65 protein-coding genes and 1 riboswitch (2 of these 66 only partly in view) are annotated in these 56163 nt (G+C 34.1%); of the genes, 35 read left to right on the top strand and 30 right to left on the bottom strand.

Annotated features, from left to right (window positions below):
* On the bottom strand, window positions 1-2273 hold the 5' portion of the coding sequence (locus JS605_RS02725) for a hypothetical protein (protein WP_203256142.1). It extends 1156 nt beyond the left edge of the window; only the first 2273 of its 3429 coding nucleotides appear in the window; it begins with the start codon at window positions 2271-2273; the stop codon falls past the left edge of the window.
* 171 nt (window positions 2274-2444) lie between these two features.
* Between JS605_RS02725 and JS605_RS02720 the strand changes: the two genes are divergently transcribed.
* The 3 genes from JS605_RS02720 (at window position 2445) to JS605_RS02710 (ending at window position 4789) form a co-directional block, all read left to right on the top strand.
* A complete protein-coding gene (locus JS605_RS02720) occupies window positions 2445-3206 on the top strand; it encodes an exodeoxyribonuclease III (protein ID WP_203256141.1) in 762 nt (253 codons plus the stop codon).
* A gap of 27 nt (window positions 3207-3233) precedes the next feature.
* On the top strand, window positions 3234-4199 hold the full coding sequence (locus tag JS605_RS02715) for an OmpA family protein (RefSeq protein ID WP_203256140.1): 966 nt from the start codon (window positions 3234-3236) through the stop codon (window positions 4197-4199).
* Between the two features lie 113 nt (window positions 4200-4312).
* Window positions 4313-4789 carry a very short patch repair endonuclease gene (locus JS605_RS02710; RefSeq protein ID WP_317194106.1) on the top strand — a complete coding sequence of 159 codons (477 nt, stop codon included), beginning with the start codon at window positions 4313-4315 and terminating at the stop codon, window positions 4787-4789.
* On the opposite strand, the gene JS605_RS02705 is transcribed toward JS605_RS02710, so the two are convergent.
* A complete protein-coding gene (locus JS605_RS02705; RefSeq protein WP_203256138.1) occupies window positions 4776-5546 on the bottom strand; it encodes a hypothetical protein in 771 nt (256 codons plus the stop codon). The two genes, JS605_RS02710 and JS605_RS02705, sit on opposite strands and share 14 nt — an antisense overlap.
* Window positions 5543-6187, bottom strand: coding sequence for a hypothetical protein (locus JS605_RS02700; protein ID WP_203256137.1), 645 nt, complete (start codon window positions 6185-6187; stop codon window positions 5543-5545). Before JS605_RS02700 ends, JS605_RS02705 begins: the two co-directional genes overlap by 4 nt.
* Before the next feature lie 28 nt (window positions 6188-6215).
* Between JS605_RS02700 and JS605_RS02695 the strand changes: the two genes are divergently transcribed.
* A complete protein-coding gene (locus tag JS605_RS02695) occupies window positions 6216-6476 on the top strand; it encodes a hypothetical protein (RefSeq protein ID WP_203256136.1) in 261 nt (86 codons plus the stop codon).
* 94 nt (window positions 6477-6570) lie between these two features.
* On the opposite strand, the gene JS605_RS02690 is transcribed toward JS605_RS02695, so the two are convergent.
* A complete protein-coding gene (locus tag JS605_RS02690) occupies window positions 6571-6840 on the bottom strand; it encodes a hypothetical protein (RefSeq protein WP_203256135.1) in 270 nt (89 codons plus the stop codon).
* 95 nt (window positions 6841-6935) lie between these two features.
* Here JS605_RS02690 and JS605_RS02685 point away from each other — a divergent pair, with 95 nt between their 5' ends.
* Window positions 6936-7406, top strand: coding sequence for a DUF1569 domain-containing protein (locus tag JS605_RS02685; RefSeq protein ID WP_203256134.1), 471 nt, complete (start codon window positions 6936-6938; stop codon window positions 7404-7406).
* Window positions 7407-7459: 53 nt separating this feature from the next.
* On the opposite strand, the gene rpmA is transcribed toward JS605_RS02685, so the two are convergent.
* The 4 genes from rpmA to JS605_RS02665 form a co-directional block, all read right to left on the bottom strand.
* Window positions 7460-7720 (bottom strand): 50S ribosomal protein L27, encoded by a 261-nt coding sequence (rpmA, locus tag JS605_RS02680; protein ID WP_076698461.1) that lies wholly within the window; start codon window positions 7718-7720, stop codon window positions 7460-7462.
* 37 nt (window positions 7721-7757) lie between these two features.
* Entirely contained in the window at window positions 7758-8426 is a 669-nt protein-coding gene (gene rplU, locus JS605_RS02675) for a 50S ribosomal protein L21 (RefSeq protein ID WP_203256133.1), read from the bottom strand.
* 97 nt (window positions 8427-8523) lie between these two features.
* Entirely contained in the window at window positions 8524-8976 is a 453-nt protein-coding gene (locus JS605_RS02670) for a DUF4199 domain-containing protein (RefSeq protein WP_203256132.1), read from the bottom strand.
* Between the two features lie 160 nt (window positions 8977-9136).
* Window positions 9137-10012, bottom strand: a complete 876-nt coding sequence (locus JS605_RS02665; protein ID WP_203256131.1) for a DMT family transporter — start codon at window positions 10010-10012, stop codon at window positions 9137-9139.
* 100 nt (window positions 10013-10112) lie between these two features.
* On the opposite strand from JS605_RS02665, the gene JS605_RS02660 reads away from it, so the two are divergent.
* Window positions 10113-10499 carry a heavy-metal-associated domain-containing protein gene (locus JS605_RS02660; RefSeq protein WP_203256130.1) on the top strand — a complete coding sequence of 129 codons (387 nt, stop codon included), beginning with the start codon at window positions 10113-10115 and terminating at the stop codon, window positions 10497-10499.
* 135 nt (window positions 10500-10634) lie between these two features.
* Here the strand turns inward: JS605_RS02660 and gldD are convergent, their stop codons facing one another.
* Genes gldD through JS605_RS02645 form a run of 3 tightly spaced genes read right to left on the bottom strand, consistent with a single transcriptional unit; the run spans window position 10635 to window position 13043 of the window.
* On the bottom strand, window positions 10635-11231 hold the full coding sequence (gene gldD, locus JS605_RS02655; RefSeq protein ID WP_203256129.1) for a gliding motility lipoprotein GldD: 597 nt from the start codon (window positions 11229-11231) through the stop codon (window positions 10635-10637).
* Window position 11232: 1 nt separating this feature from the next.
* Window positions 11233-12561, bottom strand: coding sequence for a gliding motility-associated protein GldE (locus JS605_RS02650; RefSeq protein ID WP_203256128.1), 1329 nt, complete (start codon window positions 12559-12561; stop codon window positions 11233-11235).
* Window positions 12562-12587: 26 nt separating this feature from the next.
* On the bottom strand, window positions 12588-13043 hold the full coding sequence (locus JS605_RS02645; RefSeq protein ID WP_203256127.1) for a single-stranded DNA-binding protein: 456 nt from the start codon (window positions 13041-13043) through the stop codon (window positions 12588-12590).
* Between the two features lie 336 nt (window positions 13044-13379).
* Between JS605_RS02645 and JS605_RS02640 the strand changes: the two genes are divergently transcribed.
* A complete protein-coding gene (locus JS605_RS02640) occupies window positions 13380-13817 on the top strand; it encodes a hypothetical protein (protein ID WP_203256126.1) in 438 nt (145 codons plus the stop codon).
* Between the two features lie 62 nt (window positions 13818-13879).
* Window positions 13880-14023, top strand: coding sequence for a hypothetical protein (locus JS605_RS02635; RefSeq protein ID WP_203256125.1), 144 nt, complete (start codon window positions 13880-13882; stop codon window positions 14021-14023).
* A 24-nt stretch (window positions 14024-14047) separates the two neighbouring features.
* Here the strand turns inward: JS605_RS02635 and mutY are convergent, their stop codons facing one another.
* Entirely contained in the window at window positions 14048-15088 is a 1041-nt protein-coding gene (gene mutY, locus JS605_RS02630; protein ID WP_203256124.1) for an A/G-specific adenine glycosylase, read from the bottom strand.
* Between the two features lie 142 nt (window positions 15089-15230).
* On the opposite strand from mutY, the gene JS605_RS02625 reads away from it, so the two are divergent.
* Window positions 15231-15521: an HU family DNA-binding protein gene (locus JS605_RS02625; protein ID WP_116039361.1), complete on the top strand. Its 291-nt coding sequence runs from the start codon at window positions 15231-15233 to the stop codon at window positions 15519-15521.
* A 399-nt stretch (window positions 15522-15920) separates the two neighbouring features.
* Window positions 15921-17465 (top strand): Rne/Rng family ribonuclease, encoded by a 1545-nt coding sequence (locus JS605_RS02620; protein ID WP_203256123.1) that lies wholly within the window; start codon window positions 15921-15923, stop codon window positions 17463-17465.
* Between the two features lie 234 nt (window positions 17466-17699).
* Here the strand turns inward: JS605_RS02620 and JS605_RS02615 are convergent, their stop codons facing one another.
* From JS605_RS02615 to ahcY, 3 genes are all read right to left on the bottom strand, one after another.
* Complete coding sequence (locus JS605_RS02615) at window positions 17700-18797, bottom strand: RES domain-containing protein (protein ID WP_203256122.1); 1098 nt, start codon at window positions 18795-18797, stop codon at window positions 17700-17702.
* A gap of 21 nt (window positions 18798-18818) precedes the next feature.
* The gene (locus tag JS605_RS02610; protein WP_203256121.1) at window positions 18819-19856 is read right to left on the bottom strand and encodes an NADP(H)-dependent aldo-keto reductase; all 1038 of its coding nucleotides are present in this window, start codon (window positions 19854-19856) and stop codon (window positions 18819-18821) included.
* Window positions 19857-20193: 337 nt separating this feature from the next.
* Window positions 20194-21510 (bottom strand): adenosylhomocysteinase, encoded by a 1317-nt coding sequence (gene ahcY / locus JS605_RS02605; RefSeq protein ID WP_203256120.1) that lies wholly within the window; start codon window positions 21508-21510, stop codon window positions 20194-20196.
* Between the two features lie 131 nt (window positions 21511-21641).
* Between ahcY and JS605_RS02600 the strand changes: the two genes are divergently transcribed.
* From JS605_RS02600 to moeB, 12 genes are all read left to right on the top strand, one after another.
* On the top strand, window positions 21642-22268 hold the full coding sequence (locus JS605_RS02600; RefSeq protein WP_203256119.1) for a 4'-phosphopantetheinyl transferase family protein: 627 nt from the start codon (window positions 21642-21644) through the stop codon (window positions 22266-22268).
* On the top strand, window positions 22268-22993 hold the full coding sequence (locus JS605_RS02595) for a geranylgeranylglyceryl/heptaprenylglyceryl phosphate synthase (RefSeq protein ID WP_203256118.1): 726 nt from the start codon (window positions 22268-22270) through the stop codon (window positions 22991-22993). Before JS605_RS02600 ends, JS605_RS02595 begins: the two co-directional genes overlap by 1 nt.
* A 190-nt stretch (window positions 22994-23183) precedes the next feature.
* Window positions 23184-24731, top strand: a complete 1548-nt coding sequence (locus tag JS605_RS02590) for a DUF4301 family protein (RefSeq protein ID WP_203256117.1) — start codon at window positions 23184-23186, stop codon at window positions 24729-24731.
* Window positions 24732-24733: 2 nt separating this feature from the next.
* Window positions 24734-25141 (top strand): alternative ribosome rescue aminoacyl-tRNA hydrolase ArfB, encoded by a 408-nt coding sequence (arfB, locus tag JS605_RS02585; RefSeq protein WP_203256116.1) that lies wholly within the window; start codon window positions 24734-24736, stop codon window positions 25139-25141.
* Window positions 25142-25201: 60 nt separating this feature from the next.
* A riboswitch (TPP riboswitch) is annotated at window positions 25202-25307 on the top strand.
* A gap of 72 nt (window positions 25308-25379) precedes the next feature.
* Window positions 25380-25583 (top strand): sulfur carrier protein ThiS, encoded by a 204-nt coding sequence (gene thiS / locus JS605_RS02580; RefSeq protein WP_203256115.1) that lies wholly within the window; start codon window positions 25380-25382, stop codon window positions 25581-25583.
* 76 nt (window positions 25584-25659) lie between these two features.
* The gene (gene thiC, locus JS605_RS02575) at window positions 25660-27522 is read left to right on the top strand and encodes a phosphomethylpyrimidine synthase ThiC (protein WP_203256114.1); all 1863 of its coding nucleotides are present in this window, start codon (window positions 25660-25662) and stop codon (window positions 27520-27522) included.
* A 75-nt stretch (window positions 27523-27597) separates the two neighbouring features.
* Entirely contained in the window at window positions 27598-28221 is a 624-nt protein-coding gene (locus tag JS605_RS02570; protein ID WP_203256113.1) for a thiamine phosphate synthase, read from the top strand.
* A 23-nt stretch (window positions 28222-28244) separates the two neighbouring features.
* Window positions 28245-29009: a hydroxymethylpyrimidine/phosphomethylpyrimidine kinase gene (locus tag JS605_RS02565; protein ID WP_203256112.1), complete on the top strand. Its 765-nt coding sequence runs from the start codon at window positions 28245-28247 to the stop codon at window positions 29007-29009.
* Window positions 29010-29015: 6 nt separating this feature from the next.
* Complete coding sequence (gene thiE / locus JS605_RS02560) at window positions 29016-29663, top strand: thiamine phosphate synthase (protein ID WP_203256111.1); 648 nt, start codon at window positions 29016-29018, stop codon at window positions 29661-29663.
* Between the two features lie 4 nt (window positions 29664-29667).
* Window positions 29668-30438 carry a thiazole synthase gene (locus JS605_RS02555; protein WP_130937313.1) on the top strand — a complete coding sequence of 257 codons (771 nt, stop codon included), beginning with the start codon at window positions 29668-29670 and terminating at the stop codon, window positions 30436-30438.
* A gap of 1 nt (window position 30439) precedes the next feature.
* Window positions 30440-31552, top strand: a complete 1113-nt coding sequence (gene thiH / locus JS605_RS02550) for a 2-iminoacetate synthase ThiH (protein ID WP_203256110.1) — start codon at window positions 30440-30442, stop codon at window positions 31550-31552.
* 24 nt (window positions 31553-31576) lie between these two features.
* On the top strand, window positions 31577-32629 hold the full coding sequence (gene moeB / locus JS605_RS02545; RefSeq protein ID WP_203256109.1) for a molybdopterin-synthase adenylyltransferase MoeB: 1053 nt from the start codon (window positions 31577-31579) through the stop codon (window positions 32627-32629).
* Between the two features lie 9 nt (window positions 32630-32638).
* On the opposite strand, the gene JS605_RS02540 is transcribed toward moeB, so the two are convergent.
* On the bottom strand, window positions 32639-33067 hold the full coding sequence (locus tag JS605_RS02540; protein WP_203256108.1) for a Rieske (2Fe-2S) protein: 429 nt from the start codon (window positions 33065-33067) through the stop codon (window positions 32639-32641).
* A 171-nt stretch (window positions 33068-33238) separates the two neighbouring features.
* Here JS605_RS02540 and greA point away from each other — a divergent pair, with 171 nt between their 5' ends.
* Window positions 33239-33712, top strand: coding sequence for a transcription elongation factor GreA (gene greA, locus JS605_RS02535; protein WP_203256107.1), 474 nt, complete (start codon window positions 33239-33241; stop codon window positions 33710-33712).
* Between the two features lie 12 nt (window positions 33713-33724).
* Window positions 33725-34114 (top strand): HIT family protein, encoded by a 390-nt coding sequence (locus JS605_RS02530; RefSeq protein ID WP_203256106.1) that lies wholly within the window; start codon window positions 33725-33727, stop codon window positions 34112-34114.
* Window positions 34115-34119: 5 nt separating this feature from the next.
* Here JS605_RS02530 and JS605_RS02525 read toward each other — a convergent pair whose 3' ends face one another.
* Together JS605_RS02525 and JS605_RS02520 are read right to left on the bottom strand one after the other, a co-directional pair.
* The gene (locus tag JS605_RS02525) at window positions 34120-34473 is read right to left on the bottom strand and encodes a hypothetical protein (protein WP_203256105.1); all 354 of its coding nucleotides are present in this window, start codon (window positions 34471-34473) and stop codon (window positions 34120-34122) included.
* The gene (locus JS605_RS02520; protein WP_203256104.1) at window positions 34470-35624 is read right to left on the bottom strand and encodes a sensor histidine kinase; all 1155 of its coding nucleotides are present in this window, start codon (window positions 35622-35624) and stop codon (window positions 34470-34472) included. Before JS605_RS02520 ends, JS605_RS02525 begins: the two co-directional genes overlap by 4 nt.
* A gap of 121 nt (window positions 35625-35745) precedes the next feature.
* Between JS605_RS02520 and JS605_RS02515 the strand changes: the two genes are divergently transcribed.
* The 3 genes from JS605_RS02515 to aat all read left to right on the top strand — a co-directional run bounded on the left by JS605_RS02515 (window position 35746) and on the right by aat (window position 37804).
* Window positions 35746-36612 carry a flavin reductase family protein gene (locus JS605_RS02515; protein ID WP_203256103.1) on the top strand — a complete coding sequence of 289 codons (867 nt, stop codon included), beginning with the start codon at window positions 35746-35748 and terminating at the stop codon, window positions 36610-36612.
* Window positions 36613-36641: 29 nt separating this feature from the next.
* On the top strand, window positions 36642-37019 hold the full coding sequence (locus JS605_RS02510) for a DUF3127 domain-containing protein (protein WP_203256102.1): 378 nt from the start codon (window positions 36642-36644) through the stop codon (window positions 37017-37019).
* Window positions 37020-37174: 155 nt separating this feature from the next.
* Window positions 37175-37804: a leucyl/phenylalanyl-tRNA--protein transferase gene (gene aat, locus JS605_RS02505; RefSeq protein WP_203256101.1), complete on the top strand. Its 630-nt coding sequence runs from the start codon at window positions 37175-37177 to the stop codon at window positions 37802-37804.
* 14 nt (window positions 37805-37818) lie between these two features.
* On the opposite strand, the gene JS605_RS02500 is transcribed toward aat, so the two are convergent.
* From JS605_RS02500 to JS605_RS02490, 3 genes are read right to left on the bottom strand one after another with little or no spacing between them, the layout of a single operon-like run.
* Window positions 37819-38445, bottom strand: coding sequence for a DUF2490 domain-containing protein (locus JS605_RS02500; RefSeq protein WP_239000236.1), 627 nt, complete (start codon window positions 38443-38445; stop codon window positions 37819-37821).
* A 43-nt stretch (window positions 38446-38488) separates the two neighbouring features.
* Entirely contained in the window at window positions 38489-39061 is a 573-nt protein-coding gene (locus JS605_RS02495; protein ID WP_203256099.1) for a hypothetical protein, read from the bottom strand.
* Window positions 39051-39614, bottom strand: a complete 564-nt coding sequence (locus JS605_RS02490) for a DNA-3-methyladenine glycosylase I (RefSeq protein ID WP_203256098.1) — start codon at window positions 39612-39614, stop codon at window positions 39051-39053. Before JS605_RS02490 ends, JS605_RS02495 begins: the two co-directional genes overlap by 11 nt.
* A gap of 194 nt (window positions 39615-39808) precedes the next feature.
* On the opposite strand from JS605_RS02490, the gene JS605_RS02485 reads away from it, so the two are divergent.
* The gene (locus JS605_RS02485) at window positions 39809-40429 is read left to right on the top strand and encodes a thioredoxin family protein (RefSeq protein WP_203256097.1); all 621 of its coding nucleotides are present in this window, start codon (window positions 39809-39811) and stop codon (window positions 40427-40429) included.
* A 151-nt stretch (window positions 40430-40580) separates the two neighbouring features.
* On the top strand, window positions 40581-41201 hold the full coding sequence (locus tag JS605_RS02480) for a thioredoxin family protein (RefSeq protein WP_203256096.1): 621 nt from the start codon (window positions 40581-40583) through the stop codon (window positions 41199-41201).
* Here the strand turns inward: JS605_RS02480 and JS605_RS02475 are convergent.
* Genes JS605_RS02475 through JS605_RS02465 form a run of 3 tightly spaced genes read right to left on the bottom strand, consistent with a single transcriptional unit; the run spans window position 41185 to window position 43446 of the window.
* Entirely contained in the window at window positions 41185-41907 is a 723-nt protein-coding gene (locus JS605_RS02475) for a hypothetical protein (RefSeq protein ID WP_239000235.1), read from the bottom strand. The genes JS605_RS02480 and JS605_RS02475 overlap by 17 nt on opposite strands.
* Window positions 41908-41959: 52 nt before the next feature.
* Entirely contained in the window at window positions 41960-42649 is a 690-nt protein-coding gene (truB, locus tag JS605_RS02470; protein ID WP_203256095.1) for a tRNA pseudouridine(55) synthase TruB, read from the bottom strand.
* Window positions 42649-43446 carry an undecaprenyl-diphosphate phosphatase gene (locus JS605_RS02465; RefSeq protein WP_203256094.1) on the bottom strand — a complete coding sequence of 266 codons (798 nt, stop codon included), beginning with the start codon at window positions 43444-43446 and terminating at the stop codon, window positions 42649-42651. The genes truB and JS605_RS02465 overlap by 1 nt, the downstream gene beginning before the upstream one ends.
* Window positions 43447-43525: 79 nt before the next feature.
* On the opposite strand from JS605_RS02465, the gene JS605_RS02460 reads away from it, so the two are divergent.
* Window positions 43526-44653, top strand: coding sequence for a glycerate kinase (locus tag JS605_RS02460; RefSeq protein WP_203256093.1), 1128 nt, complete (start codon window positions 43526-43528; stop codon window positions 44651-44653).
* Window positions 44654-44688: 35 nt separating this feature from the next.
* Here JS605_RS02460 and JS605_RS02455 read toward each other — a convergent pair whose 3' ends face one another.
* Together JS605_RS02455 and JS605_RS02450 are read right to left on the bottom strand one after the other, a co-directional pair.
* Window positions 44689-44943: a DUF3098 domain-containing protein gene (locus tag JS605_RS02455; RefSeq protein WP_203256092.1), complete on the bottom strand. Its 255-nt coding sequence runs from the start codon at window positions 44941-44943 to the stop codon at window positions 44689-44691.
* 423 nt (window positions 44944-45366) lie between these two features.
* Window positions 45367-46245 (bottom strand): cell division protein FtsX, encoded by an 879-nt coding sequence (locus JS605_RS02450; protein WP_203256091.1) that lies wholly within the window; start codon window positions 46243-46245, stop codon window positions 45367-45369.
* 168 nt (window positions 46246-46413) lie between these two features.
* Here JS605_RS02450 and JS605_RS02445 point away from each other — a divergent pair, with 168 nt between their 5' ends.
* Genes JS605_RS02445 through mgtE form a run of 5 tightly spaced genes read left to right on the top strand, consistent with a single transcriptional unit; the run spans window position 46414 to window position 53005 of the window.
* The gene (locus JS605_RS02445) at window positions 46414-49851 is read left to right on the top strand and encodes a leucine--tRNA ligase (protein ID WP_203256090.1); all 3438 of its coding nucleotides are present in this window, start codon (window positions 46414-46416) and stop codon (window positions 49849-49851) included.
* A gap of 2 nt (window positions 49852-49853) precedes the next feature.
* Window positions 49854-50180 (top strand): DUF4286 family protein, encoded by a 327-nt coding sequence (locus JS605_RS02440; protein ID WP_203256089.1) that lies wholly within the window; start codon window positions 49854-49856, stop codon window positions 50178-50180.
* 3 nt (window positions 50181-50183) lie between these two features.
* Complete coding sequence (locus JS605_RS02435; RefSeq protein WP_203256088.1) at window positions 50184-50741, top strand: hypothetical protein; 558 nt, start codon at window positions 50184-50186, stop codon at window positions 50739-50741.
* A gap of 59 nt (window positions 50742-50800) precedes the next feature.
* Window positions 50801-51577 carry a 16S rRNA (adenine(1518)-N(6)/adenine(1519)-N(6))-dimethyltransferase RsmA gene (gene rsmA / locus JS605_RS02430; RefSeq protein WP_203256087.1) on the top strand — a complete coding sequence of 259 codons (777 nt, stop codon included), beginning with the start codon at window positions 50801-50803 and terminating at the stop codon, window positions 51575-51577.
* A 54-nt stretch (window positions 51578-51631) separates the two neighbouring features.
* Window positions 51632-53005, top strand: a complete 1374-nt coding sequence (gene mgtE, locus JS605_RS02425) for a magnesium transporter (RefSeq protein ID WP_203256086.1) — start codon at window positions 51632-51634, stop codon at window positions 53003-53005.
* 123 nt (window positions 53006-53128) lie between these two features.
* Here mgtE and murI read toward each other — a convergent pair whose 3' ends face one another.
* The 4 genes from murI to bamA all read right to left on the bottom strand — a co-directional run.
* Window positions 53129-53908, bottom strand: coding sequence for a glutamate racemase (murI, locus tag JS605_RS02420; protein ID WP_203256085.1), 780 nt, complete (start codon window positions 53906-53908; stop codon window positions 53129-53131).
* Window positions 53909-53977: 69 nt separating this feature from the next.
* Complete coding sequence (locus JS605_RS02415; RefSeq protein WP_203256084.1) at window positions 53978-54484, bottom strand: OmpH family outer membrane protein; 507 nt, start codon at window positions 54482-54484, stop codon at window positions 53978-53980.
* 35 nt (window positions 54485-54519) lie between these two features.
* Window positions 54520-55548: an OmpH family outer membrane protein gene (locus JS605_RS02410; protein ID WP_203256083.1), complete on the bottom strand. Its 1029-nt coding sequence runs from the start codon at window positions 55546-55548 to the stop codon at window positions 54520-54522.
* Between the two features lie 176 nt (window positions 55549-55724).
* On the bottom strand, window positions 55725-56163 hold the 3' end of the coding sequence (gene bamA / locus JS605_RS02405; RefSeq protein ID WP_203256082.1) for an outer membrane protein assembly factor BamA. Its footprint extends 2177 nt past the window's final position; the window shows 439 of its 2616 coding nt (coding positions 2178-2616); its start codon lies beyond the right edge, outside the window; its stop codon occupies window positions 55725-55727.

The following is a 56163-nucleotide window of genomic DNA, read 5'->3' as shown; positions in this document are numbered from 1 at the left end:
AGGTTGGTGCTTTTATTTTGAATAATTCTGGAGTCTATATAAAAGGTATTGGAAGTGTTTACCTTTTGCAATCTATTGTTTCTAATACTATCGTTAACCCTTGTTTTATAGCCTATCTGTGCAAATACTTTGGTGCTGTCTCCTATTCCTGTAAACCCCTCATAGGATATAAACTTTTGACTTAAAGGTGTTAAGGTTTGGGAAGCAATTTCAGTTTGCACATTGTCTTCAACAGAAAGTTTAGCACCTAGCCAACTTTTTTTCATGCCGCGTGTTACCGTATTGTGAGACCTCAAAAATGTAGAAGTATTAATACTGGATTTTGCATCCAAATAACTAGTGTTAGATTGTATTAAAAGTTTATTTAATAGTAGGTTAGCATTTGCGATATGTCTACTTCCATTAAAGCCTGAAGCAAAATTTAAATATTCAAATTGGTAGTTAATGCGTCCTTTTTTGTAGTGCGAAAGGTTGAGACCAGTATTTAAAAAGGTTTGCGAACCCAAATCGCCAACCCGTTGATTGCCTCTGGGTTGTTCTAGGTTCCAATCGCGATTAAATTCGGCATTGTATAGAATTTCTATACTTCTAAAGTTATCCTGAATAAAGTCTGTTTTAATGTAGGCGTTTAGGTTCCAGAGACTATCTTTTTTAATGATGTTTTGGTTTATGCGTAGCATTCCAGCAAAACCATCGTTATCAGCATCATCTGCCCCAGAAAAAAGATTTAAATCATTTTTACTGCCAGCCATCTCAAAATTAATTTGTGTGTTTTTAGAAGGCGTATAGCTTCCATTAATGGCAGCGATTTGCAGTTTTGTAGGAGCGATAAGTTGAACGATTGGAGCATAATCGCCTTGTAATGCTCCAGCATATTCATAAACCGTATTTACAGGATTATTAAATGCATTACTGATCACATAATCGCCTTGATTAGGCCCAACGCGTGTAAATGTTACCCTAAATAGTTCATCGTCAGGATTATTAGAGAACACAAAAATCTCATTACCATTAATACTATCTTTTCGGTATAAAATTCTATTCTCACTAAAGGCTTCTTCCACAGCAGAAGGCGCAACCATTTGTGCCCTATCATCACCAGCACCACCTAATATCTGTACCTGTTCTTCTGAAAGGTTTTGTTGTAAGGGTTGGTTTTTAGCGTCATTTTCAGAGTACACAGAAACACCAATTTTTAATTTCTCACTACTATAATTTCCTCCACCATAAGCCACCAAACGGGAGTAATTGCGGTCGCTAAATTGATAGTCTACAGTGATTCTCATTTCAGAAGTTATCGGAAAAGTAGTGTTGAATATAATTTCGCCTGCGTTATAATCGATGATATAATCTTTGTCTTCTCCTCGTTCTAAAGGTATGCCGTTAACATAAACAGTTTCACTTCCGGATACTATAAGCACAAATAATTCCCCATTTTGTCCTTGTAATTTGTAAGGTCCTTGGTTGCCTTCTTGGGCAACAAACTGGCTTGTAGTAAATTGTCCGCGTACCAAAGCACCAGCAGCAAAGACGTTGGTTTGTGAAGTATCTCCTCCTAAATTAGCGTTTATAGACAATCCTTGTACGCGTTTGGAGAATGCAGAAAAATAAGAGTTGTTATTGTTTAAATCAATATCTCCCGCACGAATATTCCAAGTGTCACTAAACAGTTCAATAAAAACTTGATCGAATTCATCCAAACGTTGGCTATACCCACTTTCTTGTAACGGAATATTAGCATCCTGTATAGAAGCTCTCAATGATACCTTATCGTTCAATTTACCGGTAATTTGAAGGTCTAATTCGCTGTTAAGTACAGAGTTTTGATTGTTACCAACAGTGACGCCCCGTGAAATACTTCCAGAGGTTGTTAACCCATCAAAAGGCACAAAGTTTCTGGATGTGTTGGGTTGGGACAATTGGTAAAGTTTTTCTACACCATCATTATTTTTTACAATAATACTCTCGTCTAATTGTTTGTAGGTTTTAGTAAGAAATTCTGGGAATTTCAAATAATTAACGATGATTGAATCCGTTTTAATGGGTTTTTTAACTATGAGTTTCGCCGCAGAAAAGTCAATTTTATAAAAAGACGTATCTATTATTTGATTGTGTTTCGTTTTAACAGAAAACCAACTGGAATTGATACTAACACTATCCACCAAAATAGTGTCCCGAACAGCTAGCCGTTTAGTTTTATATTTGTTGTTTTGGTTTTGGGAAAAACCACCAAAACTAACGCATGCAAACATAAATAACAGGACATACTTCATCAGGTATTTAAACTAAGATAAGCTTAAAATATTTTGTTAATAGAATTCGTTAAAACTCCTTGGATTAAATATAGTGTAAAAGTAAGGTATTATTTATTTTAGCTGAAATAGCAAAAGTGTTTGTAACAAGTTTTGCGTTTAACAGGTTTTCTCATCTAATAAAAAGAGTAAATGAAAATAATATCGTATAACGTTAATGGTATTCGTGCTGCTATAAATAAAGGTTTTATAGACTGGTTAAAAAGTGCAAATCCAGACGTGATTTGTTTACAGGAAATTAAAGCCATGAAAGAACAACTGGATTTAAGCTTGTTTGAAGAGGTTGGTTATACCTACCACTATTGGTTTAGTGCTCAAAAAAAAGGGTATAGCGGAGTGGCAATCTTGAGTAAAATTGAACCCAACCATGTGGAGTATGGTACAGGTATAGAATCGATGGACTTTGAAGGACGTAATTTAAGGGTAGATTTTAATGGTGTTTCTGTAATGAGTTTGTATTTACCTTCTGGTACCAATGATGCACGCTTACAACATAAGTTCGATTATATGGACATGTTTCAAGAATACATCAATAATTTAAAGAAAGAGGTGCCTAACTTGGTAATTTGTGGAGACTATAATATCTGTCATGAAGAAATAGATATCCATAACCCCAAAATGAAGGGTGTTTCGGGGTTTTTACCTGAAGAACGTGAATGGATCGGTAAATTTATAAAGAGTGGTTTTATAGATGCTTTTAGATATTTAAACCCTGAACGACAAGAATATAGCTGGTGGAGTTACCGTGCCAATGCACGGGCCAATAATAAAGGGTGGCGATTAGATTATGCCATGGTATCACAACCTTTACAAGAAAATATAAAAAGAGCCGTTATACTAACCGAAGCAGTACATAGCGATCACTGCCCAATATTAGTAGAAATAGATAATTAAACTTATAATAAACAAAAAATAACCCAAATGAAAATTAAGTATAGTTTGTTAATAGCTGTAGCATTAGTAATGAGTGTTACCTCATGCGTATCTCCTAAAGTGTACAAGGATTTAGAAAGTAAATATGCTACCTTAAAGCAAGAAAACAGAAAATTGAATAAAGAAAATGAAGCTTTACTGGCGGATAAAACTAAGGTAGAAAACGAGCTTGATAAATTAAAGATGGCTTATAATGAAGCCATTGCAGAGCGTGATCAATTACGAAGTGATTATGCAGCAACCAAATCTAATTTAGATAATTTAAAGGCATCTTACGCTGCTTTAGAAAAGAACAGCTCTGCAGCCATTGCTAAAAACTCTCAAAAAAACAGAGAGCTTTTAGCACAGTTAGAAGCTAAAGAACAAGCTTTAGCAGCAGAAAACGAACGCTTAGAAAAGTTGAAAAAAGCCTTAGAGGAGCGTTCCAACCGCATTGCTGAATTAGAAAACGTTATTGCCACGAAAGACGCGGCAATGACGCAGCTTAAAAATGCCATCTCAAGAGCCCTAACCGATTTTGAGGGCAAAGGATTAACCGTTGAGCAGCGAGGAGGCAAAGTATATGTGTCTATGGAAAACAAACTCTTATTCCAATCAGGAAGTTGGGCAGTAAATACAGATGGAAAAACGGCAGTAAGAAGCCTTGGTAACGTTTTAGCCGAAAATCCTGATATTGCTGTTTTAATAGAAGGCCACACAGATAATGTACCTTATTCTGGTAACGGTGCTTTAACCAGTAACTGGGATTTATCAACTAAACGTGCTACAGCAATTGTAAATATTTTAAGAGAAAATGCAGCTATAAACCCTGAAAATTTAACAGCAGCAGGAAGGGGAGAGTATGCACCCATAGCCACAAACACAACCGAAGAAGGGAAAGCAAAAAACAGACGTATTGAAGTGATACTAACACCTAAGCTAGATGAGTTATCACGATTGCTTAATGAGCAATAATTTTTTGAGTTATATAGGGTTCTGGGTATGGTTTAATGGACTGCTAATATAGCAACGTCAAAATTTTATTGCTTTTCTCAAAACCATAGATTATTTGTATTTTTAGTATTGCTGTGTCTTATGATGAACCTAAAATAAAAGTACCAAGATTTAACGAGGCATCTGGTTTTTACACTACCCGAAAGCGCTCTAAAATTATGAGCAAAATACGAGGTAAAAATACCAAACCAGAATTGCGGTTTCGTAAGGCGTTATGGAAAGCGGGCGTTCGTTACCGTGTAAACAACAAATCTATTCCGGGAACACCAGATGTAAGTATTAAAAAATATAGATTAGCAGTTTTTATTGATGGCGAGTTTTGGCATGGTTACAATTGGGATGAGCGTAAGCATAAATTAAAATGTAATCGAGAGTTTTGGATTCCTAAAATAGAACGTAATATGCAGCGCGACAGAGAGGTTAATCAACAATTAAGCGATATGGGCTTTACTGTATTTAGGTTTTGGGCAAACGAGATTAAGAATGATTTAAAAACGTGTTTAAATGATGTATTGGTATATTTAGATATAGGAGATGTCAATATCCAGTAACCAATAAACGTTTAGCACCTTTAATGCCGCACTTTTGATAATAATTATAGGCTTCTGCAGCACGATTTTTTACTTCTAAATCAGTTTCGTCTTTTACCCAACCATCCAATGCCCATTTTAGAGTGTAAGCTTCGGGCGACATTAATCCTGTTGACCATACCAAGGGATTCGCCTTTGTTAGTGTAAGGTAAGGTTTAAAATAGTCTTTACTCACACAAGCCAAAATAATAGCATCTCGGTTTTTGTCATCAATTGGCTCAAAATTGCCAGTAATATCAAATTCCATTAAACCATCGTGACCAATGTAAGTTAGTAAATTAGCATTGCCTCCAAACTTCAAGTTTTTATTACCTTTTTTAATAGTAATAGGATTTCGCCCTGCTGTGGCTTCCAGAAAATCTTTTGTAGTTTGTTTAATATACTTGCCATCGTATGCATCAGCAAGTAAATAGGTGTTTGTTGTAGTATGTTTAAATAGAATACGCTCTAGTATATGGGTTTCTGGGTTCTCTGTTGAAGATACCAATGTCCAGTCTTTACTTCTTTTAAAGTAACTTTTAACGCCATACATGGCTCCCCAATATAAATTGTTTTTAGGGTCTTGCCCGTTTCCTAGTTTAGCAGGTACAGGAACTATACCTTGGTTAACGTTATCGCATAGTGCTACAAAAACATGAATAGTTTGAGTTTTAGAATTTGTTTGACTAAAGTTTAAATTGAAAAAACATAAAAAACTTATTAATACAAGTTGTTTCATTGTGTGTTTGGTATTTCCAGATGAGTGTTTAAAATCCATTTTTTTATTAAATCCCTATTTGTTGATATTTCAGCAAACACATAAAATTTAGACCTAAAACAAGGTGATATTTCTGCCAATTCAATCATTACTTTATCATCATAATAACTTGAATGTAAAAAATAGAGTTCCTTATCTTTAAGTAGTATATAGCCCACATGATTGTCTAAGCCTACAAAATACATACCATCAGAGTATGCCTCATTCAGTTTTAGTTTTAAAGTGTTAAAAGATACATTAGAAAATAGCTTTAGTTGATTTTTAGCTTGTAGAGTCTGTGCTTCTATTAAACCTGCTTGCTGTGCCATTTTATATCTATTCACATTAAAACCTAAGTGTTTTAGGGTTGTTGATACAAAATAACCGCAAGCAATATCGCCTTGGTTAGGAATATTGGTATGCCCGTTAAAATCCCATGTTGTCCCGTACCAGTGTGGCACTAAATGATTTATGAGTTGATTATATATGAAGCGGGAAGCGCTATCTATAGCTTTTGTGGAATCGATGTTGTAAAGTGATTTAAAATGGACTCTCTTTTTCAGGATGTCTGCTTTTAAGGTATTGTAATTACCTCTTTTTTTAAAATTGATATTTAATTTCAAACTATCAATTATTGGATACCTTTCTTTAATGATTTCAGCTTTTAAAATATTACTTTTAGCTATAGTAGGAGCGCTTTCTTTAGAATGTTTGCATCCAAAACATAGCATAAAGATGACTATAAGAGGTAATACTTTGATAATAGAAAAGCGTTTGGTTTATAACTATAACTCAAACGCTTTGTACTATATTGTTGAAGGTAAAAATTTATATTTTAATCAAAAAGAATTCCCGTATGCTTGCATCGGGGTTTCTGTTGAAATTGTCATTCCCGTGAATACGGGAATCTAAAATACAGAATTTCGATTTTTGGCTTAAAGGCAAAATGAAACCAGTGAAATACCCCTGTGGCTTGCCCTAGGGATGGTTGGTTTCAAGAAATTCTTTATTCCACTAAATCCTCCTCAAAATACCACCACAAACTGGAATCAATTGATTTTTTCATGCTACATACATCCACATTATCTTTAAAGAATATTGTTAAATGTTCTCCAACACGGTTGCGTTCTACGCTTTTTCTAATTTCAACCGTATCTACTTCGTTAAAATGCTCTAAATGTTTTTTTATTCTAGTGTCTAAGGATTCGTCACCAAGAAAAATTTTAATTGTAGGTTGCGTTGGGGAATTTCTAATTTCTGATCTAAAGGGAAGCATAAGCATTAATTTTTAAGGTAAAACATCTCTAACATTACAAATGCAATACTTTAAAGTTACTAAAATATTTTGAAATTATATGTTTACATTTAGGTATGTCTAACACAAATATTAGAAAATTACAGATACAATTATCACAAATTGAAGCTTTTATACCTCATTTTAGAGCTGTAAACACATCAGTTTCTAAAGTTTCAGTAGGATGGCAATTAGCCCATAGTTTAAAAGTTATTAATGGTGTTTTTAAAACCATGGCTAATTCTAATCCAAAACATTACAAACGTAATTTCAACTTAAGCCGCATCATTCTTTTTAGTTTAAACTATATTCCTAGAGGAAAAGCAAAATCGCCTGAAATTGCATTGCCACCAAATACTATTTTAAAGGAAGATTTAGAAAAACAATTACATACAGCAAAATGTCTCGTAGAAGGTATAGCTACTCTAGATGAAGCGCATCATTTTAAACATTTTATTTTTGGTACATTGTCTAAAAAACAAACACTTCGCTTTTTAAGATTGCATACACATCATCATCTAAAGATTGCAGGGGATATATTAAAATAAAAAACCCTTTCTGTACACAGAAAGGGTTTTTAAAACTTTTTAAGAATAGCTTCTTAAGCTTCAAAAGGCTCTATAGAAACATAAGACTTATTGTCTTTTTTCTTTGTGAATTTTACAATACCATCAACTTTGGCATGTAATGTATGATCTTTAGAAGAATACACATTCTCTCCTGGATGGTGCGTGTTTCCTCTTTGTCTTACGATAATGTTACCAGCAATTGCTGCTTGACCACCAAAAATCTTAACACCTAAGCGTTTCGATTCTGATTCTCTACCGTTTTTCGAACTTCCGACTCCTTTTTTATGTGCCATTTTATTTCGATTTTATATTTTAAACTTGATGCTAAGCTTATGCTTTACCACCGTCTAGCTCGTCTTGCCATTTTTTAAGTTCGTCCCACTTACCTTCAGCAGCTAATTTAGCTTGTGCAGGCCAAGTATCAGTAACATGGTTACCACGAACATTTGCAATGATTTCTGAAATTGCTTCTGGCTTAGCTTTGGCTAACTCAGCAAAAGTAGCGATACCAGCTTCAGCTAATGTTGAAGCGATTTTAGGACCTATACCTTCAATTTTCTTTAAATCATCTGCTTTTTCCTTTTTAGGAGCTGCCTCAGCTTTTGGTGCTGCAGCTTTCGCTTCTACTTTTGGCTCAGCTTTTTTAGCTTCTTTCTTAGGGGCAGCCTTTTTAGCTGGCTTAGCTCCTGAAGCTACAATACTTTCAATTATAATTTCAGTTAAAGATTGACGGTGCCCATTTTTAACACGGTAACCTTTTCTTCTTTTCTTCTTGAAAACTATAACCTTATCTCCTTTAAGGTGTTTAACGACTTTTGCTCCTACTTGAGCGCCGTTTATAGCTGGGGCGCCTACAGTTACCTTGTTACCATCTCCAATTAAAAGAACGTTATCGAAAGATATTGTCGCACCTTCTTCTGATTGTAAACGATTAACAAAAACTTTTTGGTCTTTTTCAACTTTAAATTGATGCCCTGCTATCTCTACAACTGCGTACATAGCGTAACGTTTTTATTAATTAATTTAAATATTATAAACTCAAGAATATTCTTAAGCGGGTGCAAATATAATTCTAATTAATTAATCTACAAACGTTTTACTTACTTTCAACGTAATTATTGCTCTTTTTAAAAAGTTGCATCACTGTAAGTGCTGATACAAGGGATGTAGAAAACCCCATGATGGCAACTATAAACACAATAAGCCCTATGTGCGATTTAAAGCCCCAATTCATACTTTCTAACAAACTGGGTAAAAAATCTGCATTAATTTCGGTAGCGTACAAAAGGAAAAAAAATGTAAATACTATGGTGGCAACTGCCCCCGTTACTATACCAGTTTTAAAGCCTTCGCCGTAAGAGAATGTAGAAGGGTATTGAAGTTTACTAATTTTAATGGCTTCATAAATGCCTAAGAGTGTAATTGCTGCATTAACCAAACTAAAAGCAGGGTTTGTATGCTTGTTAAAAAGTGAAAGCACCAAGAAATAAGCAATTAACACAGCACTAGTTACTAGGCCAAAACGAATGGGAAGGATTAAATTTTTCATAAAAAGTTAAATTTTTAGTTGTTCTAAAATTGAGATGCACCAGTAAATAGAAAATGTTACTGTTCAAAATAGATTGGTTTGTTTAACTTTTTCAAATCACTTAAAGTTCGTGAAAAAAAACGACTTTTAATAATTTACAGTCAAATAAATGTATAAGTTATTATTTGCGCTTATGGGCTAAATACACGCCAATTAAGATAATTAAAGTAGCTATGGCTTGTAAAAATCCAAAGTGCTCACCATCTAAAATACCCCAAAACACAGCAATAATTGTCATTAAATAAGTTACGGAAGAAGCAAATACGGGTGTGGCAATATGTACTAGCTTATTAAAAATTACTTTGGCTATTGCAGTGCCAAATAAGGATAGTAACAGCATATAAAACAATGCTGGCTTTAAACTTGGAGCAGATAAAACGTCTGCTTTAAAAAACCCAGAGCAAATTAAAATTACAAGAGCAGGTATCAGGATAACTGCAAAATTACCAACAGCAATCGTGAGTGCATTTACATGTTGCAGATATCTTTTTAAAATATTTACACTGGCAGCATACATAAAGGTAGCGATTATTATAAGTATAACATACAGGTAATTTTGATCTGGGTTTATAGAAGCCCCATTTAAAACCAAAAGTAATGTACCTATTAACCCTATAAATACACCTAAAACTTGCCGTTTAGTAGATGTTATCTTAAAAATAAAAAACCCTAATATGATAGTATTTAAGGGTACTAATGAATTTAGTATGGAAGCAATGGAACTATCAATTTCAGTTTCAGCAAATGCAAATAAAAAAGCTGGAAAAAATGTGCCTAAAAGCCCAGTTAAAATAACCCATTTCCATTCCTTTAATTTTATGTGCTGCACACGTTTAAAACCAACAATAAATAAGAAAAATGACGTAAAAATGATTCGAATAGCGCCTAGTTGTACTGGTGTTAGGCCAATTAACCCTTTTTTTATAAGAATAAAAGAACTGCCCCAGATAATGGAAAGTACTATTAAATATACCCATTTTAGGGAATTTACATTCATAACAAGCGATACTTATTTTTTAAAACACAAAAATCAAGTTTTTAAGGCAATAAATGGCATTAATTAGTAATTTTGTAACATAATTTAAAAACTTAATGTGATGAACATCTCAAAATATATTTATGGAGCCCTTTTAGTTGCTTTTTTAGTGGTAAGCTGTAAAAATGAAAAGCAACCTGAAGTAAAGACTGTGGATGTGGATACGGCTTCAGAAAAAACATTAGACCCTAACGCCACCTATGCTAAAGCCGAATTTACAGTTAAGGGTATGACTTGCGCCGTAGGTTGTGCAGCTACCATTGAAAAGAAAATTGCTAAGATGGAAGGTGTAAAATTTGCTAAGGTTGATTTTGAAAAAGAATTGGCTATGGTAGAATACGATGAAGCAAAAGTAAGCCCAACTGCTCTAGAAAGTACGGTAACCAGTGTTGCAGATATCTACAAGGTTGTTGATATGAAAAATGTTGATGCATTTTCCAACGAATAGTTAAAAAAACAAAGTCCTCAGATTTAAATAATTAAGTGTTGATAAATTGAAGCTTCTCAGAGATGGGAAGCTTTTTTATTGAGTTAGTTCTGAAGAGTTATTATCTAATTCAATCTTTTCAATAGAGGTAAACCCCTAGTTACTTTGCCATTGTATACTTTCCATAATACGCTGAATGTCTTTTTTCAAGTAGTTAGCGGCTGGTAAGATAGAATCGTAATTGGGTTTGGTTTTAAAATACAATGAACCTGTTAAAAAATGTTTTGTACTATCAGTTACGTAAAACTGCACAGGCGATGCTGCATTACCTTTTACTTCAGATAACATACCATATACCTTATTTTGATAGTTCTCGTAAGGGTAACGTGGTATCTCATCTGCTTTTTTTGTGTGTTCTAGCGTTAATTTTTGTGCGTCTCTCAAGTAATCGTATAAGTTTTGCTCATTATTTTCTATGGCCTTATACGTTAAAAAAATAGTTGCTTTTAAAGCGGTATATTCCAAATTTACACCGTAGCTTTTTGTAGTGCTTTTAAGTGGCTTAACCTTCACATCATCAATTAAACTACTTAGTTCAAAAGCCAAGGGTATTTCAGGTAATTTTTGCATGTTATATGATGTTTTAGGATAATCCAATCTTAAATATGCTTTAGGTTTTGGAATGTAATCTTCATCCCCGCAAGAAGAGAGTATTAAAGTAAAAATGAATATAAGTACAGCTCTAAATTTCATATTAGTTAATGGTAACTTTTACACGTTTTATTCTTTTTTTATCCATGGCTTCAATAGTAAAAACGTAATCCCTGAAAAATATTTTAGACTGCAACTTAGGAAAGCTACCTGAAATTTCTAAAACAAAACCAGCAATGGTTTCTGCCTCCCCTTTTTCATCTTCAAAAATAGTATCGTCTTCAAGCTTAATTACTTTGTAAAAATCCTTCAGAGCAGTTTTACCTTCAAATACATAGTTTTTGTCATCTAGTTTAGAATAGTTTATGTCTTCATCATCAAACTCATCGCTTATATCGCCAACAATTTCTTCTATAATATCCTCCAGAGAAATTAAACCAGAAGTGCCACCATATTCGTCAACAACAACTGCCAAGTGTACTTTTTTCTCTTGAAATTCTGCCATTAAATCATCAAGTTTTTTATTCTCAGGAACAAAAAACGGCTCTCTAAGTAAACTTGTCCAATCAAATTGTTTTCTTTCAATATACGGTAGTAAATCTTTTATATATAGAATGCCTTTAATTTGGTCTATGTTTTCCTCATAAACAGGGATTCTCGAATAGCCTTGCTTTGTAATTTCGGGGATGATCTCCGCATATTTTTGCTCAATATTTAGGGCGAAAATATCTATACGAGGACGCATTACCTGTTTAGTGTCGGTGTTTCCAAAAGATACAATGCCTTGTAAAATTTTCTTTTCTTCTTTTGAGGTGTCTCCATGATCTGTCAACTCTAAAGCTTGCGATAACTGATCGACACTTAAGTTGGACTTTTGTTTCCCCAATCGTTTATGGATACCCAAAGTTGTACTGCGCATTGGTAAGCTAATAGGAGACAATAACACATCTAATACTTTTAAAGGATATGCCATGATACTAGCAAACTTTAGATTGTTTCTACTAGCGTATATTTTGGGTAAAATCTCTCCAAAAAGTAATATTAAAAATGTGATTACTATTACTTTAATAAAGAATACCAAATCTGCCTTAAAAAAATAAAAATCAATTTCAGCGGTAATATCCCTAAACATAAAATCTCCAAGATAATCGAATAACAGTACTACAGCAATATTGATAAAGTTATTGGCTACCAGAATAGTAGCGAGCAACTTTTTAGGGCGTTCTAATAACTGTAAAATAATTTTAAACGGTTTGCTTTCTGTTTCTGTGTGCTTATCTATATCAGTTCTTGAAAGAGAAAACAGTGCGACTTCAGCTCCCGAAATTAAAGCAGAACAGCATAAAAGCACGAATAGCAATATAAAACCAGAGACAATTGAAAAATCAATTGTTAACATTAAAAATAATAAACTCGGGGGTTCAGGATCCAAGGACTTTGGTTTTAGTTATACTTGAATTAAAAAGGAAGATCGTCGTTATCATCTGTTGATGGGTTACTAGATGTAGATTCGTTTCCTGTAGTATTTGCAGTGGGTACAGGATTACTATTAGCAGCCGCATTCATTTCGCTGTCCTTTTTGGTGCTTAAAAACGTAAAATCAATACATTGTATTTCGGTAGAATACCTGTCGTTACCTTTGTCGTCAGTCCATTTTCTTGTTTTTATACGGCCTTCAATATAAACTTTATCGCCTTTGCTTAAATATTTTTCACAAATTTCTGCGCCTTTATTGCGCACTACAATATTATGCCACTCCGTATTGGTAATACGCTCATTGGTTTGTTTGCTCATGTAGGTCTCGCTCGTAGCTAATGGGAATCGTCCAACACAACCACCACCTTCAAAATAATGCATCTTCACATCATCACCTAAATTCCCAATCAACATTACTTTATTTAACGAACCAGCCATAATTTTAAATTTTTAGAGAATGCAAAAATAGACATTCAAACTTCATAGTTCTAAAATTAATAAAAAAATAAGAATATTCTAATATGTATTTGTTTTTTGGGCGTTCCCTTGTGGGGCAGGCTTTCCGCTATATCTTTTTCTCGTGCCTCAAAAAAGGATGCCGCTGCAATCCCTAACGCGGACCTATTTGCTAGCTATTTAAAAAAAGATGAACGTTTTTTACTTTCTGCACAAGCCTAAAATTAAAGCTAATTTTGAACTAAAGATTTGTTTATATTTGATGATGAACGCAATTGTGTTAATTACGTTGTGGTAAAATAGTTATCAAATTATTAGATGAGACAATTATTAATTCTAACTTTTTTATTAATTCTAAGTATAAATTCATATGCAGATGCTGGATTAGCTTTTAGATATAAAATAGAATTACAAAATGGAAATGAAAAAATAAGGGGTTATGTTTATCATTATACATATTCAGATGGTTTTAAAAGTGACAAAGAATCATTTTTGAATTATTTTTCCAGAGAATTCCATAATACACCTTACATATACACAGAAGTTCATAGTTTGAATTTATCTGAAAGTTTTGAATTAGACTTTTTTCTACCAAGAAATAGAATAAAGTTTAGTCCCGAAAAAATAATAGATGTAAAATTGTTTGAAAAAAAACAATTTGGAGTTGGAGACAAGATTTTATTAATTGAAAATGAAAGAGTTTATAATTTAATTGGGGTAAAAAATTCCAAGAAGAAGGAATCGATTATAGAATAGCTGAAAATTGTAATATCTCTATTGTTGATTTTAGTATGAAAGCAGATCTTAAAAAAATAAAGATGAATTTGAATTCTTTAATTGAAAAACATTATGACAGCGAATTAGAATCTGTTAACGAAGAGTTTTTTAAAGCCTTTAATGAATTGAAGGAAAAGATGTATATCGATAATGTGCTAATTTTTAAATACTGTTCTGCATTATAAATGAACGTATTGCAAAAAACTTAGCTAAAAGCCCCCAAACCCCTCAATAAACTTTCCAATCAAAATAGGTACAGGATATTCAGTTATCTTTTCAAAAGGAATTCCATTTTCAACAGTATCCATAGTAATAGTCCAAAAGGTAGTATTTAAATGTTGATGTGACAATTTATGTACTTTGGGTACATTATTATATTGGTGCAATTCAAAAGCTTTATTTTTTAAATTTGGCTGTTTTTTAACCAATTTCAAAAACGCATCATATTCAAGATGCTGTTCTGTTTCAATTAAAGGAAACTGATATAGGTTTTGCCAAATGCCTTTGCCTTCTCGTTTTTCCAAAATGGTTTGTTTGTCTTCAGACAGAAATACTAAAAAATTAAAATAGCGTTGCTTTACTTTTAGCTTTTTTAACTTTACGGGTAGGGTATCAATCATTCCTTTGTTATATGCTACACATGTATCTTGAAACGGACAAAACATGCAATCGGGGTTTTTAGGACGGCATTGTGTAGCACCAAATTCCATTATGGCTTGGTTAAACGTAGCAGGATCTTTTTTAGGGATTAGTTCTTGAGCTAAAGCTTTAAATGCTTTAATGCCAGCAGTAGAATTTATAGGAGTGTTAATTCCAAAATAACGAGATAGCACACGGTACACATTACCATCTACCACAGCAGCTGGTTCATCAAAACAAATTGATGCAATGGCACTTGCTGTATAATCGCCAACACCTTTTAATTGTAAAAGACCTTTATAAGTATTGGGAAATTCGCCGTTAAGTTCATCAACAATATACTTGGCAGTAAAATGTAAGTTTCTTGCACGGGAGTAATAACCAAGTCCCTGCCATAGTTTTAGTACTTCGCTCTCTTCAGCTTTAGCAAGGTCGAAAACAGTAGGGAATTGAGATACAAAAGCTTCGTAATATGGTAACCCTTGCTTAACTTGTGTTTGCTGTAAAATAATCTCTGAAAGCCAAATAAAATATGGATCTTTAGTTTTTCGCCAAGGTAAATTCCTCTTATTATCTGAATACCAGTTGATTAAAATATTTGAAAACGACATGCTTTTATTTTCTACCAAGTGCTAAAATAAACGTTTATAATCTTAAATTTTAGTGAATTAGGTTTGATTTATTGAATTTTAAATGCATATATTTGCATCCCTTTATAAAATTTATAAACCCAAATATTAAAAAGACTGAAAAATGACAAAGGCTGATTTAGTAGCAAAGATTTCTGAGAAGCTAGGAATTGAAAAAGGAGATGTACAAGCAACTGTAGAATCTTTCATGGAAGAAGTAAAAACATCTTTAGAAAGTGGTGACAATGTGTATTTAAGAGGTTTTGGAAGTTTCATAATTAAAACGAGAGCAGAAAAAACTGGAAGAAACATTTCTAAAAATACTACTATAAAAATACCAGCTCACAACATACCAGCATTTAAGCCTGCAAAAGTTTTTGTTGAGGGTGTTAAAACTAACGTAGAAGTTAAGTAAAAAGCATTTAAAATAAATCATTAATTTAAAAGACACTATTTATGCCAAGTGGTAAAAAACGCAAGAGACATAAGGTAGCGACGCATAAGCGAAAAAAACGTAGACGCGCTAACCGTCACAAAAAGAAAAAATAAATAGAAAAGTAGTTAGACAACTACTTTTTTTATTTAAAAACACAACAAAGTTCTTTGAAATGAGTTCAACATTTTTTTAGCATCTAACAGATGTATTTGAACTCCACGGATTAAAATCCTGTGAAATACCTTAGAAATATTTAGAAACGAATTGTTCTAAATAACATTAAGGTATTCGACCTGACAGATTAAAAAATGTTATCTATCAGGTCATAAAAAATAAAGTTTAATCCATTTCGCCAATGGCGAAATTAAAATTAACACAATGGATAAAGAATTGATTATTCGATCTAATTCAGAAGCTGTTGATTTTGCCTTATTAAAAGATGGAAAACTTATTGAATTACAAAAGGATGAAGATGACAACAATTTTTCGGTTGGCGACGTGTTTATTGCCAAAATACGAAAAACTGTTCCAGGACTAAATGCAGCATTTGTAAATGTAGGCTATGATAAAGATGCATTTTTACACTATCATGATTTAGGTCCTAAATTGCCTTCTCTTTTAAAATTCACAAAACGTGTAAGCACAGGTAAACTAAAAGATTTTTCTTTAAAAAACTTCCCATTTGAAAAGGATATTGAGAAAGATGGCAAAATAGCCGACGTCTTAAAATCCAATCAATCGCTATTAGTACAAGTAGTAAAAGAACCAATATCTACAAAAGGCCCAAGAATAACATCAGAGTTGTCTATAGCCGGTAGATATATTGTTTTAATGCCTTTTTCCAATCGCATCTCTATTTCACAGAAAATAGACTCTCGCGAAGAAAAAGATCGTTTAAAACGTTTGGTAAAAAGTATCACACCGCAAGGTTTTGGTATTATTGTTCGTACTGTAGCACAAGGCAAAAAAGTAGCCGAATTAGACAAAGATTTACAAAATTTGCTCCAGCGATGGAATGCAATGTGTAAAAAACTGTACAAAGCCCATCATCCCAGTAAAGTATTAGGAGAAATGAATAAAGCCTCGTCTATTCTACGAGACATATTTAACGACACCTTTACAGGAATAACAGTTGATGACGAAACATTGTACTACCAAATTAAAGAGTATTTGCAAGAAATTGCACCAAAGAAAGAATCAATAGTAAAACTGTATCAAAATCGTGTCCCTATTTTCGAAAAGTTCGGGATAGAGCGACAGATAAAAACCTCATTTGGAAAAACCGTTTCCATGACAAAAGGTGCCTATTTGGTGATAGAACATACCGAAGCCCTTCATGTTATAGATGTAAACAGCGGTAACAGATCTAATAAATCGAACAACCAAGAGGAAACTGCTTTAGAAGTTAATTTAATTTCAGCTACTGAAATTGCACGCCAATTGCGCTTACGCGATATGGGTGGTATTATAGTGGTGGATTTTATTGACATGACTAAAACCGAAAACAGGCAGAAGCTCTTTAACCATCTTCGAGAAGAAATGAAGGACGACAGAGCAAAACACAAAATACTGCCACCAAGTAAATTTGGTTTGATACAAATAACAAGACAACGCACGCGCCCAGAAATGAATATAAAAACCCGAGAGGAAAACCCCAACGGTTTAAATGGCGCAGAGGTTGAAGCACCAATAAGTATAGTGCAAAAAATTAACCAAGATCTTGAAAGACTATTTAAAAAAGACTATAAGAAGGTGACCTTAAACACACATCCTTTTATAGCAGCCTTTTTAACCAAAGGCTTTCCATCTGTACGTTCTAAATGGTTTTTAGAACACAAAAAATGGGTTAAAGTTTTACCCCGAGATGCTTACACATATCTAGAGTACCATTTTTTCGATAAAGATGGTAATCAAATTAAATAATTAAAAAACCCGCTACTTTTAAAGTTTGCGGGTTTTTTGTTTTTTGGCGTTCCCCTCGATGATACTTTAGAAAGTTTCATGAAACTTTAGTTCTCGGGTCGGGCCTGCCTGCCATTAGGCAGGCTTTCACTACTCAATCCCTCCTGTGTCGGGGATTTAAAACATGCCGTTCAATCCCTAACGTGGAAATATTACGTTCATAAATTTAAGTAATATGCATTTTAAGTTAACTTTTTAAGAACTAATCCGTTTAGACGGTAAGAATGAAAGTTGTCTCTCTATATTACCAAAAACAGAACTACTATAAGGATATTTTGTTCCCTTAATCAGTTCCAAATATTCCATTTTCTTATCAATTTTTTCATTCTCTTTATCTGAATACAAATATGTCTGCCCTCCAGTAGCTAGTTCTATGCTTTGCCATGAAACAACTTCTGTGGCTTCAAAGATATTTGTTAATTGAGGGCATAGTCCCTCAGTCAAATTTTCTTTAACAGGTAAAACAATATTGTAGAGTTCACCTTTAAAACTCAAAGGGCTGTGTTGGATGTGAGTCGACCAATATCTAATTCCATCTATTTCTTTTTCTTGCCTTGTCCATTGCAGCAATAGCTGGGGAATAACATACTCTGGCTTAAAAACTTCGTCTGGATGTTTAACCTTAATCGTGCAAGCAAAAATTAATGGCCATGTCATTAAATACTTATAGTATTCAATATCGTTGATATTAGAATTTAAGTAAGGTGGTGCTAAATCAATAAACTTTATCTTTTCAATAGACTCTAAACGAACAACATGAAAATCGCTCAAATTTGGTCTATTCAATTCTTCCCAGCAGACATAAGCAGTTCTACCAAGGTATAAAGAAGGAAAACCAGGGATACTGAATCTTTGTGTAGAAACCTTACCTCTCAAATCAAATGGTATATGAAAAAAATTTTTCGAATTATAGCTTGAATTCCCCTTTGTAATTCTAATTCTATAAAAATCCTCACCCAAAGAGTATTCCCCAATTTTGAGTAGTCCCCTATACCTTTTTAACCTTTGATCTATAGCTTTTTTTAACCTATTATAAGCTTTTGCTGGATTTCCATCATAGTAATATGCAATAGTTTCTTTTAAGCCTTCAACCAAATCTGTTTGATTTAAATTGATCCCTCTATTAGTTGATTTATGCTTCTTAAAGTCTATAGTGGAGACATCCAACAATGATATCAAATCTAAATATTCATCCAATCTAGAATTAAAATAGTCTCTAAAACTTCCACTATATGAATTATCCTCGTTTAGATTTAAAGACTTTGAACGAATAACTTCTTCAAATTTCTTCATGAATTGAATTCTTCTTAGTTATCAAGGCGCAGGATTAGGAATAGCACCATGCACATCATTTATTTGCGATAGGATATCTTCACTTAAATCTATAGTAATACTATCAATATTCTCTTTAAGTTGTTTCATAGTGGTGGCACCTATGATATTTGCAGTTACAAATGGGCGTAGGTTTACAAATGCCAATGCCATTTGTGCTAGTGTTAATCCGTTGTTCTCTGCAATTTCTAAATAACGTTTAGTGGCTTCTGTAGATTGCGTACCACTGTATCTTGCAAAGTTTGGAAACAATTTTAAACGTGCATTGTCTGCTACGTTGCCTGTGATATACTTTCCTGAAAGTACACCAAATGCCATTGGTGAGTATGCTAATAGCCCAATATTTTCTCTTAAAGATACCTCTGCCAAATCCCCTTCAAAAGTTCTGCATAACATAGAGTAAGGGTTTTGTATAGTAATAGGCCTTGGCAAATTATTACTCTTGCTTTCTTCTAGATAGCGCATGGTGCCCCAAGCTTTTTCATTAGATAAGCCTATGTGCCTAATTTTCCCAGCTTTAACCTGCTCGTTTAAAGTTTCCAATACGGTTTTAAAATTATCTTCCCAAGCATCACTAGGGTTGTGCTTATAGTCTCTTACCCCAAATGTGTTTGTTTCGCGCTCTGGCCAATGCAATTGGTAGAGGTCTATATAATCTGTTTGTAAACGTTTTAACTCAGCATCTACCGCTTCTTTTATAGACTGCGGACTAAACCCTGTTTTGCGGATATGCGCTGTGTAATCTCCAGGACCAGCAATTTTTGTCGCTAATACTACCTTGTCCCTAAACCCAGTTTTCTTAAGCCATGTGCCTATAATCTCACTGGTTTTTCCCTGGGTTTCTGGGGTTGCCGGTACGGGATATAATTCTGCCGTATCAATAAAGTTTACACCTTTATCAAAAGCATAGTCAAGTTGCTCGTGGCCTTCAGCTTCTGTATTTTGGTTACCCCAGGTCATAGACCCCAAGCATATTTTACTAACTTTTATATCGGTATGTGGTAGTGTTGTGTATTTCATAGTAACTATTGTCATTCCTGCGAAGGCAGGAATCTTGTTGTTTAATATATGTGTCTTATGTGGATTCCTACCTAAGTAAGGAATGATAATTCTTTAGGCAAACAAAGATAAAAAACAGCTACCTCTATTTTAGATTTTAACGATTTTTTATACATTAAGGAATGAATGCTTTGTCTGTGCTGAGCACAAGTTTTATATCGGGGTTCCCGACCCAACAGCAGTGACAGGTAAAATTTTTATACTCACGAGTTCATTAATTTAAAGTAGATGTCAATAAAAAAATCCCAAACATTACTGCTTGGGATTTCTAAATATCTAGTAATCTAATAAATCTATATTAGTATCTGTAATACTCAGGCTTAAAAGGCCCTTCAACTTTTACACCAATATATTCAGCCTGCTCTTCTCTAAGTTCGGTAAGCTCAACACCAATTTTAGCTAAGTGTAGTTTTGCTACTTTTTCATCTAAATGCTTTGGTAACATGTATACATCATTTTCGTACTTGTCACTATTGTTCCAAAGTTCAATTTGAGCTAATGTTTGATTAGTGAATGAGTTACTCATTACAAAACTTGGATGCCCAGTTGCACAACCAAGATTTACTAATCTGCCTTCAGCAAGAATGATGATATCCTTTCCGTTCACGGTATATTTATCAACTTGAGGCTTAATGGTGTTTTTTGTATGTCCATGGTTTTCGTTTAACCAAGCCATATCAATTTCATTATCAAAATGTCCAATATTACACACAATAGCTTTGTCTTTTAAAGCTTTAAAATGTTGTGCTTGAACAATGTCTTTGTTCCCAGTAGTAGTAATTACTATATCTGCTACAGGGGCAACAGTTTCCAGTTTTTTAACTTCAAAACCATCCATTGCAGCTTGTAATGCACAAATAGGATCAATTTCAGTAACAGTTACAATACTTCCTGCACCTCTAAATGATGCTGCAGTACCTTTACCAACATCGCCATAACCACAAACTACCACACGTTTCCCAGCAAGCATTACATCAGTAGCGCGACGTATAGCATCAACAGCACTTTCTTTACAGCCGTACTTGTTATCGAATTTAGATTTCGTAACAGAATCATTTACATTTATAGCTGGTAATGGTAATGTGCTGTTTTTTACACGTTCATATAATCTATGTACACCAGTTGTGGTTTCTTCACTCAAGCCTTTAATTCCTGGAACTAGTTCTGGGTATTTATCTAAAACCATATTGGTTAAATCACCACCATCATCTAAAATCATATTAAGAGGCTGTCTATCTTCTCCAAAAAATAAGGTTTGCTCAATACACCAATCAAACTCTTCTTCGGTCATGTCTTTCCAAGCGTATACAGCAGTGCCTGCAGCGGCAATAGCGGCAGCAGCTTGATCCTGTGTTGAAAAGATATTACAAGAACTCCAAGTAACTTCTGCACCCAGTGCTTGTAGTGTTTCAATTAAAACAGCAGTCTGTATAGTCATGTGTAAACAACCAGCAATTCTTGCCCCTTTTAAAGGCTGGGAATCTTTATATTCTTCACGAAGACTCATTAAGCCTGGCATTTCTGCCTCTGCTAATTCTATTTCTTTTCTACCCCAATCTGCTAAAGTGATGTCTTTTACTTTGTTTGCAACGTAAGGAATTGTTTTTGTGCTCATAGTAACTTTTTTCTTTTATTTTAAACCTAAAGTTGATTGGGATTGGCCTATAATTTGGTTAAATTCGCCTACCCAATTATGTAACTCGTCTTAGGCGTTGCAAAGATAACTATTAAGTTTTAGAATACTAAATGCCACTTTACAAAACTATTAGTCCAAATTCACAAACTACTGTTAAAATCTGGAAGATTACCGAGTCTTTTGATGCGCTGATGGCACGTGTAAATTTAAAACCCAATTCCCTTGAGCGTGTTTTAGGGATGAAAAGTGAATTGCACCAAAGGGGATTTTTAAGTGTAAGATGGTTGTTGCAAGAATTTGGGTATTCTGATAAAGATTTGTTTTATGATGAATTTGGGAAACCACACCTAACAGATGGTAAGCAAATTTCTATAACACATTCCTTTAATTTTTCTGCGGTTATTATTAGCGATTTTATTGTAGGGATAGATGTGGAGAAACAACGCGATAAAATTTCGATAATAGCTCATAAGTTTGTGGATTATGAGTTTTCCTATTTAAAAGAAGTAGATGAAGATTATATCAAAAAATTAACCATAATTTGGTGTGTAAAAGAATCGTTATACAAGTTGTTTTGCACACCTGGATTAAGTTTTAAAGCGCATTGTCTTGTCATTCCATTTAATATTACTGATGCTGAAACAGTTGCTTGGATTGATTATAATAGTGTTAAAAAGCGATATAATATTGAGTTTCTTGAGTTTGAAGGTTTTACCTGTGCTTACGCTATTGCATAATGAATGTTTACCAAAATATATTAAAGGCTAAAGAAAAAGGAGAACAATTATTTGCTGTGTTAATTGATCCAGATAAATTTGAATTGAAAAATACTGGAGGTTTCATTGAAAAAGTAAATAACTCTATTGCTACCCATATTTTTGTTGGTGGCAGTATAGTAGATGCAGATGCTACTGAGGCTTTGGTTCATAAAATAAAAACATTTACCGATTTACCGATTATTTTATTTCCAGGAGATGTTACTCAAATCACTAATTCGGCGAATGCCTTGTTGTTTTTGTCGTTATTGTCTGGGAGAAATGCTGATTATTTAATAGGAAAGCATGTTGAGGCAGTTTCTAAATTGAGAGAGACTACTCTAGAAGTAATACCTACGGGATATATATTAATTGATGGAGGTGTAAAAACAGCGGTATCCAGAGTAACTCAAACAGAAGCTATATCAAGAGAGAATTTGCAAACTATTGTTGATACTGCAAAGGCAGGGCAGTTATTAGGAATGCAATTGATGTATTTAGAAGCTGGAAGTGGAGCAAGTTACCCCATTCCAAAGGAAATTATTAAAAGAGTAAAAAAAGAGGTAAAGATCCCTTTAATTGTTGGAGGTGGTATTAAAACTAAAACGCAGTTGAACGATGCTTTTGCGGCAGGAGCAGATCTGGTTGTTGTTGGCACTGCTTTTGAGGAAGATGAATCGTTTTTAAACACATTGTCAAAGCGATGATATTTTAAAGAGGACTATTGTATTTTTTTAGTTTTAAAAGAACAATGTGATATAGAAAACGCTTTCAGTTTACATTTTTAACTTATATTAACCACCCTGTTGGAGAAGTTGTTGTTAAAAAAAATAAACCAACAATATAAAAGCAATATTTAGTGCTTTTAAAGATGAATTAATAAGACAAAACTACGTGATGTTTACGAATAAAGACATAAAACAAATTGAAGATAAAGGGATTTCTATCGATCAAGTAAATGCTCAGGTTGAGCGTTTAAAAAACGGAATGACACATTCTAATTTGTTGTCTGCAGCAACGATTGGACGTGGGATTCATGCTTATGATAGCGAACAAACTAATGATTTTATAGACTTTTATTTAAAAGAAAAAGAAGGATTAGATATTGTGAAGTTTGTACCAGCCTCAGGGGCAGCAACACGTATGTTTAAGTTTTTATTTCAATTTTTAAAGCGTTTTAATCCATCTAGAGATAGTATAAAAAAATATCTTGAAAAATATGGGGATGATTTAATTGAGACATTTACATCGCGATTGGGGGAATTCCCTTTTTATGATGAGGTAATGCATTGCATAAAAGCACAAGTTCCAAATTATTCAGATTTAAGTAATGAGGAAAGGTATTTGCAGTTTGTAAATATGATGCTTAGTGAAGATCAATTAAACTACAGCTTTTTCCCTAAGGGGTTATTGCCATTTCATAAGTATAATGGTAAGTATGTCACTGCTTTTGAGGAGCATCTGTTCGAATCCTCTTTGTACGCATCTTCAAAGAAAAAGGCTGCACTTCACTTTACTGTTTCAGAAAAGCACCAACCTTATTTTAAGAAGGAATTGGAAAAGGTAAAGTCTAAATTAGAGGGAGCACTAGAAGTAGCTTTTCATGTCTCATTTTCATACCAAAAAGAAGCTACAGAGACTTTGGCATTAACTAAAGATGAAAAAGTTTTTAGAAATGAAGATGGCTCAATTTTATTCAGACCTGGAGGACATGGTGCATTATTAGAAAACTTAAACGATCTTGATAGTGATGTTATTTTTATAAAAAATATAGATAACATCATTGTAAGACAAAAGAATGAAGTTGATGCGAAATACAAAAAACTACTTGCGGGTGTTTTATTACACAAGCAAAAGCAAGTTTTTGAATACTTACATCAACTTGATGGAGGAGAGATTAATGAAGCAGATATTACTGCTATGGCTTATTTTTTAAGAAAGCAACTAAATATAGATGTTAATCCAGATTTTGGAAGTTTTAGTTTTGAGCGGAAGGTAAGCTATTTACGTGAAAAGCTAAATCGTCCTATAAGAGTTTGCGGAATGGTTAAAAATGAAGGAGAGCCTGGAGGTGGTCCATTTTGGGTAGAACATAAAAATGGTGAGATTTCTTTACAGATAGTAGAGTTTGCTCAGATAGATTTCACAAAACGTCAACAGCAATCCATTGTTTACAAAGCAACTCATTTTAATCCTACTGATTTGGTTTGTGGTGTGAAAAATTATAAAGGAGAAAAGTTTAATTTACTAGATTACGTAGATCCTGAAGCCGCTTTTATTACCATGAAAACACAAAATGGGATAGATATACAAGCACTTGAACTTCCAGGATTATGGAATGGGAGTATGGCACATTGGAATTCCATCTTTGTTGAAGTTCCTGTAGAAACGTTCAATCCTGTAAAAACTGTGAATGATTTACTAAAACCAGCACACCAAAATTAACAATGTTCGACGAAGATAATTTACTAAAAGAACTAAAATTTAAAGCAGTAAGAAGTTCTGGAGCTGGAGGTCAGCATGTAAATAAGGTATCTTCGAAAGTAGAATTAAGCTTTGATGTTTTAGCTTCTGTAGCATTGGACGATATTCAGAAAAATACCATTACTGAAAAACTTAAGAATAGATTAACCAAAGGAAGTATTTTAATACTACAATGTGATGACTCTCGTAGTCAACATAAAAATAAAGAAATAGTAATTGGTCGTTTTTTAGAGCTAATAAAAATCGCTTTAAAAGAAGAGAAAGAACGTGTTCCTACAAAAATTCCAAAATCTGTTATTAAAAAGCGTTTAAAAAACAAGCGTTACAATTCTGAAAAAAAGGCCAATAGAAAGAAACCAGATATCGATTAGCAAACTGTTAATTAAAAATAATACATAGGTCACTTTTTTATTTTTAACTATCTTTGTGCTATACAACTTTAGGGGTGTTAATTTGTTGAATAACAATGTTAACTGAGAGTTACCCTTTGAACCTGATTAAGTTAGAGCTTACGTAGGGAAAAGTAGTTATTATTAGAAGTAATATAGGTTTTAAAAACTTTCTTCAACACAATAATCCTAAGGTTGTCATTTTAAGAATTTAAGCGGAATGATAACAATTAGCGTTAACAATCAAACAAAACAAATTTCTTCTTCTACATCTTTAGCTCAATTGCTAATGGATTTAAAGCAACCTAATCAAGGTATTGCAATAGCGATTAATCAATCAATAGTTTCAAAAGACAATTGGGCTCAAGAAGTTTTGAATGAAGGAGATGATGTGTTAATCATTCAGGCTACCCAAGGAGGATAAAAAACAGAACTTTTGGTTATCCATTAGTGAAATATATAATACCAGTTTAAACGCCTAAGGCAAAACCCAATAAAGAATGAAAAAAAAGGATACTGCACCAAACCAGGGAATGATTACTAGAAAACCCTTCCCTAATTCAAAGAAAATTTATGTAAAAGGAGAAATTCATCCACATATTAATGTCGCTATGCGAGAAATTGAATTAAGCGATACTAAAGATTCGATGACAGGTAAATTAACGCCTAACGAGCCAGTAACCGTTTATGATACTTCAGGACCTTACACAGACCCAAATAAAGAGATAAACGTACACAATGGTATTGAACGTATTCGAGAAAATTGGATTAAAGATAGAGGCGATGTTGAGCAGTTAGATCAATTTTCATCAGAATATTGTAATGAGCGCTTAAACAACAATAGCTTAGACCACTTGCGTTTTGAGCATCTAAAAAAACCGTTACGTGCCAAAAAAGGACAAAACGTAACGCAATTGCATTACGCAAAACAAGGTGTTATCACTCCAGAAATGGAATACATTGCAATCCGTGAAAATCAAAAAATTGATGAAATGACTGAGTTGGCTAAACAACACGCAGGAGAAGATTTTGGAGCATCAATTCCTAAAAAGATAACTCCAGAATTTGTACGTTCAGAAGTAGCCAGAGGTCGTGCTGTTATTCCAAATAACATTAACCACCCAGAAAGTGAACCTATGATTTTAGGTAGAAACTTTTTGGTTAAAATTAATGCTAATATTGGTAATTCAGCTACAACATCATCCATAGAAGAAGAAGTAGAAAAGGCAGTTTGGGCTTGCAGATGGGGAGCAGATACCATTATGGATTTATCTACAGGAAAAAACATTCACGAAACCCGTGAATGGATTATTAGAAACTCTCCAGTACCAATTGGAACCGTACCAATTTATCAAGCATTAGAAAAAGTAAATGGTATTGCAGAAGATTTAACTTGGGAGGTTTTTAAAGATACTTTAATAGAACAAGCAGAGCAAGGTGTAGATTATTTTACAATTCATGCTGGTGTGTTATTACGTTACGTGCCAATGACGGCTAAACGTGTAACAGGTATCGTATCACGTGGAGGTTCTATTATGGCAAAATGGTGTTTAGCACACCATAAAGAAAACTTCTTATACACACATTTTGAAGAAATTTGCGAAATCTTAAAACAATATGATGTTGCCTTTTCTTTAGGAGATGGTCTACGTCCAGGTTCTATTGCAGATGCGAATGATGAAGCTCAATTTGCAGAATTAGAAACCTTAGGAGAGCTTACAACATTAGCTCGTAAACACGACGTACAGTGTTTTATTGAAGGGCCAGGTCACGTGCCAATGCATATGATAAAAGAAAATATGGACAAGCAATTAGAAGCTTGTGATGAAGCACCATTCTACACTCTAGGACCACTAACAACAGATATTGCACCAGGTTACGATCATATTACATCTGGTATTGGAGCTGCTATGATTGCTTGGTATGGTTGTGCTGTATTGTGTTATGTAACACCAAAAGAACACTTAGGTTTACCAAATAGAGATGATGTTCGAGAAGGTGTGGTAACCTACAAATTAGCAGCACACGCAGCAGATTTAGCAAAAGGACATCCTGGGGCACAACACAGGGATAATGCGTTAAGTAAAGCACGTTTTGAATTCCGTTGGGAAGACCAATTTAATCTTGGTTTAGACCCAGAAAAAGCGCGTGAGTTTCATGATGAAACCTTACCAGCAGAAGGCGCAAAAATTGCACATTTCTGTTCTATGTGTGGACCAAAATTCTGTTCTATGAAAATTTCTCAAGAAGTGCGTGATTTTGCTGCAGAGAATGAAATTGACGAGAACAACGAAGTTTTCCAAAAAGGAATGGCTGAAAAATCAGAAGAGTTTAAAGAAAAAGGTTCTGAGATTTACTTATAATCAATTTACAATTGGCAATGTATTCTTGCAATTTTTGTGAGATACATTGCTAATTGACTATTTGTTAGTTGAAGCATGGTTGTACTTATAGCTCCAGAACATGATGTTATTAATGAAATTGAAATACTTCATCAATTGTTTGAAGAAGGATTGCAATATTATCATTTAAGAAAGCCAAACAAAGATTATAGTGAGCATACTAAATACTTAAATCAAATAGACGAGAAACATCATGATAAAATCGTAACACATTATTATCATGAATTACTAAATGAATTTAATTTAAAAGGCATTCATTTTCAGGAAGCAAAAAGACGAAGTATTTTTAGTAAAAATTCAGTACAAAGTAAAGCGTTTGTTTTGCAACAATATGCAAAAAAACTCGATACCAACTACTCAATATTAACAAATAAGAGTATAAGTTCCTCTTTTCATGAAACAGAAGACATAGAAAGTTGCCCAATTCATTTTGATTACCATTTGTTGAGTCCGGTATTTTCATCCATATCAAAAAAAGGATATGAAGGCAGAGGATTTGATGTCAATCATATTAATAAAACCATTGTAGGCATGGGAGGTGTTACTACCAAAAACCTAGATGAGTTTACAAAGTTAGGCTTTAAAGGTGTTGGTGTTTTAGGAGGCATTTGGAACAGTGAACATCCTGTTTCAGACTTTAAATTGATGAATATCATTTAAGATTTAAGCAAATCAAAAAATAGTTGAAAACACAACAATACATACTAACCATTGCAGGTCATGACCCATCAGGAGGAGCAGGACTAACTTCAGATATCAAAACATTTGAAGCACATGGTTTGTATGGATTATCGGTTTGTACGGCTATTACCATTCAAAATGATGTTGACTTTAAAGATTGTGTTTGGGTTGAAACAGATACTATTGTTTCTCAAATAGAAACATTATTTGAACGTTTTGAAATTTCAGTAGTTAAAATAGGTATTGTAAAAAGTTGGAATGTATTGTTAGCAATATTGAATACACTTCATCAATTAAACGCAAACATAAAAATAGTGTTAGATCCAGTAATTAAAGCTACAGCAGGTTTTGATTTTCATACCACCGAAAATCAAGATGTGTTAGACCAAATTTTTGAGAAGTGTTTCGTCATTACACCCAATTATGATGAAATTAAGCAACTTTATCCAGCAAAAAATTTAGAAGACACTATTGCACATATTTCAGAAAAAACCAATATCTATTTAAAAGGCGGACATAGAAACGACAAAAAAGGATGGGATGTGTTATACTACAATACCATTGTACAAACCAATATAGCACCTAAAGCAAAAAGCGTGTTCGAAAAACATGGTAGTGGTTGTGTGCTGTCATCATCTTTAGCAAGTAACATCGCTTTAGAAATGCAGTTAGAAGATGCAGCTAGAGCAGCCAAATATTATACAGAGCAATTTTTAAATTCAAATAAAACGCTATTGGGTTATCATCAGCCAATAGCTAAAAGCTAAAAGCCAATGGCTATTAACAAACTACACTACATATCACAAGGCGCAAACGCTAAGGCGCATATAGAAAATATTCAAAAAGCATGTCAACATGGAGCAGAATTGGTGCAATTGCGATTAAAAAATATTTCAGAAAAAAAAGTATTAAAAGCCGCTGAAGAAGTTAGAGAAATAACGAGCTATTACCAAACAAGGTTAATTATTAATGATCATTATAAGATTGCAAAAAAGGTAAATGCAGATGGAGTGCATTTAGGAAAAACAGATACCTGCCCAACAGTTGCAAAAAAGGAATTGAAAAGCTGGCAAATTATAGGAGGCACAGCAAATACCCTTGAAGATTGCAAAACACTTATTGAAAAGCAAGTAAATTATATTGGTTTAGGACCATTTAGATTTACAAGTACAAAAGACAATTTAAGTCCTATTTTAGGCAATGAGGGATATCAATCCATAATAGAAGAATTAAAGACGGAAACGCCTGTAATAGCCATTGGAGGCATTACAATAGAAGACGTTACTGAGTTGCTAACCACAGGAATTCACGGCATTGCAATTTCAGGAGAAATAACCAAAGACTTTACTAAAATTAAAGCATTCCATACACTCTTAAATACCGGAAGTGTTATGGAACAGCGTTATAGTTTTAAAAAATAAAAAAATGAGCGATACATTAAAAATAGCCAATAAAGAATTTAACTCGAGACTATTTACGGGAACAGGTAAATTTAGTTCTAATGCACTCATGGCTGATGCCATTTTAGCTTCAGAAAGTGAGCTAGTAACAGTGGCTTTAAAACGAGTTGATGTAGAAGATGAGCAAGACAAAATGTTGCAAAGTATCAATCAACCACATGTAAATTTGTTACCTAACACCTCTGGAGTAAGAGATGCTAAAGAAGCTGTTTTTGCAGCACAATTAGCACGTGAAGCTTTAGAAACCAACTGGATTAAATTGGAAATTCATCCAGACCCAAAATATTTATTGCCAGACCCAATTGAAACCTTAAAAGCAGCAGAAGAACTGGTAAAATTAGGTTTTGTTGTAATGCCATACATTCATGCAGACCCAGTATTGTGTAAACGTTTAGAAGAAGTAGGAACGCAATGTGTAATGCCTTTAGGAGCACCAATTGGAACAAATAAAGGGTTGAAAACCGATGATTTCTTAGAAATAATAATAGAACAAAGTAACGTACCTGTAGTGGTAGATGCAGGTATTGGAGCACCATCTCATGCCGCTTATGCTATGGAATTGGGTGCAGATGCCGTTTTGGTAAATACAGCAATTGCTGTGTCACAAAATCCAGTTGAAATGGCAAAAGCATTTAAAATGTCGGTGCAAGCGGGTAGAATGGCATACAATGCAAAATTAGCAAGTGTAAAACAACATGCAGAAGCAAGTAGCCCACTAACTAGTTTTTTAAATTAAAATGAATAGTACATTTCAAGACATATTCGATACTTATAGCTGGGATGAAACTTTGGCCAGTATTAATGCCAAAACAGGCCAAGACGTAACGTTTGCATTACAAAAATCAAAAAGAGATTTAGAAGATTTTAAAGCATTACTATCTCCTGCAGCTACCCCTTTTTTAGAGCAAATGGCCATTCAGAGTAAAGCCATTACCAAGAAACGATTTGGCAATACCATTCAAATGTACATCCCTATGTATTTGTCTAACGAATGCCAAAACATTTGTACCTATTGTGGGTTTAGCATGACCAATAAAATTCCAAGAAGAACTCTAACAGATGCTGAAATTATTAAAGAAGTTGAGTTTATAAAACAAAAAGGCTATGACCATATTTTACTGGTAACAGGAGAAGCCAATAAAACAGTAGGTGTGCCTTATATTAAACATGCTATAGCACTTATTAATGATAAATTTTCTAACATTACTATAGAAGTACAGCCATTACATCAAGACGAATATGAAGATTTGATAGAAGCTGGCTTGTACGCAGTTTTGGTTTACCAAGAAACCTACCATAGAGCCGAATATAAAAAACATCATCCCAAAGGAAAAAAATCTAATTTTAACTTCCGTTTAGATACACCAGATAGATTAGGAAAAGCAGGCATCCATAAAATTGGTTTAGGTGCTTTGTTTGGTTTAGAAGATTGGAGAGCAGATAGTTTTTTTACAGCTTTACACTTAAAATATTTACAGAAAACCTACTGGAAAACTAAATACTCTATTTCATTTCCAAGATTACGACCACATAGTGGAGGTTTAGAACCTAAAGTTGAAATGACCGATAGAGATTTAGTGCAGACTATCTGTGCATTTCGATTGTTAGATGAAGACGTAGAATTGTCATTATCTACCAGAGAAAGTGAAACCTTTAGAAACAACATCGTTAATTTAGGAATTACTTCTATAAGTGCAGAATCTAAAACCAATCCAGGAGGTTATACTGTAGATCCACAAACTTTAGAGCAGTTTGAAATTTCAGATGAAAGACCAACAGAAGACATTGCCAGTATGTTGGTAAAACAAGGTTTAGAACCTGTTTGGAAAGATTGGGAAGCATTTAACTAATCAGATATCTTTAGTTCAAAAACAATGTTAAGTCAAAACGAAAAAAAAATCTATAGCCGTCATTTACTATTAAATGAAATTGGTTTAGAAGGACAAGAAAAGCTAAAACAAGCCAAAGTATTGGTAGTTGGTGCTGGCGGATTAGGTTGCCCAATTCTTCAATACTTAACAGCAGCAGGTGTGGGTACTATAGGAATTGTAGATGGAGATACCGTTGATATGTCTAACCTACAACGTCAAATTTTATATACAGTTGATGATGTAGAAAAACCAAAAGCAAAATGTGCAGCCATTAGGTTAAAACAACTAAATCCTTATGTGGAATTTAATGTACATCAAGAGTTTTTAAGTACTACAAATGCCTTAGTATTATTTGAAAATTATGATATTATTGTTGATGGTTCCGATAATTTTCAAACCAGATATTTGTGCAATGATGCTGCAGTAATAACCAATAAGCCACTAGTTTTTGGTTCAATTTTTAAGTTTGAAGGGCAAGTAACCGTATTCAATTATAACAACGGACCAACCTATAGATGTTTGTATCCAACACCTCCTTCACATGGGTCTGTGCCTTCGTGTTCAGAGATTGGCGTTTTAGGTGTGCTACCAGGTATTGTAGGTAACTATCAAGCCAACGAAACACTGAAGATAATTTTAGGATTAGGAGAAATACTTTCTGGAAAACTATTGACGTTTAATGCGCTTACAATGCAACAAATGCAATTTAAGTTTGGTAAAAACGAAAGCTTAAACATTACAAATTTAGAATCGAATTACGATGTCTTTTGTGGCATTCCTCAAATAGAAAAAGAAATTACGCTAGAAGATTTAGATGCTAATAAAGACATATACAATTTGTTAGATGTAAGAGAAGCTTGGGAAAGAGAACAACACCATATTGGAGGGCAACACATACCTTTAGGCGAATTGGCTATTAGGTATAAAGAAATTGATACAACTAAGCCATTGGTAGTCTACTGCAAATCTGGAATTAGAAGTGCAAGAGCCATAACTTTTTTAGAAAACAATTTAGAGAATGTTTCTTTTGTAAATCTAAAAGGTGGTATTGATTAGGTTGATAGTTTAGTTAAATATTACCAAAATATTACCATTTAATTCCGTACGATACCGCCTAAGGGAGCATCTTAAATTGCCGTTATTAACGGGTTCCCCTGTAAATAAATTATATTCATTTTTATCGTCGCAACTGGTTACACCATTGAGACCCTCAATAGTTAAAATAGAACAGGCTTCAAATATGCGATTAGGATCTGCGGCATCAAAAGCGGCAAAACCACTACCTGTGTTTGTTACTATGATGCCTCCATTGCCAATATTTGGAATATAGGTAGGGTTGCTTGGAAATTGCAACTGACTATATACAGGAAAGTTTAAATTAATAGACTCGTTTACTGTGACATCTAATAGAAACTGGCAGTTTTGGTCGTTTACTGAATTACTGCTACAGTTGGTAAATACAAGTAAACTTATAAAGGCAATGAGGATTCTCATAAAATCTTGAAAATTAGACCGCAATTTACAATAAAATACAAACGCACTTAAATATTTTGTATATTTGCTTTACAATCTCGTGAAAGCGGGATTTTTTCTTTTGTCCCGAACTTGTTTCGGGATCTTTTTTAGCTATAACGAAAGAAATTATTAATTATTTAATATGAAGTTATGAGTAAAGTATCTTACTATACACCTGAGGGATTAAAAAAATTGCGAGACGAGTTACAACAACTAAAGGATGTTGAGCGCGTAAAGGCATCAAAAGCGATTGCCGAGGCAAGAGATAAAGGCGATTTAAGTGAGAATGCTGAGTATGATGCTGCAAAAGAAGCTCAAGGTATGTTGGAGATGCGTATTTCTAAATTGGAAGAAGCTTTGGCAGGCGCCCGTGTGATTGATGAATCCCAATTGGATACTTCTAAAGCCTTGGTACTATCTAAAGTGAAAATAAAAAATCAAACTAATGGTATGGAAATGACCTATACTTTAGTTGCTGATGGAGAAGCAGATTTGGCTTCGGGTAAAATTTCTGTAAATTCTCCTATAGGTAAAGGGCTTCTCGGAAAATCTGTCGGGGAGGTAGCTGAAATTCAAGTACCTAATGGTGTAATGAAATTTGATATCATTGAAATATCTAGGTAATTGTAATTATTAATGGCTTCAATTTTCACTAAAATAGTTAACGGAGAAATTCCTTGTTATAAGGTAGCTGAAACTGATGAGTTTTTTGCATTTTTGGATATAAACCCAAATACAGAAGGCCATACCTTGTGTATACCCAAAAAAGAAGTTGATAAATTGTTTGATTTAGATGAGGCTACTTACAATGGATTGATGCATTTTTCTAGAAAGGTCGCAATAGCGATTGAGAAAACAATACCTTGCAATAGAGTAGGGATCTCAGTTATAGGTCTGGAGGTACCACATGCGCATGTGCATTTAATTCCGTTACATTCCATGGACGATGCCCGTTTTATTAAAAAAGTGAAAATGGGTCCTGAAAATTTTGAAAAAACAGCAGCAGCCATTGCTAAGAATTTTTAGGATAATTACTTTGAGTTAAATAGCGCTAAAGCTATTAATGCAATAGCGATTAATGTTCCTATAATAAATACTGCCCAGAATATTTTTTTAAATTTTTTTGATGTTGGTTTAGATGTTAATGCTTTTTTATGGTATTCAAAAACACGTTCTATATCATCCGTCCAACGCTCTGGGTAAATACTGCTGTTGCAGGAGTTACAATATATTTCATGACTTATGCTATTAGTGATAGCTTTATAGAATGAAGTTTCAATGCATTTTTGTTTAAATGTAAGTTGCAACCCATCTTTACTAAAGCATTCAGGACAATTATTTTTTAAAGCAGCAGTATGTATTGTAATTAGGTTTTCGGTTCTCATTGATGCGCTCTGTTTAAACTTATTTGTATAGTAGAACCTTTGCCTAGGGTAGATTCTAGTACTTTTATTTTGCCATTATGAAAATCTTCAACAATACGTTTTGTAAGCGATAAACCTAGACCCCAACCTCGCTTTTTGGTAGTATAGCCAGGTTCAAAAATTGTATTAAAATTCTTTTTAGGGATACCTTTACCTGTATCACTTACATTTATTTTTACATGGTGTTCTAGTTGTGTAATTTCAATGGTAATTTTACCTCTGCCTTTCATAGCGTCAATGCCATTTTTAACTAAGTTTTCAATAGTCCACCCATATAGTTGTTTGTTTATTTTTACTAGGATATTGTCGTCAGGAGTAATAATATTAAATTCCACTAAATCTGAAGAACGTCGTTTTAAATATTCGTAGGCTTGTTTAGTCTCTTCAACAATATCAGTTGTTTCTAATGTTGGTAACGATCCTATTTTGCTAAAACGTTCTGTAATAGTTTGTAACCTGTCTATATCTTTTTCAATTTCAGTAATATATTCAGGGTTAACGTTTTCGGTTTTTAATAACTCAGTCCACCCAATTAAAGAGGATAGCGGTGTGCCAATTTGGTGTGCGGTTTCTTTTGCCATACCACTCCATAATTTATTTTGACTAGCATTTTTATTGCTCTTATAAAAAAAGTAGATCACACCTGCGAAAAGAAAAATAATCAATAATAAAGCCAGAGGGTAGTATTTCAATTTGTTTAGTAAAGGGGAATTACCATAATAAATAGTTTGCAGTACTTTTCCATTTATAATCACATTAATTGGAGCGTTTTCCTGTTTAAAACGATTTACAATCTTCTCAACATATTTAGGGTCGTTTATTTTATTATCGTTTAAATTGGAATGATTATCAATACTACCATCTGTATTTATAACAATCATAGGTGTAGTATTGTTACTTTGTAGGATTTTAAGGGTAAGGTTTAAGTTGGTATTTTTGTCAGACTTTATAAGTTCATCTTGAGCAAACGACCAGTTTTCCATCTTTACCCGTTCTTCTTCCTTAAAGTTCTGAAAAAACACATAAGTATTCCACAAAATCAAGATTACGATAATGAACGAAAGCGCTATCATTATCCAGCGAAAAGAGTTGGAGTATTTAGTGAAAATCATTCAAAAATTATTTAACCTGTAATATAATGTAAATCTGTTAATATTATTGTTCAACTTGTTAGTAAATCGGTTTTTAGATAAGTGTAAGAATGGTTACATTTGTTCAAATTGAAAAAAATAAATGGCATCGTATACTCCAAATGCTTTAACAACCAGTAAATTACATGGTCTTTTGTTGAGCGCTATAGCCCCAAGACCAATTGCTTTTGCCAGTACTATTGATGCTGATGGAAACCCAAACGTATCGCCATTTAGTTTTTTTAATGTGTTTAGTGCCAATCCACCAGTGTTAATTTTTTCTCCTGCCAGGCGTGTAAGGGATAACACTGTGAAACACACCTTGAATAATGTTGAAGCTATTAAAGAGGTAGTTATAAATGTGATTAATTATGATTTGGTGTATCAAATGTCTCTAGCAAGTGCAGAGTACGCTCAAGATGTTAATGAGTTTGAAAAGGCGGGTTTAACAATGTTGGCATCTGATGTTGTAAAACCATTTCGTGTTGCGGAATCTCCCATTCAGTTTGAATGTAAGGTTAACGAAGTTGTAGCATTAGGTACCGAAGGAGGTGCCGGAAATCTAGTGATTTGTGAAGTGCTTAAATTTCATATAGATGATGAGTTTTTAAATGAAGATGGTACCATCGATCAGAAAAAGTTGGATTTAGTGGCACGAGCTGGAGGTAGTTTTTATACAAGAGCTAATAAAGGTTTTTTTGAAATACCCAAACCTTTAGCTAAAGGTGTAGGGGTTGATAGTTTTCCAGATCATGTGAAAAACAGTATGATTTTAACGGGAAACGATTTAGGGATGTTAGGTAACGTAGAAGCATTACCGAGTGAAACTGAAGTTGCCAGTTTTATAAGTGATATAGGGGAGCGTTATCCTAAAATAAAAGAAGCTAACCACAGAGAGAAGCATAAACTAGCACATAAGTATTTAAGTTTTGGAGATGTGCAAAGTGCATGGAAAGTATTATTAAGTTAGAAATCAAATTAAAATAAATTATAGAATACATGGAAGTTCAAGGAAGCATTAAAATGATTGGGGAAACCCAAACTTTTGGGAGCAACGGATTTAGAAAAAGAGAGGTTGTTGTAACTACAGAAGAGCAATATCCGCAGCATATATTGGTTGAGTTTGTACAAGATAAGACTGATTTGCTAAATAATTATCAAGTAGGTCAACAAGTAAAAATCAATATTAATCTTCGTGGTAGAGAATGGGTAAACCCTCAAGGAGAGACTAAATATTTTAACTCTGTACAGGGATGGAGAATTGAAGCATTACAACCCGTAGCAACAGGAGAAAACATGCCTCCAGTGCCTCCAGCGGATGCTTTCGAACCTGCTGGCGATTTAAAAGAAGAAGATCACGACGATTTACCATTCTAAGTCAAAGATTTTTTTCCTTTCAATTAGATTTTACCCTAAGCGCAGTTGAAAGGTTACAAAATAAACCTCAATGTTTTTAAAAGGCATTGAGGTTTCTTATTTTTATAGAAAATTGCATTTGTCTTTAATTAGACCAAGAAAAATTAAATTCTAAAGTGAAGTTCTTAACTGACGAGTTATGGTTTCCTGATATCTCAGAGGCCACCGAGGAGGGTATTTTGGCTATTGGCGGTGATTTGTCTGTGGCGCGCTTGCTACTGGCTTACCGCTCTGGTATTTTCCCTTGGTTTGAAAGTGATGAGCCCATTTTATGGTGGAGTCCAGACCCGCGTTTTGTATTGTTTCCTAAAAAGCTTAAGATTTCTAAGAGTATGCGGCAAGTGTTACGTAACAAAAGTTATTCTGTTACAATTAATAAGGCATTTGTTGATGTAATTAAAGCGTGTGCTGAGACAAAACGTAGTGGACAACAGGGCACTTGGATTACAAATACCATGATTGAAGCTTTTACTGAAATGCATGAATTAGGTTATGCAAAATCTATTGAGGTATGGAATAACAATGCACTTGTTGGTGGATTATATGGAATAGATTTAGGCAATGGGATTTTTACAGGAGAGAGTATGTTTTCTAGAGAAAGTAATGCGAGTAAAGTGGGGTTTATTACATTTATTCAAAATACCAATTACAAACTTATAGATTGTCAAGTGTTTACCAATCATTTGGCTAGTTTAGGTGCTGAAGATATGTCTAGAGATGACTTTTTAAAATTGTTAAAAGGTTAGGTTGCTTTGTTTTTTTAAATCTTTAAAACTCCAGTAGTCAACAAGAACAGTTGATGTGTCGTGTCTACATTAAATGCACCTAAACGGTATTCTAATCCCGTTTGTAATTTTAAATCTTCGGTAATTTGCCAACCTATTTGAGATGCTAACCTAATATCTGTTTCTGGTTTATTGGCCTGGCTTAAGCTTAATAAGCTTTCAACAGTGCTAACTAGGTAAGCCTCACCAATATCTAACTTTTCGCCATTTATTGGAAAATCTACAGCGAAACGGTAGCGCTGCCTAAAAACGGTTTCGTTTTCAAAAAAACGTTGCTCACTTCTAAAACGATGTCCATAACGTACACCTAGTTTTTGTGTTTTGTAATTGTACTGTTCTGTGAGTCTTAATTCATTAGAACCCTCATTAAATACAACCCTATTTCTGTATTCAACACCTAAACTCAAAGAATGGTTATAGTTAAAATGTAAGGTGGAAAAATGAGCGAAATCAACTTGTTGCTGCTTTAACAGTAGGGCATTGTTTTTATACAAGAAATAACGCGCTTCCAGGGCGAAACTTACGGTGTAAGATTGTGATGCTTTATGGTTTACTGCTAATACCGATTCGCCAAAACCTGTAAAGTTATTTTGTGCAGACAAGTTTACATTTGTAATATACAACCCAAAGAAAAGAATAAACAATTTAATATAGCGCATGTTCGTATGAAGATGAGGTAACTTTACGAGAACTTTTAAAGTTGCCATTTTTGTCAAAAGTAAATTCGCTTAATTCACGTAGTTTATCAGTTTTTGTTTCGGCAATAATTTCAAAATTTGTATGTCTATCATTAGGGTTGTCAATAATGTGTTGTATAAAGGTTTTATCGTTTGCATCAGTGTAATTTACATACTGTTTCTGAATTTTTAACAGTCGTGTTTTTTTATAATTGGCATCAAAAAAAGTCATGATTTTAGTGAAGACTTCTTGAGGAATATGTCTTTTTTTAATTACTATTTCAATATCTTCCAATTTGCCCAGAGTATCAAACTCTGCACTGTAATAGAGTTGGTGTATTTTAAACTTTGCCTCAAAGCTTTTTTTATTACCATCAGTCTCACGATAAAATTTTAGGTATTTCACTTTATCAGAGAAATTGTTAAAGTAGTTTTGGGCAACTTTGGGAAACTCAGAAAGCGGTATACGCTCTTCCCTTTCATCTTTAGTTTGGGAAAAGGAAAAAGAAAACCATAAAAGGCAAATAAAACTATACTTCATGATACCTAAAACAACTTACTTCATGATCGTTTACTATACCAATAGCTTGCATGTATGCATATACCACTGTTGTACCTACAAACTTAAACCCCCGTTTTTTTAAATCTTTACTAATTGTATCACTTAAAGTTGTATTTGCAGGTGCATTTTTATAATCCGTTAAAGCATTTTTTATGGGCTTACCATTTACAAAACCCCAAATGTACTTACTAAAACTACCAAATTCTTCTTGTACCTTAATAAAAGCTTGGGCATTGGTAACGGTAGCGTTAACTTTTAATTTGTTACGAATAATACCAGTGTTTTGCAGTAATTCAGCTATTTTATCTTGATTGTAAAGTGCTATTTTTTTATAATCAAAATTATCAAAAGCGTTTCTAAAGTTTTCACGTTTACGTAATACAGTTATCCAACTTAATCCAGCCTGAAAAGTTTCTAAAATTAAAAATTCAAACAGTGTGTCATCATCATATACAGGAACGCCCCATTCTTCATCGTGATATGCCTCATAAAGCGGGTCGCCTATGCACCAGCCACATCTTTGTTTATTCATATGTTTATGGTTTTAAGGATTAAAGTTACTCTTTTTTTAAATATTTAGTAAGCAAAAATTCAGTAAAATATTCTTAAAAATAAGAACAAGATAATACACCCCATGCCACATTTGGTCGGTAAAAAAAAGCATTGTATTGCATTTCGTAAGGATGTTATTAAAAGTGAGACAAACAAGATATTAAATGAAAGAAAATGATACACCCAACAATTCAAGAAAGTTTAAATAAGAGCATATCTTATAAAGCCTACAAAGATTTAGTAAACACTTTGGCAGAGACTAACGGTACTACAGGTATAGAACAAACAGAAGCATTAATTAATTACACCAAGCTTAATGCTCGCCGTATGAAACGTTGGGATAAAACCTTAAAAGTATCGGAAGCTACTAAAGCCAAGGTTTTAGAGTTCAATACACCTACAACATGGTTGGTTATTACGGAAAGCTGGTGTGGCGATGCAGCACATGTTATTCCTGTTTTAAATAAGTTAGCTGAGCTCAATCCCAATATCAATTTAAAATTAGTGCTTCGCGACGAGAATTTAGAGCTTATGGACATGTTTTTAACTAATGGTGGTAGAGCTATTGCTAAGTTGGTTGTAATTGATAATGAGACAGGGCAAGTTCAGGATTCTTATGGGCCAAGACCAAGCGAGGCAACCGCTTTGGTAAATAATTATAAAGCCGAATATGGTAAATTAACTCCAGAATTTAAGGAAACTTTACAAGTCTGGTATAATAAAAACAAGGGACAAAATATTATTGATGATATAACAAAAATGCTTTGCAGGTTTAAACCTGAAGTTTGTATTTAGTGTTGAATAAGGTTAATACTAATATAAAAAGTAGCGCTTTGCGCTACTTTTTTTGTTAAAATATACCTGTTTTTTTTAAACATGATAAAAGTCAGCGGATTACGATAGCCTTCCGATTAAATTTGCCACACAGTCTTAAAAAGTATGTATCATGAAACGTATTATAGAATCTGGGATTAAGCACAGTATGTCGTACAAAACATATCGTGCGCTAGTGAAAGAATTGACGCAAAACAATGCAACAACTGGTCATAATCAATCAGAAGTATTGGTAAACTATACAAAGTTGAATGATAGACGCATGAGGCGTTGGGATAAAACTTTAAAAGTCCCAGCTTCATCAAGAGCAAAACTTTTGCAATTCAATCTTAAAATCACTTGGTTGGTAATTGCCGAAAGTTGGTGTGGAGACGCTGCACATGTTTTGCCTGTCTTAAATAAAATTGCCGAAATTAATCCTAATATTACCTTTAGAGTAGTACTTCGTGATGAAAATCCGCGGTTGATGGATGCATTTTTAACATATGGCAGTAAAGCTATTCCTAAACTCATAATCATTGATAGTACTACTGGAGATGTTATAGATACTTATGGCCCGAGACCAAGTGAAGCTACTAGTTATGTGAATAGATTTAAAGCAATTAATGGTATGCTTACAGAGGGCTTTAAAAAAGATTTGCAGCATTGGTATAATGACAATAAAGGGAAAAATATAATAGAAGATATTATTGAAATATTAATTAGGCTAGAACCCTCTAACGTTTGCCTATAAAGTTAAAGGTAATTGAGCCTATTTGACTTTTTTTAGAAGCATCTTTGCTAAACCTTGAGTCTTTAGCATATTGCAGTGCATGCTCAATTAAACATTCATTTGATGAGGTAGATGATGTGTTTGTGTAGGCGTCAATCACATTGCCACTTGCGTTTACCGTTATGTTTACTACAATTTTCCCACTTGTTTCACAGAGATACACGGGAATAGGAATATAAATATCATCACGGTTTTTTAGCGAATAGCTTACAGTACTTTTAGTATTAGCCCCTTCTCCTTGTTGTTTTTTTAGTACATCATTTACTTTACTAAAAGATGATAAATCCTCACTTTTAAGCTTAGCTTGGTTGTTGTTTTTATATTTAGATTTAAAGCTTTCTAAGGCTTCCTCACTATTTATGGAATTAGAGCGAGGTTCATAATCCTCAGGAGGCGCAATGGTTTTATAAGCTTGTGCAAAATGTTTGTTGTTTTTGGTTTCGTTAAATGCTTTGTTGGTTTCTGCTTTAGCATTATTGTTGTTTTCTAAAGCTTCCAGTACTTTAATTTCTTCCTCGGTAAGTTCTTTTTCAGGTTCTAGTTCATAATAGCTTTCGGCCATTCTCTCATTCTGTTTTTTTAAACTTAAGTTAAAAACAGAGAGTACTACGGTACCTGTAATGAGTAGTGTTAATAATAGGGCTTTATGTTGATTTGTTAGGTTCAAATCGATGTTTTAGCAATGTTTTTACACTGAAATATACGTAAATATTTAGATTTTAGTTTTTTAAACTACTGATAAAGGCCTCAATAGACATGCCATTTTCTACATTAAAGTCTCCAATTTTGGTGCGTCTTAAAGTTGACAAATGCGCTCCAGAGTTTAATGCTTTACCAAAATCGTTAGCTAAGGAACGAATGTAAGTGCCCTTACTACAAACCACCCTAAAGTCAAGTTGGAGGTCATTAATTTTAGTAATTTCAAATTCTAAAATAGATACCGTTCTCGATTTTATTTCAACGTCTTCTCCCGCTCTGGCAAACTCATACAAACGTTTTCCGTCTTTTTTTATAGCTGAAAATACAGGAGGAAATTGTTGAATGTCTCCAATAAAAGCCTTAGTGGTGTTATGAATTGCATCTTCCGTGATGTGTTCCGTTGGAAATGTCTTATCTATTTCAGTTTCTAAATCAAAAGAAGGGGTTGTGCTTCCCAATATAAATGTACCAGTATATTCCTTTACTTGCCCTTGATACGTATTTATTTCCTTAGTTTTTTTGCCTGTACAAATTACTAATAACCCTGTTGCTAAAGGATCTAAAGTGCCGGCATGTCCTACTTTTATTTTTTTAATGTTGAAGGCTTGCCGTATTTCCCAACGCAATTTGTTAACCACTTGAAATGACGTCCAGTTTAAAGGTTTATCAATGAGTAAAACCTGTCCAGAAAGGTAATCTTCAGCAGTCATTAGTTATTCAAAAGAGATACAATAATTGCAATCACACCAACAATAACACAGTAGATAGCGAAATACGATAATTTGCTTTTCTTTACCAAGGCAATCATCCAAGTACAGGCAAAAAGACCTGCTACAAAAGCTGCTACAAAACCTATGGATAAGGCCGTAAAATTTTGACTTTCAGTAGAAATATCGCCACTTAAAATATCTTTAGCAATCTTTCCAAAAATTAAAGGCACCACCATTAAAAATGAGAAACGTGCGGCTTTGGTTTTATCATTTCCTAATAATACTGAAGTTGAAATAGTAGCTCCAGAACGTGAAATTCCGGGAAGCATGGCAATGGCTTGAGAAATACCTATCATAAAAGCATTGGCAAAACTTACCTTTTTATTAGTGTCTTTCGCCTTGTCTGCAAGAAATAGGAGTAAAGCTGTTATGATTAGCATACAACCTACTAGTAAAATGTTACCGCCAAATAAAGCTTCTAATTGTTCTTCAAAAAATAAACCTACAATTACAGCTGGTAGCATCGACACCACAATTTTTGCTAAAAATTGCATATCCTCATTCCATTTAAATTTTAGAATGCCTTTAATAATGTCCAGTATGTCTTTTCTAAATACAACTATGGTGCTTAATGCTGTTGCAAAATGAAGCACAACAGTAAACAATAAGCTTTCCTCAGGTACAGAATTATCGCCTAAAATGGCTTTTCCCAGTTCTAAATGTCCACTTGAAGATACAGGTAAAAACTCAGTAAGTCCTTGAATAATACCAAGTATGATAGCGTCTATAATATCCATGCCGCAAAAATATTAAAATAGTGATACAAATGAAGTTTTGTGGTCTAAACTTTAGGAAAATGAGTTGTATTTTAGAGGAATGAAAATTGTTTTAGCACCAGATAAGTTTAAAAACTCGTTAACAGGATTGGAGTTTTGTAATGCTGTAGAAAGTGGTATTCGAACAATAATTCCAAATTGTGATATTATAAAATTACCACTTGCTGATGGTGGGGATGGTACTATTGCAGTTGTAAATTATTATTTAGCGGGTAAGGTTGTTAAAGTAAAGGTTAGTAATCCGTTTTTTAAACCTGTAGAGGCATCGTATTTGTATGCATCATCAACAAAAACCGCCTTTATAGAGATGGCAGAGGCATCCGGTGTAAAATTGCTTAATCCAGAACAATTGGATTGTAAGAATGCTACAACCTTTGGTACTGGAGAATTAATAAAAGATGCTATAAAAAGAGGGGTAAAAACAGTGATTTTGGGTATTGGTGGAAGTGCTACAAACGATTGTGGCATTGGAATGGCCAGTGCTTTGGGGTATCATTTTTTAGATGGGGATGACGCTGAGGTAAAACCCATTGGGGCAAATTTATCACAGATAGAAACAATAGATATTTCCAAAGTACATCCGAAACTTAAAGATGTGAATTTTAAAGTAGCTTGTGATGTGTCTAACCCTTTATATGGAGAAAACGGAGCGGCTTATGTGTATGCGAAACAAAAAGGCGCAACCCATTTGGATGTTGAAATGTTGAATACAGGACTTGAAGATTTCTCTAAAATATTACAACGCACTTTTAATGTTGATGCACAGTTGGTTATGGGTGCAGGTGCAGCTGGCGGTATGGGGATAGCATCAAAAGTGTTTCTTAATGGATATTTAAAATCGGGAATTGAATTGATAAAGGATTTGGCGCAATTTGATAAAAATATAAAAGATGCAGATTGGATTATTACAGGTGAAGGTAAGTTGGATGCTCAAACTTTTTCAGGAAAAACAATAAAAGGGGTTTTAGCTTCTACGGAAGCACAAAAGATAAAAGTAGCTGCGTTTTGTGGTGCTGTAGATTTAAACGAAACTGATATTAAAAGATTAGGTTTGGAATACACCGATGCGATTATACATCATGCCAAAGATTTTGAAGATGCTATGAAAAACGATTTTAGTTATGTAACAAAAATGGCAGAGCATTTTGCTAAACAGCATTTGATATGAATTGGCTTTGTCTTTTCTACGTAAGCAGGAATGAGTTACTTCTTATCAGGATTCAATAAAATGGCATAAATCTGGATAACAAAGCCTATTAAAACTAAAGTTGGTGCCAGACGAATACGTCTCCAAGAAAATATTTCGGGATTGAAAACATTTGGGTCGTCGCTACCGCCACCAGCCATTAAAATAAAGCCAAGAGCAATACAAGCTAAACCGATAAACATGAATTTGTAGTTTTTCTTGCCAAAAACAAATGTTGGTTTTGCGGCGTCCTTACGTTTTTTTTCTCCCATGGTTTAATAGAATTAATGCAAAGTAAATGATTTATTTAAGATGAAGTGTTAATATGGGTTTAAAATTTCTTTTGTTTTTAAGGTTCTACTTTGAAACTTAGAAAGTCTAACTGTTTATATTTCCAAGTCCTCTTGGGAAAGCAAGGTGTTCCCCTCCTTGGAGGGGTTAGGGGAAGGTTTTAGAGCAAGAGTGGCGCGTTAGGGATTGCAGAGGAAAGCCCACAGCCCGACGCAGGAGGTGCGAGGACTTGGAACGTAAAGCCCGACCCTTGTGGTAACCTGCCTGCCGGCAGGCAGGCGCCCAAAAAATTTTAAAAATTAATTCATGCATATGGTTTACAGGCAAAGATCTCGCTAAGAAGCGGGATTAGTTCAACTAACAATTTTGAGTGCGTCTTATAGACTTTTCAAAATAGAGTTTTACTAATAATACAACTCATCTGTTTTTAAATTCAAGAAGCGCTGTGTGGCAAAATGGGTGCTTATCCAAGTAATTACGATGCCTAAGGCAAAAACTATCACAAATAACAATACCATTAAAAAGGGATTTGCTAATAAGTTTAGCTCAGAATAAGATTGGTTCACAAAGTAAAGAATGAATCCCATACCTATTTGAGCTAAAATAGCTCCTACAATACCCAAACGAATACTTTTCCAGATGAACGGACGACGAATAAAACGCTTGGTTGCGCCCACCATTTGCATGGTCTTAATTGTAAAACGTTTAGAGTAAACAGCTAGCCTTATGGAACTATTAATCAGTAAAACAGCAATCAGCGTAAAAATGCCACTAATAAACAAAACCCAGAAGCTAATCTTTTTAACATTATCATTTACTAAATTTACTAGGTCGTTATCATAAATAACTTCATCAACAAACTTTTTATTTAATGCTTCTGTTGAAATTTTTTCCAGGTGCTCAGAAGTCACAAAATCTGCTTTTAAATGTACATCTATAGAGTTTTGTAGCGGATTATAACCCACAAAATCCATAAAATCCTCGCCAGTTTCAGCTTTCATAAAAGCTGCAGCCTGTTCTTTTGAGACATATTCGGTAGACTTTACATAATTAGCCATGGCTAAACTTTTTTCAAGTTGTTTGCGTTCTACGTCTTTGGCCGTGTCTTTTAGGTAAATGGTAACTACTACTTGCTCTTTAAAATGGTCGGATACTTTTTTGGCATTCAATACCAGCATCCCCAATAAGCCCAATAAAAATAATACCAAAGCTATGCTGATGACCACAGATATGTACGAGGATACTAGGCGACGTTTTTGGTGTTTTTCAAAGGATGAACTCATAAAGAAACTGGATTAATGTTGTAAAAATACTAAAGTAAAATAAATCGTTTTCAATAAGAACGTGTAAACTTTTAATAGTGGTATAATAAGTTTAAATTTGCGACTTTAATTCAGTATGCAGTGCGCAGTGACAGTTAGCGGTAACCTGAAAATTATATTAAAAAAACGATGACATACGATTTCAACGAAATTGAAAAGAAATGGCAAAACTATTGGGCAAAACACCAAACGTTTAAAGCCGAAAATAATAGTGACAAACCAAAATATTATGTTTTGGATATGTTCCCATACCCAAGTGGTGCGGGATTGCATGTTGGTCACCCGTTAGGATATATTGCTTCTGATATTTATGCACGTTACAAACGTCATCAAGGGTTTAATGTATTGCACCCGCAGGGGTACGATTCTTTTGGATTACCTGCTGAACAATATGCTATACAAACAGGACAACATCCAGCGATTACCACCAAGGAAAATATTACAACATATCGTAGACAGTTAGACCAAATAGGCTTTTCTTTTGATTGGTCTCGTGAAGTGCGCACGTCTGATCCTAGTTATTATAAATGGACGCAATGGATTTTTATCCAATTATTTAACTCGTGGTATAATAATACAAGTAATAAAGCTGAAGACATTTCAGAATTGATTGCCATTTTTAAAACTGAAGGAAACGCTAATGTAAATGCTGTTAGTGATGATGATGTTGAAATATTTGCAGCTAAAGATTGGAATGATTTTTCTTCTGAAAAACAGCAGCAAATCTTGTTACAATATAGATTAACGTATTTAGCTGAAACCGAAGTAAACTGGTGTCCAGCACTAGGGACGGTGTTAGCAAATGATGAGATTGTAAATGGTGTTTCAGAACGTGGAGGACATCCTGTAATTCGTAAAAAAATGACGCAATGGAGCATGCGTATTTCTGCCTATGCTGAGCGGCTGCTTCAAGGTTTAGAGAAGATAGATTGGACGGATTCGCTAAAAGAAAGTCAACGTAACTGGATAGGGAAATCGGTTGGAGCGCAAGTTGAATTCCCCATCCTATCCTTCCCCACAGGGGAAGCGAAACCAAGTATTAAAACTCAACCAGTGTATATGACAGGTGGGAATAATTCTCATTTGTTGTTAGAAAGAGCAAAAGAAATGCGTGCTAACCCAACTGAGGCTGAGGCTACACTTTGGGAACAGTTGAGAAATAAAAAATTGAATGCTAAGTTCAGGCAACAACATTTAATAGGAGATTATATTGTAGATTTTGTTTGCCTAGATAAAAAGCTGATTATTGAGGTTGACGGGAAAATACATGAGTCGCAAATTGAAGAAGATGCAATAAGAACAGAACGATTAGAGAATGATTGCTATAAAGTTATTCGATTTAAGAATGAGGAAGTTATTGGAGATATTGATCGTGTTTTAACTAAAATTCAAGAAGAATTATCACAAAGAAAATCCATCAAGAGTGAAAATCGTGAGAGTGAGCAAGTCCTTCCCTTAGGGGAGGATTTAGGAGGGGATACAATTTCAGTATTTACTACTAGACCTGATACCATTTTTGGAGTAAGTTTTATGACTTTGGCTCCAGAACACGATTTAGTGCCGCAAATAACAACTCCAGAACAAAAAGCTGAGGTTGAAGCTTATATTGAAGCAACCGCAAAACGAAGTGAACGCGATAGAATGGCAGATGTAAAAACTATTACTGGAGCGTTTACGGGAGCCTATGCGGAGCATCCGTTTACTAAAGTGCCCATCCCAATTTGGATAGGTGATTATGTATTGGCAGGATACGGTACAGGTGCAGTTATGAGTGTGCCTTGTGGAGACCAACGCGATTATGATTTTGCGAAACATTTTAATATTCCTATTCCAAATATTTTTGATGGTGTAGATATTTCTGAGGAAGCTTTTGCAGATAAAGAAAAAACCATCATAGCTAATAGTGATTTCCTAAACGGATTGAACTACAAAAAAGCAACTAAACGTGCTATTTACGAACTTGAAAAAATAGGGCAGGGTAAAGGAACCACAAACTATCGTTTACGAGACGCTGTATTTTCAAGACAGCGTTACTGGGGAGAGCCATTTCCTGTGTATTACGATGCGCATGGGTTGCCACAGATGATAGATGAGCAATTTTTACCATTAGAATTGCCTGAGGTAGATAAGTATTTACCAACAGAAACTGGCGAACCACCATTAGGTAATGCTAAAAAGTGGCATTGGTTACAGTATGGAGACAAAGCAGAAATAGTTTCTAAAGAGGAGTTTGAGAATTCCTCCCCTTTGGGGAGGTTAGGTGGGGCTCTAGAGCTAAATACCATGCCTGGGTGGGCAGGAAGTTCGTGGTATTTTAATCGTTATATGGATGCTAACAATCCAGATGCATTTGCAAGTGCAGCAGCGCTTGACTATTGGCAAGATGTAGATTTATACATTGGCGGTAGCGAACATGCCACCGGGCATTTACTATACTCTCGTTTTTGGCAAAAATTCTTGTTTGATAAAGGGTTAGTACCTACGGATGAATATGCTAAAAAGCTGATTAACCAAGGGATGATTTTAGGGACTAGTGCTTTTGTGTACAGATTGAATCACAATAATGATAAAGTCCCTCAAGTTTTTATTTCTGCTTATTTATATGAAGAGGGTATTGAAGGACAAGAGGAGTTTAGAGTTGAAACATACATGTCAAAGCTTCGAGAAGTTTTTGATAAATATATTCAAGATAAAAGTATTCCTGAAGTGATTTTTGGTAAAACAAAAATTCATGCAGATGTTTCATTTATTAACTCATCTGACGAACTTGATATTGAATCTTTTAAGAATTGGAGAGAAGAGTTTAAAGATGCCGAGTTTATAACTGAAGAAGATGGAACTTTTAAAGTTTCTCGTGAAGTCGAAAAAATGTCCAAATCAAAATACAACGTCGTAAATCCAGACGATATTGTTGCAGATTACGGTGCAGACAGTCTTCGTCTTTACGAAATGTTCTTAGGCCCGTTAGAGCAATACAAACCTTGGAATACTGCTGGTATTACTGGTGTACATTCTTTTTTGAAAAAATTATGGAAACTGTACCACCAAGGCGAAAATGGAAGTTTTTACCTTTCGAGTGAGAGTTCCCCTCCTTCGGAGGGGTTAGGGGAGGCCTTCAAGACTTTACATAAAACCATCAAAAAGGTTCAGGAAGATATTGAGAATTTTTCATTCAACACATCAGTATCAACCTTTATGATTGCAGTAAATGAGTTAACAAAACAAAAGTGTACTTCAAAAGCCATTTTAGAGCCGTTATTGATTTTAATCTCACCTTATGCGCCGCATATTGCTGAAGAGCTTTGGGAAAAATTAGGAAATAGTGAGTCCATTTCAACAGCACCATTCCCAAAATTTGAAGAGAAATATTTGGTAGAGCGTAGTAAAAACTATCCTATTTCCTTCAATGGGAAAATGCGTTTTACCATGGAGTTACCCATGGATATGAGTAAAGATGAGATTGAAAAGGCAGTTTTAGCAAACGAAAAAACCCAAGACCAATTACAGGGTAGAACACCTAAAAAAGTAATTGTTGTTCCTGGTAAAATTGTAAATATTGTCGGGTAATCATGAAGTTTATTTACAACGTTACAGCAAACATAGACGCATCTATCCATGACGAATGGTTAAAATGGATTAAAGAACATATTCCACAAGTTTTGGGAACAGGTAAGTTTGAAAAGGCTACCTTAACCAGAGTATTAGTAGAGGAAGATATGGGTGGTGTAACCTATTCCATTCAATACCATAGTTATTCAAGAGAGGCTTTAGATGCTTATTATCGTGAGGATGCTGATAGATTACGACAAGAGGGCTTAAAAAAGTTTGCCGATAAAATGTTGGCATTTAGAACCGAGCTTCAAATTATAGATGAGTATACTGTGAATTTCACGTAAATTATGATTGAAAATTTTTTGGAAAGTACCTCTACGAATTGGCAAAAGATGCTTCCAAGTTTATTAGTAAAGGCTCAAACAGAACTTTCTAAAAATTTTTGTAAAGTTAATTTTGATAAAAATTTTGTGCATGGACTTCCTAACCACCTTGAATATGGAATATATCTTTTCCGTATTAAAAGAAAAGAGGGGTTCTGTCCTATTGAATTCCAAAAGCAATGGAAATCAACACAACTTCCAAGAAAAGTTCCAAACATATCACTTAAAAGATTTGAAAAAAGGAATGATGTAGATAAAGAGTTTTATTTTTATATTGGGAAATCCGAAAAATTAACATCAAGAATAAAAGAACATTGTTTTCTGAAAACTAACAGTAGTACGTATAGTTTAAAGTTGAAACATCAAAAATACCTCCTACAATTTGTTGATGTTTATGTAAGTTATTTTGAAATCACAAATAAGAATATTGATGATTTAGATAAACCGATAATTCAATTCATAATAACTAACTTAGAAAAAGAATTAAGAGAGAGGTATAACCCTTGGGTAGGTAAACAATAATTTTTAACTAACAGCTAAAACCCAACAGCCAACACCCAAAAGCCAACACCCAAAAGCCAATGAGCGTAAGAGCAAAAAAACACCTAGGTCAACATTTTTTAAGGGATGAAAACATCGCTCAAAAAATAGCAGACACCTTATCTTTAAATGGCTATAAAAACGTTTTAGAGATTGGTCCTGGTATGGGTGTGCTTACCAAATATTTGCTGAAAAGGGATACTACAACCTATGTAATTGAAATCGATTCAGAATCGGTAGAGTACCTGCAAGCTAATTATCTTAATCTCGCTCCAAGAATTATTGAAAAGGACTTTTTAAAGTACGATTTAAACGAGGTTTTTAAAGGAGAGCCTTTGGCGATTATCGGTAACTTTCCTTATAATATTTCTTCGCAAATTGTATTTAAAACGTTGGAGATGCGCCATCAAATTCCTGAGTTTTCAGGGATGTTTCAAAAAGAAGTCGCGCAACGTATCTGCTCTAAAGGAGGTAATAAAATTTATGGTATTTTGTCTGTGTTGACCCAAGCCTTTTATGATGCTGAATATTTATTTACGGTACCACCTTCGGTTTTTAATCCGCCACCAAAAGTAGATTCAGGCGTATTACGACTCACAAGAAAAGAAAATTTTAAACTACCATGCGATGAGGTGTTGTTTTTTAGAGTGGTAAAAACAGCATTTCAACAACGCAGAAAAACGCTTCGTAACAGTTTAAAAACATTGGATTTGTCTGATATTTTAAAAGCAAATGTTATATTTGGCAAACGTCCGGAACAATTGACAGTTCAAGAGTTTATTGAATTGACGCAGTTGATACAATCCGACAGCAAATAAGCATCACATTTTTTTATTTGAATTTTCCAAAAGGGAAATTTATAAGTCAAGTTGATGGAAGAAGAAAAAGAAAACATACAATTTGAGCTAACCGATGAACTTTTGGCACAGGTTGAAGATCTTATTGCATCCCGAGAGGATAAGGAGCTTCAAAAATTGCTGAATGACTTTCATTACGCCGATATAGCTGAAATTCTAGATGAACTTAATCTAGAACAAGCTATCTATGTCATTAAATTGCTAGATTCTGAAACGACTTCTGATATACTAACAGAGCTAGATGAGGATATTCGAGAGAAAGTTTTAAAAAACCTTACCGCTCAGGAAATTGCCGAAGAGGTTGAAGAGCTTGATACCGATGATGCCGCAGATATTATCGCAGAACTTCCAGAAGAACGTCAACAAGCGGTAATAGACCGTATTGAAGACGAAGAACATAAGGCTGAAATTGAGGAATTATTAGCTTATGATGAGGACACAGCGGGTAGTTTAATGGCAAAAGAGCTGGTTAAAGTCTATGAAACTTGGACGGTAGCTGGTTGTATGCGCCGTATTCGCGGTCAAGCAAAGGAAGTAACGCGCGTACATTCCATCTATGTCGTAAATAAAGAAGAAAAGCTTATAGGTAGGCTATCTTTAAAAGATTTAATAGTAGCTAAAAGCGAGCAAAAAATCTCTGATTTGGTTAAGGTAAATGTGGATTATGTTAACGTAAAAGAGGATGTTGAAGATGTTGCTAAAATCATGGCAAAATACGACTTAGAGGCTATTCCCGTAGTTGATGAGCATAAAACACTTTTGGGGCGTATTACCATTGATGATATTGTAGATGTATTAAAAGAGGAAGCAGATAAAGATTACCAAATGGCTGCTGGTATTACAGGCGATGTAGATTCTGATGATAGTATTCTTCAACTCACAAGAGCAAGGTTGCCCTGGTTGTTTTTAGGATTAATAGGCGGAGTAGGTGCATTTATTATTATGGAAGGTTTTAAAGGCCTGTTTACTGGTAAAGCAGTAATACTATTCTTTTTTACACCCCTTATTGCTGCTATGGCAGGGAATGTAGGGGTGCAATCTAGTGCAATTATTGTGCAAGGTTTAGCGAACGATGATGTAAAAGGAAGTGTAAATAGTCGTTTATTAAAAGAAATGCTATTAGCAGCGTTAAATGGAATTATACTCGCCCTTTTCTTATTTGTGTTTATTTGGATATTTGAAGGAGAGCTAAACACTGCATTAGCCATATCGGTCTCATTAGTAGTGGTCATTATTGTAGCAGGTCTCATAGGTACATTTGTGCCCTTGTTTTTGGATAAACGTGGTGTAGATCCAGCTATTGCAACTGGGCCATTCATTACAACAAGCAATGATATTTTAGGAATTCTGCTCTATTTCTGGATTGCAAAAATGATTCTTGGTATTTAATATTTGGGCGTTACCCACAAGGGGTCGGGCCTACCTGTCGGCAGACAGGCTTTCTACTATATCTTTTTTGCAGAAAAAGCAAAAAAGGATGCCGTTGCAATCCCTAACGCAGTTCGTTTAATTTTAAAAATTTAGGTGTTTAACGTCAAAACCTTTACCCAAAAGGGAATACATCACATCTATACTACCATTAGTATAAAACTTAAGATTTATAGCCTCAGCTGATAAATTCAATAGATTATTTTTTTCTAGTACAGCTTTAGTCTGTCGTGCTACGGCTTCTCCAGAATCAATTATTTTCACATGATTAGGCAGTAATTCTAAAAGTATAGGAATTAAATAAGGGTAGTGCGTGCATCCCAAAACTAAATGGTCAATATTAGCGTTGAGCATGGGTTGTAAATATTCTAAAAGTAATGCCCTCATAGTATCAGAATATAGCCTTCCATTTTCAATCAGCTCTACAATACCTTTACCTTCACGCTCAATAACTTTAATATGACTAGCAAAACGATCTGAAGTTTCAGAGAATAAAGCGCTAGACAGAGTACCTTTAGTAGCAAGTATACCAATAGCATTGGTTTTTGTATTGAGTGCTGCTGGTTTTATGGCGGGTTCTATTCCAATAAAAGGTACGTCATAGGTATTACGTAAATAAGCTATGGCATTGGTGGTGGCGGTATTGCAAGCTACAACTATAATTTTGCACCCTTTTTTTAATAGAAGCTCTGTGTTTTTTATACTTAGCTCTTTAATTTTTTCTGTGCCTTTTGGACCATAAGGTGCATTAATGCTATCGGAAAGGTAAATAGTATCCTCATATGGTAACAATCCATGGATTTCTTTCCATATGGAAGTGCCACCAACGCCAGAATCAAAAATACCAATGGGGTTATTACTCATAGTTTAACAAAAATAAAAAAAGCTGCTTCGTTAAAAAGCAGCTTTAAGTAAGTTATTTGTGTGGGTAGATTAAATTCCTAAAGATGCTTTTACATCTGGTAATAAATCTTTACCATCAGCCATAATAGTTACGCTTTGAGATGAATCCAATACATAGTCAAAACCTTGGGCTCTAGCTACTTCTAAAATTTTAGCTTTGGCTTTTTCAGTAATAGGTTTTAATAAATCAAATTCTTTTTTCTGTAAATCTTGCTGTGCATTTACTTGATACTCACGGATACTTTGTTCCATGGTTTGTACTTCTTTAGCACGATTTGTGTTTTCTTCTTTAGTTTTTGTTGCCGCTTCTTTATCATAAAGCTCTACCTTTTTTTGGAATTCAGCACCTAAATTCTGTAACTCAGTTTGATAAGTCTTGGACAATGTTTCTAATTGAGACTTTGCCTCTTTCATTTCAGGCATAGCTTGAATTAGTTCTTGGGTATTTATATGAGCAATTTTGCTTTGCGCCCCAACAAAACTAACCATACCTATACATAAAGCAGTTGCGAATAAAATTGATTTTAAATGTTTCATTTTCAAAATAGTATTAATGTGTTATATTTTTAAGTTTATTTATTGTTGTTTATGCTATCTCTAACTTTTTGCTTTTCTTCTAGAGCTTTTTTACGATCCTCTAATATTTTCTTTTTCTTTTCCTCTAACGCTTTTTTACGAGCTTCTCTCTCCTCTAATTTCTTTTGTCTATTTTCTTCAATAAGTTGGGCTCTGGTTTTAGTTTCCGTTTGCTCACTTTTTGTAGTGTTCTCTTCTTTAGCTTTAGTAGCTTCGTTTTCAGTATTACTAGCTGCAGCTTTATTTCTGGTTTCTAGCTTGGCTTGTTTAGCTTTTTCGCGTTCTTCTATTATTTTTTGACGTCTTTCCTCAGCTTCTTTTTTCTTTGCTTCTCGTGCTGCTAATATTTCTTGTCTGCGTTTTTCAACGGCACTCTCTCTCGCTGCTTTTTTCTCTTCTAGAGCCTTTTCTCTAGCTTCCTGTTCGTCATTAATCTCAGGAATAGTCTCCTCGGCTTGAGCCGCTTTTCGTTCTGCTTTGGTTTGTGCTTGTTTACGTTTTGAGGACCTAGTAATAGCCCTTAAAACTTGATCGCTGATATCAAATCGTTCTGCAGAATAAAGCATTACAACATCGGCAGATTTATCAAAAATAAAATCATACTTTCTACTGGCTGCCATATCTTGAACTGCTGCAAAAATTTGGTCCTGTATAGGTTGCATTAATTGTTTCTGTTGAATCATTAAATCTCCATTTGGCCCAAAACGCTTTTGCTGATAGTCTAAAATTTCTTTTTCCTCAAAAGCAATATCTTCTTCACGTTCTTCAATAAGCTCATTGGTTAAGAGTACTTTTTCGTTACTTAAGTCTTTTCGTTTTTGTACAATTTCAGATAGTTTAGCCTGAATATCGTTTTTCCATTTTTGTGCTTTACTGTCTAATTGAGACATTGCTTCTTGGTATTCAGGGACATTTTCTAAAATATATTCTGTGTCAATATATGCGATTCTTACACCGCGTTGTGCATGTACAGAAACACTTAGCATAACTACTAATGTCAATAAAAAAAGAACGTTTTTTTGCATCTGTGTTATAGTTTAATTTATGTTTTATAAATTCTAAAAACGACAGATGATTTTATTTTCCTGTCACTTCTTTGAATCTCATCTTCAAAATTAACGAAATTTAATCTTAAAAATTTTAATTCTCATTCAAATCATCAAAAGGTTATTAGAAAATATCGTGCCAAAGTATTTTTATACTAAAATTGCTGACCTATAATAAAGTGTGTTTCCCATGCACCACTCGATCCTGGCTGACCTGGAATATCATCGAAACGACGCCCAAAATCTATCCCTAATAAACCAAATGCTGGCATAAAAATCCTTACTCCCAAACCAGCAGATCGCTTTATGTTAAACGGATTAAAATCTCTAAAACTATTATAAGAATTACCACCTTCTAAAAAGCCTAGTGCATAAATTTTTGCAGAAGCTTTTAATGTTACAGGATAACGCAATTCTAAGGAGAATTTGTTATAAATACTTCCACCGTCTTGGGAAGAAAGTGATTGATTTGGATATCCTCTTAACTGTACTACTTGGCGACCATCTAGCGCAAAATTGCCTAACCCATCCCCACCAACAAAGAAACGTTCAAAAGGAATAACTCCTCTATCATTATTATAAGCACCTAAAAAT

This window comes from Hyunsoonleella ulvae (assembly GCF_016827605.1).
Classification (GTDB): Bacteria; Bacteroidota; Bacteroidia; order Flavobacteriales; family Flavobacteriaceae; genus Jejuia; species Jejuia ulvae.
This window is presented reverse-complemented; position numbering and strand designations above follow the sequence as displayed.

Bases quoted from the DNA above. Each gene is read 5' to 3' on its own strand.
- JS605_RS02640 (WP_203256126.1), top strand. From the start codon at position 13,380: ATGAGACAATTATTAATTCTAACTTTTTTATTAATTCTAAGTATAAAT.
- mgtE (WP_203256086.1), top strand. From the start codon at position 51,632: ATGGAAGAAGAAAAAGAAAACATACAATTTGAGCTAACCGATGAACTT.
- JS605_RS02515 (WP_203256103.1), top strand. From the start codon at position 35,746: ATGGCATCGTATACTCCAAATGCTTTAACAACCAGTAAATTACATGGT.
- JS605_RS02490 (WP_203256098.1), bottom strand. From the start codon at position 39,614: ATGAATAAACAAAGATGTGGCTGGTGCATAGGCGACCCGCTTTATGAG.
- JS605_RS02645 (WP_203256127.1), bottom strand. From the start codon at position 13,043: ATGGCTGGTTCGTTAAATAAAGTAATGTTGATTGGGAATTTAGGTGAT.
- JS605_RS02670 (WP_203256132.1), bottom strand. From the start codon at position 8,976: ATGAAAAATTTAATCCTTCCCATTCGTTTTGGCCTAGTAACTAGTGCT.
- JS605_RS02555 (WP_130937313.1), top strand. From the start codon at position 29,668: ATGAGCGATACATTAAAAATAGCCAATAAAGAATTTAACTCGAGACTA.
- thiH (WP_203256110.1), top strand. From the start codon at position 30,440: ATGAATAGTACATTTCAAGACATATTCGATACTTATAGCTGGGATGAA.
- thiS (WP_203256115.1), top strand. From the start codon at position 25,380: ATGATAACAATTAGCGTTAACAATCAAACAAAACAAATTTCTTCTTCT.
- JS605_RS02600 (WP_203256119.1), top strand. From the start codon at position 21,642: ATGCCACTTTACAAAACTATTAGTCCAAATTCACAAACTACTGTTAAA.
- JS605_RS02530 (WP_203256106.1), top strand. From the start codon at position 33,725: ATGGCTTCAATTTTCACTAAAATAGTTAACGGAGAAATTCCTTGTTAT.
- JS605_RS02715 (WP_203256140.1), top strand. From the start codon at position 3,234: ATGAAAATTAAGTATAGTTTGTTAATAGCTGTAGCATTAGTAATGAGT.
- JS605_RS02685 (WP_203256134.1), top strand. From the start codon at position 6,936: ATGTCTAACACAAATATTAGAAAATTACAGATACAATTATCACAAATT.
- rsmA (WP_203256087.1), top strand. From the start codon at position 50,801: ATGAGCGTAAGAGCAAAAAAACACCTAGGTCAACATTTTTTAAGGGAT.
- murI (WP_203256085.1), bottom strand. From the start codon at position 53,908: ATGAGTAATAACCCCATTGGTATTTTTGATTCTGGCGTTGGTGGCACT.
- JS605_RS02695 (WP_203256136.1), top strand. From the start codon at position 6,216: ATGATTTCAGCTTTTAAAATATTACTTTTAGCTATAGTAGGAGCGCTT.
- JS605_RS02445 (WP_203256090.1), top strand. From the start codon at position 46,414: ATGACATACGATTTCAACGAAATTGAAAAGAAATGGCAAAACTATTGG.
- rpmA (WP_076698461.1), bottom strand. From the start codon at position 7,720: ATGGCACATAAAAAAGGAGTCGGAAGTTCGAAAAACGGTAGAGAATCA.
- JS605_RS02450 (WP_203256091.1), bottom strand. From the start codon at position 46,245: ATGAGTTCATCCTTTGAAAAACACCAAAAACGTCGCCTAGTATCCTCG.
- JS605_RS02660 (WP_203256130.1), top strand. From the start codon at position 10,113: ATGAACATCTCAAAATATATTTATGGAGCCCTTTTAGTTGCTTTTTTA.
- JS605_RS02435 (WP_203256088.1), top strand. From the start codon at position 50,184: ATGATTGAAAATTTTTTGGAAAGTACCTCTACGAATTGGCAAAAGATG.
- rplU (WP_203256133.1), bottom strand. From the start codon at position 8,426: ATGTACGCAGTTGTAGAGATAGCAGGGCATCAATTTAAAGTTGAAAAA.
- JS605_RS02480 (WP_203256096.1), top strand. From the start codon at position 40,581: ATGAAACGTATTATAGAATCTGGGATTAAGCACAGTATGTCGTACAAA.
- JS605_RS02720 (WP_203256141.1), top strand. From the start codon at position 2,445: ATGAAAATAATATCGTATAACGTTAATGGTATTCGTGCTGCTATAAAT.
- mutY (WP_203256124.1), bottom strand. From the start codon at position 15,088: ATGTCGTTTTCAAATATTTTAATCAACTGGTATTCAGATAATAAGAGG.
- JS605_RS02705 (WP_203256138.1), bottom strand. From the start codon at position 5,546: ATGAAACAACTTGTATTAATAAGTTTTTTATGTTTTTTCAATTTAAAC.
- JS605_RS02625 (WP_116039361.1), top strand. From the start codon at position 15,231: ATGACAAAGGCTGATTTAGTAGCAAAGATTTCTGAGAAGCTAGGAATT.
- thiC (WP_203256114.1), top strand. From the start codon at position 25,660: ATGAAAAAAAAGGATACTGCACCAAACCAGGGAATGATTACTAGAAAA.
- JS605_RS02415 (WP_203256084.1), bottom strand. From the start codon at position 54,484: ATGAAACATTTAAAATCAATTTTATTCGCAACTGCTTTATGTATAGGT.
- thiE (WP_203256111.1), top strand. From the start codon at position 29,016: ATGGCTATTAACAAACTACACTACATATCACAAGGCGCAAACGCTAAG.
- JS605_RS02495 (WP_203256099.1), bottom strand. From the start codon at position 39,061: ATGAAGTATAGTTTTATTTGCCTTTTATGGTTTTCTTTTTCCTTTTCC.
- JS605_RS02610 (WP_203256121.1), bottom strand. From the start codon at position 19,856: ATGAAATACACAACACTACCACATACCGATATAAAAGTTAGTAAAATA.
- JS605_RS02440 (WP_203256089.1), top strand. From the start codon at position 49,854: ATGAAGTTTATTTACAACGTTACAGCAAACATAGACGCATCTATCCAT.
- JS605_RS02455 (WP_203256092.1), bottom strand. From the start codon at position 44,943: ATGGGAGAAAAAAAACGTAAGGACGCCGCAAAACCAACATTTGTTTTT.
- JS605_RS02485 (WP_203256097.1), top strand. From the start codon at position 39,809: ATGATACACCCAACAATTCAAGAAAGTTTAAATAAGAGCATATCTTAT.
- gldD (WP_203256129.1), bottom strand. From the start codon at position 11,231: ATGAAATTTAGAGCTGTACTTATATTCATTTTTACTTTAATACTCTCT.
- truB (WP_203256095.1), bottom strand. From the start codon at position 42,649: ATGACTGCTGAAGATTACCTTTCTGGACAGGTTTTACTCATTGATAAA.
- JS605_RS02690 (WP_203256135.1), bottom strand. From the start codon at position 6,840: ATGCTTCCCTTTAGATCAGAAATTAGAAATTCCCCAACGCAACCTACA.
- JS605_RS02465 (WP_203256094.1), bottom strand. From the start codon at position 43,446: ATGGATATTATAGACGCTATCATACTTGGTATTATTCAAGGACTTACT.
- ahcY (WP_203256120.1), bottom strand. From the start codon at position 21,510: ATGAGCACAAAAACAATTCCTTACGTTGCAAACAAAGTAAAAGACATC.
- arfB (WP_203256116.1), top strand. From the start codon at position 24,734: ATGTTCGACGAAGATAATTTACTAAAAGAACTAAAATTTAAAGCAGTA.
- JS605_RS02595 (WP_203256118.1), top strand. From the start codon at position 22,268: ATGAATGTTTACCAAAATATATTAAAGGCTAAAGAAAAAGGAGAACAA.
- JS605_RS02520 (WP_203256104.1), bottom strand. From the start codon at position 35,624: ATGATTTTCACTAAATACTCCAACTCTTTTCGCTGGATAATGATAGCG.
- moeB (WP_203256109.1), top strand. From the start codon at position 31,577: ATGTTAAGTCAAAACGAAAAAAAAATCTATAGCCGTCATTTACTATTA.
- JS605_RS02410 (WP_203256083.1), bottom strand. From the start codon at position 55,548: ATGCAAAAAAACGTTCTTTTTTTATTGACATTAGTAGTTATGCTAAGT.
- JS605_RS02620 (WP_203256123.1), top strand. From the start codon at position 15,921: ATGGATAAAGAATTGATTATTCGATCTAATTCAGAAGCTGTTGATTTT.
- JS605_RS02570 (WP_203256113.1), top strand. From the start codon at position 27,598: ATGGTTGTACTTATAGCTCCAGAACATGATGTTATTAATGAAATTGAA.
- greA (WP_203256107.1), top strand. From the start codon at position 33,239: ATGAGTAAAGTATCTTACTATACACCTGAGGGATTAAAAAAATTGCGA.
- JS605_RS02525 (WP_203256105.1), bottom strand. From the start codon at position 34,473: ATGAGAACCGAAAACCTAATTACAATACATACTGCTGCTTTAAAAAAT.
- JS605_RS02540 (WP_203256108.1), bottom strand. From the start codon at position 33,067: ATGAGAATCCTCATTGCCTTTATAAGTTTACTTGTATTTACCAACTGT.
- JS605_RS02510 (WP_203256102.1), top strand. From the start codon at position 36,642: ATGGAAGTTCAAGGAAGCATTAAAATGATTGGGGAAACCCAAACTTTT.
- JS605_RS02635 (WP_203256125.1), top strand. From the start codon at position 13,880: ATGAATTTGAATTCTTTAATTGAAAAACATTATGACAGCGAATTAGAA.
- JS605_RS02665 (WP_203256131.1), bottom strand. From the start codon at position 10,012: ATGAATGTAAATTCCCTAAAATGGGTATATTTAATAGTACTTTCCATT.
- JS605_RS02460 (WP_203256093.1), top strand. From the start codon at position 43,526: ATGAAAATTGTTTTAGCACCAGATAAGTTTAAAAACTCGTTAACAGGA.
- JS605_RS02590 (WP_203256117.1), top strand. From the start codon at position 23,184: ATGTTTACGAATAAAGACATAAAACAAATTGAAGATAAAGGGATTTCT.
- JS605_RS02615 (WP_203256122.1), bottom strand. From the start codon at position 18,797: ATGAAGAAATTTGAAGAAGTTATTCGTTCAAAGTCTTTAAATCTAAAC.